This window comes from Sphingomonas sp. Leaf10 (genome assembly GCF_001421245.1).
Taxonomy (GTDB): domain Bacteria; phylum Pseudomonadota; class Alphaproteobacteria; order Sphingomonadales; family Sphingomonadaceae; genus Sphingomonas.
Genome location: NZ_LMKE01000013.1, coordinates 299,311 through 340,373 on the forward strand (window position 1 = coordinate 299,311; position 41,063 = coordinate 340,373).

The 41,063-nt window shown below is 67.2% G+C and carries 32 protein-coding genes; 16 read left to right on the forward strand and 16 right to left on the reverse strand.

Features of this window, described 5'->3' with window-relative positions; translation table 11 throughout:
• Positions 1–50 precede the first annotated feature (50 nt).
• The 5 genes from ASE59_RS12130 to ASE59_RS12150 all read left to right on the forward strand — a co-directional run bounded on the left by ASE59_RS12130 (position 51) and on the right by ASE59_RS12150 (position 5,253).
• Positions 51–761, forward strand: coding sequence for a response regulator (locus ASE59_RS12130; protein WP_056456369.1), 711 nt, complete (start codon positions 51–53; stop codon positions 759–761).
• Between the two features lie 4 nt (positions 762–765).
• A complete protein-coding gene (locus ASE59_RS12135) occupies positions 766–2,154 on the forward strand; it encodes an ATP-binding protein (RefSeq protein ID WP_235515739.1) in 1,389 nt (462 codons plus the stop codon).
• A 55-nt stretch (positions 2,155–2,209) separates the two neighbouring features.
• Positions 2,210–2,905: a carbonic anhydrase gene (locus tag ASE59_RS12140; RefSeq protein WP_056456372.1), complete on the forward strand. Its 696-nt coding sequence runs from the start codon at positions 2,210–2,212 to the stop codon at positions 2,903–2,905.
• A gap of 126 nt (positions 2,906–3,031) precedes the next feature.
• Positions 3,032–4,621 carry a SulP family inorganic anion transporter gene (locus ASE59_RS12145; protein WP_200913257.1) on the forward strand — a complete coding sequence of 530 codons (1,590 nt, stop codon included), beginning with the start codon at positions 3,032–3,034 and terminating at the stop codon, positions 4,619–4,621.
• Positions 4,618–5,253 carry a carbonic anhydrase gene (locus tag ASE59_RS12150; protein ID WP_056456376.1) on the forward strand — a complete coding sequence of 212 codons (636 nt, stop codon included), beginning with the start codon at positions 4,618–4,620 and terminating at the stop codon, positions 5,251–5,253. The genes ASE59_RS12145 and ASE59_RS12150 overlap by 4 nt, the downstream gene beginning before the upstream one ends.
• A gap of 374 nt (positions 5,254–5,627) precedes the next feature.
• Here the strand turns inward: ASE59_RS12150 and ASE59_RS12155 are convergent, their stop codons facing one another.
• Genes ASE59_RS12155 through ASE59_RS12170 form a run of 4 tightly spaced genes read right to left on the reverse strand, consistent with a single transcriptional unit; the run spans position 5,628 to position 10,223 of the window.
• Positions 5,628–6,635: a zinc-dependent alcohol dehydrogenase family protein gene (locus ASE59_RS12155; RefSeq protein WP_056456379.1), complete on the reverse strand. Its 1,008-nt coding sequence runs from the start codon at positions 6,633–6,635 to the stop codon at positions 5,628–5,630.
• A complete protein-coding gene (gene gloA, locus ASE59_RS12160; protein WP_056456490.1) occupies positions 6,632–7,156 on the reverse strand; it encodes a lactoylglutathione lyase in 525 nt (174 codons plus the stop codon). The genes ASE59_RS12155 and gloA overlap by 4 nt, the downstream gene beginning before the upstream one ends.
• 11 nt (positions 7,157–7,167) lie before the next feature.
• On the reverse strand, positions 7,168–9,267 hold the full coding sequence (locus tag ASE59_RS12165) for a PAS domain-containing sensor histidine kinase (protein WP_235515740.1): 2,100 nt from the start codon (positions 9,265–9,267) through the stop codon (positions 7,168–7,170).
• Positions 9,264–10,223, reverse strand: coding sequence for a glycoside hydrolase family 43 protein (locus ASE59_RS12170; RefSeq protein WP_056456381.1), 960 nt, complete (start codon positions 10,221–10,223; stop codon positions 9,264–9,266). The genes ASE59_RS12165 and ASE59_RS12170 overlap by 4 nt, the downstream gene beginning before the upstream one ends.
• A gap of 173 nt (positions 10,224–10,396) precedes the next feature.
• Here ASE59_RS12170 and ASE59_RS12175 point away from each other — a divergent pair, with 173 nt between their 5' ends.
• A complete protein-coding gene (locus tag ASE59_RS12175) occupies positions 10,397–12,787 on the forward strand; it encodes a M1 family metallopeptidase (RefSeq protein ID WP_056456383.1) in 2,391 nt (796 codons plus the stop codon).
• A complete protein-coding gene (locus ASE59_RS12180; protein ID WP_056456385.1) occupies positions 12,784–13,263 on the forward strand; it encodes a DUF6702 family protein in 480 nt (159 codons plus the stop codon). The genes ASE59_RS12175 and ASE59_RS12180 overlap by 4 nt, the downstream gene beginning before the upstream one ends.
• Here the strand turns inward: ASE59_RS12180 and ASE59_RS12185 are convergent.
• Positions 13,250–14,590, reverse strand: a complete 1,341-nt coding sequence (locus ASE59_RS12185; RefSeq protein ID WP_321163227.1) for a HAMP domain-containing sensor histidine kinase — start codon at positions 14,588–14,590, stop codon at positions 13,250–13,252. The two genes, ASE59_RS12180 and ASE59_RS12185, sit on opposite strands and share 14 nt — an antisense overlap.
• On the reverse strand, positions 14,587–15,252 hold the full coding sequence (locus tag ASE59_RS12190) for a response regulator transcription factor (protein WP_056456389.1): 666 nt from the start codon (positions 15,250–15,252) through the stop codon (positions 14,587–14,589). Before ASE59_RS12190 ends, ASE59_RS12185 begins: the two co-directional genes overlap by 4 nt.
• A 165-nt stretch (positions 15,253–15,417) precedes the next feature.
• Here ASE59_RS12190 and ASE59_RS12195 point away from each other — a divergent pair, with 165 nt between their 5' ends.
• The gene (locus ASE59_RS12195; protein WP_056456391.1) at positions 15,418–16,038 is read left to right on the forward strand and encodes a hypothetical protein; all 621 of its coding nucleotides are present in this window, start codon (positions 15,418–15,420) and stop codon (positions 16,036–16,038) included.
• 336 nt (positions 16,039–16,374) lie between these two features.
• Positions 16,375–17,646, forward strand: coding sequence for an Hsp70 family protein (locus ASE59_RS12200; protein ID WP_056456393.1), 1,272 nt, complete (start codon positions 16,375–16,377; stop codon positions 17,644–17,646).
• Between the two features lie 317 nt (positions 17,647–17,963).
• Here the strand turns inward: ASE59_RS12200 and treF are convergent, their stop codons facing one another.
• A complete protein-coding gene (gene treF / locus ASE59_RS12205) occupies positions 17,964–19,529 on the reverse strand; it encodes an alpha,alpha-trehalase TreF (protein ID WP_056456395.1) in 1,566 nt (521 codons plus the stop codon).
• 1 nt (position 19,530) lies between these two features.
• Positions 19,531–20,532 (reverse strand): fumarylacetoacetate hydrolase family protein, encoded by a 1,002-nt coding sequence (locus tag ASE59_RS12210; protein ID WP_056456397.1) that lies wholly within the window; start codon positions 20,530–20,532, stop codon positions 19,531–19,533.
• A gap of 138 nt (positions 20,533–20,670) precedes the next feature.
• On the opposite strand from ASE59_RS12210, the gene ASE59_RS12215 reads away from it, so the two are divergent.
• Positions 20,671–21,117, forward strand: a complete 447-nt coding sequence (locus ASE59_RS12215; RefSeq protein WP_056456399.1) for a hemerythrin domain-containing protein — start codon at positions 20,671–20,673, stop codon at positions 21,115–21,117.
• A 38-nt stretch (positions 21,118–21,155) separates the two neighbouring features.
• A complete protein-coding gene (locus tag ASE59_RS12220) occupies positions 21,156–22,445 on the forward strand; it encodes an adenylosuccinate synthase (RefSeq protein WP_056456401.1) in 1,290 nt (429 codons plus the stop codon).
• A 193-nt stretch (positions 22,446–22,638) separates the two neighbouring features.
• On the opposite strand, the gene ASE59_RS12225 is transcribed toward ASE59_RS12220, so the two are convergent.
• The 6 genes from ASE59_RS12225 to ASE59_RS12250 all read right to left on the reverse strand — a co-directional run bounded on the left by ASE59_RS12225 (position 22,639) and on the right by ASE59_RS12250 (position 27,374).
• Complete coding sequence (locus tag ASE59_RS12225; protein WP_056456404.1) at positions 22,639–22,947, reverse strand: hypothetical protein; 309 nt, start codon at positions 22,945–22,947, stop codon at positions 22,639–22,641.
• Between the two features lie 128 nt (positions 22,948–23,075).
• The gene (gene aroC / locus ASE59_RS12230; protein WP_056456405.1) at positions 23,076–24,143 is read right to left on the reverse strand and encodes a chorismate synthase; all 1,068 of its coding nucleotides are present in this window, start codon (positions 24,141–24,143) and stop codon (positions 23,076–23,078) included.
• Positions 24,140–24,655, reverse strand: coding sequence for a GNAT family N-acetyltransferase (locus tag ASE59_RS12235; RefSeq protein WP_056456407.1), 516 nt, complete (start codon positions 24,653–24,655; stop codon positions 24,140–24,142). Before ASE59_RS12235 ends, aroC begins: the two co-directional genes overlap by 4 nt.
• 5 nt (positions 24,656–24,660) lie before the next feature.
• Positions 24,661–25,464: an enoyl-ACP reductase FabI gene (gene fabI, locus ASE59_RS12240; RefSeq protein ID WP_056456408.1), complete on the reverse strand. Its 804-nt coding sequence runs from the start codon at positions 25,462–25,464 to the stop codon at positions 24,661–24,663.
• Entirely contained in the window at positions 25,461–26,402 is a 942-nt protein-coding gene (locus tag ASE59_RS12245) for a YihY/virulence factor BrkB family protein (protein WP_056456410.1), read from the reverse strand. The genes fabI and ASE59_RS12245 overlap by 4 nt, the downstream gene beginning before the upstream one ends.
• Before the next feature lie 30 nt (positions 26,403–26,432).
• On the reverse strand, positions 26,433–27,374 hold the full coding sequence (locus ASE59_RS12250; protein ID WP_056456412.1) for a DnaJ C-terminal domain-containing protein: 942 nt from the start codon (positions 27,372–27,374) through the stop codon (positions 26,433–26,435).
• A 172-nt stretch (positions 27,375–27,546) separates the two neighbouring features.
• Here ASE59_RS12250 and ASE59_RS12255 point away from each other — a divergent pair, with 172 nt between their 5' ends.
• The 3 genes from ASE59_RS12255 (at position 27,547) to ASE59_RS12265 (ending at position 30,254) form a co-directional block, all read left to right on the forward strand.
• On the forward strand, positions 27,547–28,212 hold the full coding sequence (locus ASE59_RS12255) for a DUF4197 domain-containing protein (protein ID WP_162235313.1): 666 nt from the start codon (positions 27,547–27,549) through the stop codon (positions 28,210–28,212).
• A gap of 40 nt (positions 28,213–28,252) precedes the next feature.
• On the forward strand, positions 28,253–29,752 hold the full coding sequence (locus ASE59_RS12260) for a flavin-containing monooxygenase (RefSeq protein ID WP_056456414.1): 1,500 nt from the start codon (positions 28,253–28,255) through the stop codon (positions 29,750–29,752).
• A 73-nt stretch (positions 29,753–29,825) separates the two neighbouring features.
• Positions 29,826–30,254: a hypothetical protein gene (locus tag ASE59_RS12265; RefSeq protein ID WP_156360049.1), complete on the forward strand. Its 429-nt coding sequence runs from the start codon at positions 29,826–29,828 to the stop codon at positions 30,252–30,254.
• On the opposite strand, the gene ASE59_RS12270 is transcribed toward ASE59_RS12265, so the two are convergent.
• Positions 30,251–33,289: a ligand-binding sensor domain-containing diguanylate cyclase gene (locus ASE59_RS12270; RefSeq protein WP_056456418.1), complete on the reverse strand. Its 3,039-nt coding sequence runs from the start codon at positions 33,287–33,289 to the stop codon at positions 30,251–30,253. The two genes, ASE59_RS12265 and ASE59_RS12270, sit on opposite strands and share 4 nt — an antisense overlap.
• A gap of 203 nt (positions 33,290–33,492) precedes the next feature.
• The gene (locus tag ASE59_RS12275) at positions 33,493–36,534 is read right to left on the reverse strand and encodes a TonB-dependent receptor plug domain-containing protein (protein WP_056456420.1); all 3,042 of its coding nucleotides are present in this window, start codon (positions 36,532–36,534) and stop codon (positions 33,493–33,495) included.
• 565 nt (positions 36,535–37,099) lie between these two features.
• Between ASE59_RS12275 and ASE59_RS12280 the strand changes: the two genes are divergently transcribed.
• Positions 37,100–39,409: a penicillin acylase family protein gene (locus ASE59_RS12280; protein ID WP_056456422.1), complete on the forward strand. Its 2,310-nt coding sequence runs from the start codon at positions 37,100–37,102 to the stop codon at positions 39,407–39,409.
• A complete protein-coding gene (locus tag ASE59_RS12285; RefSeq protein ID WP_056456425.1) occupies positions 39,406–40,989 on the forward strand; it encodes an N-acyl-D-amino-acid deacylase family protein in 1,584 nt (527 codons plus the stop codon). The genes ASE59_RS12280 and ASE59_RS12285 overlap by 4 nt, the downstream gene beginning before the upstream one ends.
• The last annotated feature ends 74 nt before the right edge of the window (positions 40,990–41,063 follow it).

Consider the following 41,063-nt stretch of genomic DNA (forward strand, 5'->3'; position numbering starts at 1 on the left):
ATGCCCATCATGATCCGCCTTCCCGCTATCGCCACCGGAAGCCACCCCGCATGACCGCCCCGTCGATCATCGTCGTCGAGGACGATCCCGCGCTCCGCACGCTGACCGCCCGCGCGCTCCAGGAGAACGGCTATCACGTCCGCACCTGCTCCGCCGCGCCCGAAATGTGGCTGGCGCTGGAACAGGGGCCGGTCGATCTGATCCTGCTCGACATCATGCTGCCGGGCACCAGCGGCATCGACCTGTGCCGCCAGATTCGCCAGAACAGCGCCGTCCCGATCATCTTCGTGTCGGCCAAGGGCAGCGAGGTCGACCGTGTCATCGGCCTCGAACTCGGTGCCGACGACTATCTGCCCAAGCCGTTCGGCACCCGCGAACTGATCGCGCGCGTCCGCGCCGTGCTGCGCCGGGGCGAGTTGAATGCACAGGCGGCGCAGCGCGAGGAGGGCGTCTACAGCTTCGAAGGCTGGACCGCGAACCTGCCGCGCCGCGAACTGACCTCGCCGACCGGCGCGGCGGTCGACCTGACCGGCGCCGAATTCGACCTGCTGGTCGTCCTGCTCGATCATGCGCAGCGGGTAATCGCCCGCGAACGGCTGATCGAACTATCGCGCACCCGGCTGGGCGATTCGTCCGACCGCAGCATCGACGTGCTCATCAGCCGCCTGCGCCGCAAGCTGTCGACCGCCGGCGGCACCCCGCCGATCGTCACCGTGCGCGGCGTCGGCTATATGCTGAACGTCCCCGTCGAGCGGCGCTGACGCGGTGGAGGCGCGGCGGATACCGGCGCTGCCCGTTGGGCTGATCGGACGGATCGTCGCGATCCTGCTGCTGACGATCGTCATCGAATTCGGCGTGTCGGTGCTGCTCTACGAACGCGCCAGCCAGTTTTCGGTGCGCGACGACGAAGCCCGCCGGCTGGCCGAACATCTGGTGATCGCACGGCGCATCGTCGAGGAACGCCCGGTCACACAGCGCGCCGGCATGGCGGCGGAACTGACCACCGAACGCTATGCGGTCCAATGGCGCGCGACCGCGCCCGCACTACCCGCCAGCGGCACCGAACTCCGCGAAATGGAGCAGCAGGTGCTGGCATGGGAACCCAGCCTTGCCCCCACCGGCCTGCACCTGACGCTGATCGGACAGGGCCGGCGATCGGTGGTCAGCGGCGCGCTCAGGCTCGACGATGGCAGCTGGCTCTATTTCCGCACGCTGGAACCGCTCCGCGCCTTCGACCTTGCCATCGGCCGCATCCTCCTCGCGCTGATCCCGGCGATCGCGCTGATGGTGGTCGGTGGGCTGTTGATCCGCCGAACGCTGCGTCCGATGCGACAGCTGGCCGATGCCGTCGACCGGTTCGGCCCCGGCGGCGGATCGTCGCTGCCGATCGTCGAGGAAGCGGGGCCGAGCGAGGTTCGCCGCCTCGTCGTCGCGTTCAACGGGTTGCAGGCGCGCATCCACCGGCTGATTGACGAACGCACCCGCGCGCTGGCGGCGGTCGGCCATGATCTGCGGACTCCCCTCGCCCGGCTGCGGCTGCGCACCGACGCCATTCCCGACCGCGACGTGCGCGAAACGGTGCAGAACGACCTTGCCGAAATGGAGGCGATGGTCACCTCGCTGCTCGCGTTCCTCGGCGGAGAGAGCGAGCCGGAACGTCCGGTGCTGGTCGATCTGGCGGTGCTGTGCGCCAGTATCGTCGATGACGCCGCCGACCATGGCCATGACGCGACCTATGTCGGTCCCGACCATTTCGAACGCGCCGTCCGCCGCTCGGGCTTCCGCCGCGCGGTCATTAACCTGGTCGAAAACGCGATCCATTATGGCGGCAGCGTCACCGTCACGCTGGCGTTGGAGGACGGCGCGACCGTGATCCGCGTCGAGGATGACGGCCCCGGCATTCCCGACGAATCGCTGGGCGACGTCCTCGAACCCTTTGTCCGGCTCGACACCGCGCGCAAACGCGACACGGTCGGCTTCGGCCTCGGCCTGTCGATCGTCCAGCGCGCGGTCGAGGGCGAAGGCGGGCTGCTGGAACTGCGCAACCGCGCGCGCGGCGGGCTGTGCGCGGCGATCACGCTGCCGGCGCCGTTCGAGCCGAAGCAACAATTCGTTACACAGCCGTCGAACGCAGCAAGATTCCCTCGGCTATAGCCTTCATCCAGGTGGCCGGGTTGCGCCCCGCCGGAAAGTTTGAGGGAGACGCAGCGTGAACGACGTGATCGGCCGGGTATTCGGCTTCGAAAAGGATGTGTTCGGGAGCGACGCCGACCTCTATTCGAAGCTCGCGACCGATGGACAGAGCCCGAAGGTCCTGATGATCTCGTGCTCGGACTCGCGCGTCGTCCCCGAACATATCCTGCAGGCGAAGCCGGGCGACGTGTTCGTCATCCGTAACGCCGGCAACATCGTCCCCCCCTTCACCCAGCAGAATGGCGGCACGACCTCGACCGTCGAATATGCCGTCGCCGTGCTCGGCGTCACCGACATCATCGTGTCTGGCCATTCGGGCTGCGGCGCGATGGGCGCGCTGATGAAGCCAGAAACGCTCGACGGCCTGCCCAGCGTCGCTGCGTGGCTGCGCCACAGCCATGCCGCCCATTCGGTGGTCGAAAACAGCTATCCCGATCTCGACGATGCCGCCGCGGTCCGCGCCGCCAGCCTCGAAAACGTCGTGGTGCAGATTTCGCACCTGCGCACCCATCCGGCGGTCGCGTCGCGCATCGCCAAGGGCGATCTGACGCTGCATGGCTGGTTCGTCGACATTCATGAAGGCTCGATCCTTGCACTCGACGGTACGACCGGCAGGTTCGCGCCGATCAAGCAGGATCGCGCGCTGCCGGTGGCCTTGCCCGCCGCCAAGCGCCTTGCCGCAGATTTCGTGACGGCCGAAGCCGCCGAATAGCCGTTCCCGCAAGATCGGCGGGGCGAACCTTCCCTCCCCCGTTCCGTCGATCCCGGGCACCGCGCCGGGCGTGCTTCCCCCAAGCACGCTCGGCGCACCTCGTTTTAGAACAAGGCCGTAATAGCCATGTCGCAACCTTCCCTACTCGCCAATCTGCGTCAGGACGTGCCGTCCTCGATCGTCGTCGCGCTCGTCGCCCTGCCGCTGTGCCTCGGCGTCGCGCTGGCATCGGGCGCGCCGCTGTTTTCCGGGCTGATCGCCGGGATCGTCGGCGGCATCGTCGTCGGCTCGCTCAGCAAGTCGCCGCTGTCGGTCAGCGGCCCCGCCGCCGGCCTGACCGTGATCGTGCTCGACGCGATCACCAAGCTGCCGAGCTTCGAGGCGTTCCTGCTCGCCGTGTTCCTTGCCGGCTGTATGCAGATCCTGCTGTCCTTCTCGCGCTCGGGCGTGCTCGGTGAATTCGTGCCGTCGTCGGTCATCACCGGCATGCTGGCGGCGATCGGCCTGATCCTGATCCTGAAGCAGGTGCCGCACGCCATCGGCTATGACGGCGATCCGGCGGGCGATTTCCAATTCAATCAGGGTGACGGGCTGAACACCTTCAACACCATCATCTTCGTGCTGCGCGAACAGGTGGTATGGGGCGCGACGATCATCGCCGCGATCAGCATCGCCTTCCTGTTCTGGTGGGACAAGAACAAGCCCAAGGACGGCCCGCTGCGCTTCGTGCCGGGGCCGCTGGTCGTCGTCGTCGGATCGGTCGCGATCAACGCGCTGCTGGGCGTCCTCGCGCCGGCCATTCAGGTGAAACCGACCCATCTGGTCAGCGTGCCGATCGCCGATGGTCTGGGCGGGTTCGTGAAGCTGTTCAGCCTCCCCGACTTCGGTCAGATCGGCAATGCGACGGTGTGGACGGTGGCGGTCACGCTCGCGATCGTCGCCAGCCTCGAATCGCTGCTGTCGGTGAAGGCGGTCGACGAACTCGATCCCAAGCGCCGCGTGACCGACAAGAATCATGAACTGCTGGCACAGGGCAGCGGCAACATCATCTCGGGGCTGATCGGCGGCCTGCCGGTCACCTCGGTCATCGTGCGGTCGTCGGCGAATGTGGACGCGAACGCCGCGTCGAAAATGTCGACGATCCTGCATGGCACGTGGCTGCTGCTCAGCGTCCTGCTGGTGCCGATGCTGCTCAACATGATCCCGCTATCGGCCCTCGCGGCGGTACTGATCCAGACCGGCTACAAGTTGACCAAGCCGGAGCTTTTCACCAAACGCTGGAAACAAGGCATGACCCAGTTCGTGCCATTCGTGGTCACCATCCTCGCCATCCTGTTCACCGATCTTTTGAAGGGCATCGTCATCGGGCTGGTCGTCGGCTTCATCTTCGTCATCGCGCGCAATTTCCGCCCGGCGGTGACGTTCGTGCAGGACGGCGAAGGCCCCGGCGCCAGCTGCATGGTCCGCGCCAAGCGCAACCTGTATTTCATCCACAAGGTCGAACTGACCCGCGAGCTGGAGAAGGTGCCCGACAATTGCACGGTGGTAATCGATCTGTCGGCAACCAACTATGTCGACCTCGACAATATCGACATCATCAACGGCTTCATCAAGAATGCGGGGTATCGCGGGATCAACGTGCTGGTGCGCGGGGACATCGGCGAAAAGACCGCGCCCCAGATCATGGCGCCGCGCAAGGAGGTCGCCTACGCATGAGGGAATACAAGCATCTGCTCCTCGCCAACAAGGCATGGGCCGCCGAGCGGCTCGAGGAAAATCCCGACTATTTCGCGCGGCAGATGGCCGGTCAGCAGCCCGAATTCCTGTGGATCGGCTGTTCGGACAGCCGTGTTGCCCCCGACCAGCTCACCAATACCGAGCCGGGCGGCATGTTCATGCATCGTAACATCGCCAACCTGATCCACCCCGGCGACCAGAACCTGATGTCGGTGGTGCAGTTCGCGGTCGAGGTGCTGAAGGTCGGCCACATCATCGTCTGCGGCCATTATGGCTGCGGCGGCATTCAGGCGGCACTCGATGGCGGCGTGCAGGGCCATGTCCATGACTGGCTGGCGATCGCCCGCGACGTGATCGACAGCCACCGCGACGAACTCGACACCATCCCCGCCGAGCAGCGCGCCAACCGGCTGGTCGAACTCAACGTCCGCGACCAGTTGCTGGCGCTGGCCAAGACCGACGTCGTGCAGCGCGCCTTCACCGGGGGGCAGCCGCTCGAACTCCATGGCTGGGTCTACGACCTGCGCGACGGGTTGCTCAAACCGCTGATGGAAATCGACGCCACGACCCCGCTCGGCACCGTCCCGACGCCGGACAAGGTGCTGGTTTAGGGGCCCGCCGCGCTGCCGTCCTTGACGCGGGGCGAGTGCGCCAGCGACAGGCGTACCCTTCCCCCAAACCCGTTTGGTTCGAGCAGCTTCGAGCTTGTCGAGAAGCGTCCGTCGAGAACACCCCGCTCAGGGCAACCCCTTCTCGACTACGGCTCTCGACAGGCTCGAACCTCCGCTCGAAGCAAACGGAGAGTGCGTCGGGGAGGAAATCGGCAGAAATGATATTCCCCCACCGTCCGCTCTGAACAGCCGCTGAGCGTCTCGAAGCGGCATATCGAAGGACCGCCACCAATGCTTCGGTACGGGCTTTCGACAAGCTCAATCCCTACTCGGCACAAACTGCGCTGGATACGCAGGGACGGACAAGTTATCCCCTACCACTCGACCCCGATCTTCCCGAAATGGTCGCCACGCTCCTGAAACCGGAACGCTTCGGCCAGTTCGCCTAGGCCGAACCGCCGATCGACCACCGGCCGGATGCCGGTCACCTCCAGCGCGCGGACAAAGTCCTGCTGCTCGCGCCGGCTGCCCACGATCAGCCCCTGCAGTCGCGCCTGCTTCGCCATCAGCGCTGCGGTCGGGACCTCGCCGCCACGTCCGGTCAGCACCCCGATCAGCGAGATATGCCCGCCGACGCGCACCGCGGCGATCGACTGCGCCAGCGTCGCCGGTCCACCGACCTCGACGACGTGATCGACGCCGCGTCCGTCCGCCCATTGCGCGACCGTCGTGCCCCAATCGGCATCGCTGCGATAGTTGACGGTGAAGTCCGCGCCCATCGCCGCCGCGCGCGCCAGCTTGTCGTCGCTCGACGAGGTGATTGCGACCTTCGCGCCCATTGCCGCGGCGATTTGCAATGCCCAGATCGACACACCGCCGGTGCCGAGCAGCAGCACCCGGTCGCCCGCCTTCAACCCGCCATCGACGACCAGCGCCCGCCATGCGGTCAGCCCGGCCGTGGTGATCGTCGCCGCCTCGACCGCGTCCCAGCCCTTGGGCGCGAGGGTGAAGGCGGTGGCGGGCAACACGACCACCTCCTGCGCGAATCCATCGATGCCGTCGCCCGGCGTCCGAGCGAAATCGCCGATGGTCGCCGCGCCGTCCTGCCAGTCGGGAAAGAAGCACGACACGACCAGATCGCCGACCGCGAAACCGGTCACGCCCGCACCCACCGCCTCGACCACGCCGGCTCCATCCGCCATCGGCACGCGCCCGTCCTCGGCAGGCGACTTGCCGCTCGCGACGATATAGTCGTGGAAGTTGAGCGAGCTGCCATGCAGCTTCACCCGGATTTCGCCAAGCCCCGCCTGCCCTGGATCGGCGCGGTCGACCAGTTCCAGCCGGTCGAGCCCGCCGGGTGCACGAAGTTCGACCGCCTTCATGCGTCGTCTTCCGCAGCATCGACCACCGCCTGCGTCATGCCGTTCGGCGACAGGATTTCAATCCAGTATCCATCGGGATCGGTGATGAAGGCGATGTCCTTCATCCGCCCCTCAGCGGGCCGCTTGCGGAAATCGACGCCCATTTCCTCAAACCGCGCACACGCGGCGGCGACGTCGGGCACGCTGATGCCCAGATGCCCGAAGCCGCGCGGATCGTCGTTGCCGCTGTGATAGCCCGCGAAATCGGGATCGTCCTCGGTCCCCCAGTTATGCGTCAGCTCCAGCGTCGTCTCGCGGCTGAACACGAACCGCGCGCGTTCCTTCGGATCGCCCGGCACCGTCTCGCCATCCCGCAGAAAGCCGAGGAAATAGAGCGAGAACGCCGCCTCCTCGAAATCGAGCTTCTGCAGCAGGGTCATGCCCAGCACGTCCTGATAGAAAGCGAGACTGGCGCTCGGGTCGCGGACGCGCAGCATGGTCTGGTTGAGGGTAAAGCCCTCGGTCCCTTCGGGTCGGGTCATCGCAACTTCCTTCAACGATCGGTGGGGGCGCCCGCCAGTCCGGCGATCGCGCGGGCCAGTTCGGCCTCGCGGAACGGCTTGGTCAGGCGCGGCAAGTCGGGTGCCAGCCCGTCGATATCGGCATAGCCCGATACGATCAGCACCGGCAGACCGGGATGCCGGTCATGGATAGCCCGCGCCAGCCATACGCCGGTCCGGCCGGGCATCAGATGATCGGTCACCACCAGGTCGAAGCGCCGCTGCGCCAATATTTGTTCCGCCTCGGTCGCGCCATCGGCCTCGATCACCTCATATCCCAGGCTCTCGAGCATGTCGGCGGTCGTCATCCGCACCAGCGCCTCGTCATCGACCACCAGCGCCCGCCCGCGGAAGCCGGGTTCGTCGGCCGTATCCTCGTCGCCAGCCTCCGCCTGCCGTACGCCCTCGCCGCTGACCGGCAACCACAGGTCGATGCGGGTACCAAGACCGGGGGCACTGACGATCGCCATCGTGCCGCCCAGTTGCAGCGCCAGCCCATGGACCATCGACAGGCCCAGCCCCGTGCCGCGCCCAATGCCCTTAGTCGAAAAGAACGGCTCGATCGCGCGCGCCGCCGTCTCGGCATCCATGCCCGTCCCGGTATCGATCACAGACAACCGGATGTAGCGGCCGGGCGCCACCCCCGCCGCCGCCGTCGCGACCGCATCCGGACAATCGGCGGCGATGGTCAGCGTGCCCCCATCGGGCATTGCGTCACGCGCATTCACGCACAGGTTCAGGATCGCCATTTCCAGCTGATTGGCATCCGCCAGCGCAGGCTGCAGGTCGGCGGCGATCATCGTCCGCACCGCGACCGGCGATCCGGCGGTGCTGGCGATCAGGTCGGCCATCCCACCGACCAGCACCGCCAGATCGACCGGCCCCGATTGCAACGGCTGCCGCCGCGCGAATGCCAGCAACCGGTGGACCAGCGTCCGCGCGCGTTCGGCCGATTGCAGCGCACCATCCACCAACCGCGCCTCGCGCGCCGACAGGTTGCCGCGCCGCTGCAACAGGTCGAGACTGCCGAGGATCGGGGTCAGCAGATTGTTGAAATCATGCGCGACCCCACCGGTCAGCTGCCCCATCGCCTCCATCTTCTGCGCCTGCCGCAGCGCGTCCTGCGCCTCCAGCAGTGCCGCCTCGCCCCGGCGTCGCTCGGTCACGTCGGTCACGAACTGGAACGCGCCGACCTGCCGCCCCTGCCCGTCGCGGACCGCATTGAACTTCATCTCATAGGCGCGGCGTTCGTTGCCGCGCGACGGATCGCCGAATTCGGCCGCGGTCGTATATTCCTCGCCCGCCAGCGCCGGGTCCCATGCCGCGCGCACCGCCGCCTGTTGTTCGGGCTGATCGGCGAGCAGGCCGAGCAGATTGTCGCCGACCTTCGGCCGCACCCCGAACACCGCCTCGAACGCGTCGATCCCCGCCCGGTTGATCGCCATCCAGTTGTAATCGAGGTCGATGACGTTGACGACCGAATCGGTGGTTTCGACGATCGAGGCGAGCAGGTTGCGCTCGGCGGTCCGCTGGTCAACGCGCAGTTCGAGCGTGCGGTTGAACTGGCGCAGATCGTCCAGCGCGGTGGTCAATTCGGCTTGACTGCGTTTCAGCGCCGCATCGGACAGTACCCGCGCCGTCGTCTCGTTGGTGAAGATGAACAGCCCGGCGATATCGCCCTGCCGGTCTAGGATGCGCGAATAGGAAAAACTCCACCACGTATCCGCCGCCCCGCGATCGGTATCCAGCTTCCACGGCACGTCGACATAGCGCGGGCTGTTGCCGGCAAAGGCCGCCTCGATGATCGGCATCGCCTGTTCGAGGCCATCGGCCCAGACCTTGTCGAACCGCTCGCCCATCGCCCAGTCGAGCCGCGGCCCCAGCAATGGGAAATAGGCGTCGTTGAAGAAGAACCAGAGTTCGGGGCCCCAGCACAGGATCATCGATTCGGGCGAATTGACGACCAGGCTGAGCGCGCTGCACAGCCCGTCCGGCCACCGATCGGGCGACCCCAGCGGATGATCCGACCAGTCGCGCGCGCGGATCATCTCCGCCGCGCGGCCGCCGCCGTTCAGGAACGGGGCGATCGTCACGCCGGCCCGATCGCCAGTCCGTCGGCCAGCGCGCGTGGAATCCGCACCAGCGATCCATGCCGCGCCCCCGCCGGCATCGACAGCTTCGCGCTCACGTCGCGCCACTGCACGAAATCGCGCGTCGCCGCCGCGCCCCATTTGCCGTCGCGATAGACGTCCCAGTAACACACCGTCTCGCCGCCGATCACTGTCGTCATCGGCCCTTCGACCCATGACGGCGTGAACGGCGCGCTCAGCTTCCCGAACGGTCCGGTCGGCGACTTGGCCGATGCGACCTGCAACCATTTGCGCGGCGGAGTCAGCGTCTCGTCCTTGACGATCAGGTGCAGCCCGCTCACCCCCCGCGCAAACGTCCCGTCGATCACGCTGAACCCCGGATCGTACAGCACCGCCGCGTCGCTGAACGTCGCGAAGTCGCGCGTCGTCACATACCATAGCCGGTGATTATATCCGGACTCCGAAGTCCCCGCCGTCTCCTCGAACCGTCCGGCGACCGTGCTCGACCAGAAGATCACGAACCGTCGCGCCTTCGCGTCCCAGATCGCCTCGGGCGCCCAGCAATTGCGCGTACCCTTCACGCCCGCCATGACCGGCAGCGCGCGCTGCGGCGACCAGTGGCGCAGGTCGCGGCTGGTGGCGTGACCGATCGTGACCCCCTCCCACGCGGTCGTCCACACCATATGCCATGGCGCATCGCGACCGACCCCGCGAAAGACGAACGGATCGCGCATCAGCTTCGCCTCGCCGACCATCGGCGGCAGATAGCTTCGCCCACCGCCCAGTTCGCGAAACGCGAAGCCGTCGTCGCTGATCGCGAGCTTCAGCCCCGTCGCCTCACCCTTGCCGGTTCCGAAATAGGCGAACAGCAACGGATCGTCCGCTTTGGCCGCCGCCGTCCGCGACGCAACCGGCAGTGCGGCGAGCGCACCGATCATCGTGCGCCGGTTCAACAACATTGCCCGCGTCCTCGCCCCTGTTCAATCACCCCTTCGCTTGCCGTACTCCGCCGTTCGCCGCAACAGTCGGTGCGCGAATGACACAATATCACCTGAAAATGCGCCGCGACCGGTTGACGCCGGTCGTAACCGGGGCAACCATTCCCCGTCCGTCCGTTCGAAAGGCCAACCCCTTGCCCGCCGCATCCCGTCTCGCATTGGTCGCCCTGCTGCTCGCCACCACCCCCGCGCTCGCCGATCCGATCCGCCAGACCAAGGGCGACTGGCAGGACAAGTTCCGCCAGCTGGAGGGGGAGGACTGGCCGACCCCGACCGACTATCGCAACGCATCCGGCGCGCCGGGCTATCGCTACTGGCAGCAAAAGGTCGACTACGACGTCAAGGTATCGCTGAACGAAGCGACCAAGGTCGTGACCGGTACCGAGACGATCCGCTATCGCAACAACTCGCCCGACGCGCTGCCCTATCTGTGGCTGCTGCTCGACCAGAACCAGTATAAGCGCAGCTCGATCGCACAGCTGTCGCAGACGGTGCCCGATGCGACGACGATCAGCATCAGCGACATCCGTCGGGCCGAGGCGATGAAGAAATGGGAAGGCGGCTTCACCATCGGCGGCGTGCGCGGCCCCGACGGCCAGCCGTTGCAATATCGCGTCACCGACACGCTGCTGCGCATCGAACTGCCGCAACCGGTCGCCGGGGGTGGCGGAGAAGTCACGCTGTCGATCGACTGGTCGTTGCCGATGGCCGAACAGAAGGTCGTCGATGGCCGCTCAGGCTATGAATGCTTCACGCAAGCCGGCGAAGACGGCAACTGCATCTTCGAAGGAGCGCAGTGGTTCCCGCGCCTCGCCGTCTATTCGGACTATGAAGGCTGGCATAACAAGGCGTTCCTCGACGCGGGCGAATTCACGCTGGAATTCGGCGATTACAAGGTCGCGTTGACCGTCCCGTCCGACCATGTCGTCTCGGCGACCGGCGTGTTGCAGAACCCCGATCAGGTGCTGACTGCCACCCAGCGCCAGCGGCTGGAGCAGGCGAAGTCGGCCACCGCGCCAATGTATATCGTCAGCCCCGACGAAGCGCTCGCCGCCGAACGCGGTCGTGCGTCGGGCACCAAGACCTGGACCTTCGCCGCACAGAATGTCCGCGATTTCGGCTGGGCATCGTCGCGCAAATTCGCGTGGGACGCCATGAACGTGCGGCAGGATTATGCTGCCAACCCCAACGTCATGGCGATGTCCTTCTATCCGAAGGAAGCGCGCCCGCTCTGGGATGCGTACTCGACCAAGGCGATCGCCCACACCATCGACGTGTACGGCAAGTTCGCCTTCCCCTACCCCTATCCGGTCGCCCAGTCAGTCAACGGTCCGGTCGGCGGCATGGAATATCCGATGATCACCTTCAACGGCCCCCGGCCCGTGAAGGACGCCAAGACCGGCCAGCTCACCTATACCGAACGCGCCAAGACCGGCCTGATCGGCGTGGTGATCCACGAGGTCGGCCACGACTGGTTCCCGATGATCGTCAACAGCGACGAACGGCAATGGACGTGGATGGACGAAGGGCTGAACACCTTCCTCCAGTTCCAGGCCGAAAAGCTGTGGGACAAGGACTTCCCGTCGCGCCGCGGCGAGCCGAAGGACATCGCCGAATATATGCTGTCCGACAATCAGGTGCCCCTGATGACCCAGTCGGATTCGGTGCTGCAATTCGGCGCCAACGGCTATGGCAAGCCTGCCACCGCGCTCACCATCCTGCGAGAGACCGTGCTCGGCCGCGACCTGTTCGACCGCGCCTTCCGCGAATATGCCACCCGCTGGCGCTTCAAGCGGCCGACGCCCTACGACTTCTTCCGCACCATGGAGGAAAGTTCGGGCGTCGATCTCGACTGGTTCTGGCGCGGCTGGTTCTATTCGACCGACCATGTCGATATCGCGCTGGACAAGGTGGTCGAGGGTCGCATCGCCGGCCGCGATCTGGAGGCCAATGCCCGCGAACGCCGCGCGCTGCGCGATGCCGAAAATACCTCGCTGACCGTCCGCAACAATGCCGGGCAGAAGACCGTCACAGAACGCGATCCCGCCACACGCGACTTCTACGACCAGCAGGATCGCTTCGCCGTCAGCCCGCAGCAACGCCGCGACCTCGCCGAAAAGCTCGACAAGCTGACCCCGGAGGAACGCGCCGCCTTCGACGTGAAGGACAAATTCTACCGTTTCTCGCTGCGCAACGTCGGCGGGCTGGTCATGCCGGTCCCGCTCAAACTGACCTTCAGCGACGGCAGCAACGAAATCGTCCGCATCCCCGCTGAAGTCTGGCGCTACGATCCCAAGGCAGTGACGTGGCAATATGTCACGGCGAAGACGATCACCGGGGCGGAGGTCGACCCGCTGCTCGAAATCGCCGACGCCGATCGCTCGAACAACACCTATCGCGGCGCCATCCGTCCGGCGGTGCTGGAAATCGAGGATGTCGAGGATCTGGAAAACCGTATGAAGGATTTCGACGTGCAGGTGAAACCCGGCTCGCTGCGCACCTATCCCGCGCCGGTGGCGAAATGAGGGGACCGCTCGCCCTCCTCGCCGCGCTCGCGGTCATCGCCCCGGCACAGGCGCACCGTGGCCATGACTCGCTGGCCGTAGTGACGCTGGCCGATGGCAAGGTCACCGTGTCACACCGTTTCGAGGCGCACGACATCGAACCGGCGCTGGCCAAGATCGCACCGCAGGCGCAGACCAGCCTAGACGACCCCGCCGCGATGGCGGCGCTGCGCAGCTATATCCAACGCCGCTTCGTCCTGACGATCGACGGCAAGCCGGTCCCGCTGACCTACGCCACCACCGACCTGTCGCACGCCGAGGTCCGCATCGACTATACCGGCCGCGCGCCGCGCAAGCCTAAATCGGTCGCGATCCGCTCGACCGTGCTGACCGACGTCTATCGCGGACAGGTCAATCAGGTGAATGTCCGGCAGGGCAATGTGGTGAAGTCGCTGACCCTGCGCGGTGCGGGCACGGGCAGCGTCACGCTCGGCTGACCGGCAGTGTGACGGTGGCGACCAACCCGCCGCCGTCCGCCTCGCCCAGCACCAGCCGCCCGCCATAGAGCGCCGCCAGATCGCGGACGATGGCGAGGCCGAAGCCATGGCCATCGCCGCGCTCGTCCAGCCGTACGCCGGGATCGGTCGCCCGTACCCGGTCGACCTCCGCGATACCCGGCCCGTCATCGCTGACCCGCAACACCGCGAACCCGCCGTCGCGCACCGCCGTCACGCGCACCGCTGACCGCGCATGGCGCGCGGCATTGTCGATCAGGTTGCCGGCCAGTTCGTCGAGATCGGCGGCATCGACCGCCACCGATAGCGCCGCCACCTCCGCCCGCACCGTCAACCCCCGGTCGCGGTGCAGCGCCGCCACCACCGCCACCAGCCCCTCGACCGCCGGCCTCAACGCCGTCGCCGCCCGCCGATCGACCGCGCCGCCCCGCGCCCGCGCCAGATGATGCCGGATCGTCGCATCGATCCGCGCAACCTGTGTCCCGCGCGGATCGTCGCCCAGCTCGATCGCCAGCGTCGCCACCGGCGTCTTGAGGGCATGGGCAAGGTTCGCCGCCGATCCACGCGCCGTCGCCAGCGCCGCCGCATTGTCGCGCACCAGTGCGTTCAGCTCGACCGCCAAGGGCAGCAGTTCCTCGGGCTGATCCTCCGGCACATCCGCCGCCGCCCCCGCCCGCACCGCCGCCACCCGGTCGCGCAAGACCCGCACCGGCCGCAGCCCGATCCGCAACTGCACCAACGTCGCGACGGCCAACACCAGCGCCACGATCACCAGCGTCAGTAGCAGCGGCAGCATCGCCCCGCGCAACGGCTGCTCGATCTCCCGCCGTGGCACCGCCACCGCCACGCGCCCCCGCCCCTCGGGCAGGTCCAGCACCAATCCATGCACCCGCGTCGCATCAGGCAGGGTCAGGTCGAACGGCGCGCCGAACCCTGGTCCCCGCCCCCGCCCCCGCCCCCGCGGCGGTCCGCGATCGGGTCCGACCGGTGGCCCAGGCGCCCTGAGCGTCGCCAGCGGCGGCATGCCTGCACCGACCGTCCCGCCCGGCGTATCGATCCGCCATACCGCATCCGCGCCGATCGCCGTCGCAAGGTCCGACCGGTCGAGCAGCACCCGGTCGATCGTGCCGTCGTCGCGCACCACCGCGCGGAGCAACCGCAACCGGTCGCCCAGCCGCGCATCGATGTTGCGCGTCACGAAATGGTCGAGCACGCCCCCGATGGCGAACCCCGCCACCGGCAGCGCCACCAGCGTCGTCGCCACCGACAGCGCCAGCATCCGGCCATGGATCGAACGGGGCAGCCTCACGCCGCCCCCGCCGTCAGCCGATAGCCGCGCCCGCGCACCGTCTCGATCAGCGACGCGCCGACCTTCTTGCGCAGCCGCCCGATAATGACCTCCAGGCTGTTCGAATCGACATCGGCATCGCCCTCATAGACCCGCTCCATCAGGTCGAGCCGCTCGATCACCGCCTCCTTCGCCAGCATCAACGCCGCAAGCACGCGATATTCGAGCGCGGTCAGCTTGATGGGCAGGCCGTCCAGTTCGAACACCCCGGTCTGCGTCTCATATGCCAGCGGCCCGCAGGTCAGCCGTGTCGCGCCATGCCCCGCCGCGCGCCGCACCAGCGCACGCAGCCGCATCATCAATTCCTCCACGCGGAACGGCTTGGTCAGGAAATCGTCGGCCCCCGCCTTGAACCCGGCGACCTTGTCCGACCATCCGTCGCGCGCGGTCAGGATCAGCACCGGCAGGTCGCGACCACCCTCGCGCCACCCCTTCAGCACCGCTGTCCCCTCACGATCGGGCAGCCCCAGATCGAGCACCGCCACGTCATAGCGCTCGGTATCGCCTAGATGCTGCGCGTCGACCCCGCTCGCCACCAGATCGACCGCGCAATGTTCGGCCCTGAGCGCGCGCGCGATGGCAGGCCCCAGATCGGGATCATCCTCGACAAGCAGGATACGCATAGTCTTTGCCCTCTTTCCCCGACCCCGCCCCGTTCGTGCCGAGTAGGGGCTGAACGGGGGAGCCAATGCCAATCCCGCTTAAACCGAAACTGAACCGCGGGGTTCAGCGTGGCGAGGGGACGAATCGCTAGAACGGCTCCATCGAACAACCAAGGAGTACGACACATGGCGAAATTCTCTCTGGCCGGTCCGGGCAAGCTGGGCCTCGGCGTCGCGATCGGCCTCGCTATCGGCGCGGCAGGCGGGGCGAGTGCGGTGTCGATGACCCGTCCGTCGGTCGAAATGGCCCCGACCGTCGCCACCCCCGTCGCGAAGCTGGCGAGCGACAACGGCGTCGTCACCGTCAAGGGCCGCGTCGCCGAAGTCTTCGGCGACCGCTTCGTGGTACAGGACGCGACCGGCCGGGCGATGGTCGATGCCGGCCGCGACGCCTCGGTGACGAAGGGCGCCCCGGTGCAGGTGCAGGGCCGCTATGACAATGGCCAGCTCCGCGCATCCTATCTGGTCGACGCCAGTGGCAAGGTCACCCCGGTCGGCCCGCCCCCGCCGCGCCCCGGCCATGGCCCGAAGCACGGCCCGGAAGCACGCGGCCCCGGTGGTCCGGGTGGTCCCGGCGCCCCCTGCGCTCCCGGCGCAATGCCCCCGCCCCCGCCCCCGGCCGACGGCAGCGCGCCCCCGCCGCCACCCGCCAACGGCCAACTCCCGCCGCCCCCGCCGGCCGGTACGGCAGCCGCAGCAACGCCACCGGCAACCAACGCGCCGGTGGTAGCCCGACCGATCCGCTAAAGTCCGGTCCGTCCAAACTACAACGTCGCCCCAGCGAAGGCTGGGGCCTCCCGCGGTACCTGTCCCACGCCATCACCGGGAGATCCCCGCCTTCGCGGGGATGACGGGCGGTTGCATGGGGGGTGCATAGCAAAGAACGTCACCCTGCTCCCCTCCCTGACAAGGGAGGGGTTGGGGGTGGGTCGGCCCGCGAGGGACGGTAGCGCTCTCCAACGGGCCTACCCATCCCCCCTCCCTTGTCAGGGAGGGGAGTAGCCGACCCGTCCCGAACACCACCCAAGACAAACCCCGACAACCGGTGTAGGGCGGCCCGCCCCTGCCCGGAGCAACCCGCCCATGTCCCTCGGCCTAGATTTCGGCACGACCAATTCCGTCCTTGCCCGCGCGACCGGCGATGCAGCGGCACTCGTGCCCCTTGACGGGCCTGACGGTGCCGACCCCGTCTTCCGCTCGGCGCTGTGCTTCTGGCAGGACGACGTCCCCGGCGGCATTGCCGTAGAGGCCGGCCCATGGGCGATCGACGAATATCTCCATTTCCCCGAAGGATGCCGCTTCCTGCAATCCTTCAAATCGGTCGCGGCCAGCCCCAGCTTCGACACCGCCCCAATCTTCACCAAACGCTACCGGTTCGAGGATCTCGGCCGCGCCTTTCTCGACCGGCTCGCCGCTCGTGCGCAGGGCGCGCTCAACGGGGCAAAGCGGATCGTCGTCGGCCGCCCGATCACCTACGCCGGCCACCGTCCCGACGAGGCATTGGCCCGTCAGCGCTACGACGCGATGTTCGCCGCACTCGGCGCCGAAATCCTCTATGTCTACGAACCGCTCGGCGCCGCGTTCAGCCACGCCGCGACGCTTGCGCAAGCCGCCACCATCCTGGTCGCCGATTTCGGCGGCGGTACCAGCGACTTCTCGGTCGTCCGGCTGGAGGCCCCCGGCGCCAAACGCCGCGCCTGCCCGCTCGGCCATGCCGGTATCGGCATCGCCGGCGACCAGTTCGACCGCCGCATCCTCGACAAGCTGGTGCTCCCGCTACTTGGCAAGGGCGGCACCTATCGCTCGTTCGATAAGGTGCTGGAAATCCCGGCGGGCCATTTCACCGACTTCACCGACTGGTCGCGCTTGGCCCTCATGCGCAACCGCAAGACCATGGCCGAGCTCGACAAGCTCCGCCGCGCCGCGACCGACCCGGATGCCATCGAACGGATGATCGCGATCATCGAGGGCGAACAGGGCTATCCGCTTTACGACGCCGTCGGGCAGGTCAAGCGCGCCTTGTCCCAAGGCGATAGCGCGACCTTCGCCTTCAAAGGCGGCGGCATCGCCATTGAAGCCGAGGTCACCCGCGACCAGTTCGAGGCATGGATCGCCGACGACCTCGCCCGGATCATGGCGACCGTCGACCGCGCGCTCGACGCGGCGGGACTGGCGGCCGACGCGATCGACCGCGTATTCCTGACCGGCGGCACCTCGCTCACCCCCGCCATCCGCCGCGCCTTTGCCGACCGGTTCGGACAGGACCGGCTAGCCTCGGGCAACGAACTGACCTCGGTCGCCCACGGCCTCGCGCTGATCGGTCAGCAGGACGATGTCGCGGCGTGGACGGCCTGACGCTTTCCTACCGCTTGGCGTGATGCCAAACTCGCGACCGTTCTTTGACAGGTCCGCCCGACAACTGCGTCATCCCGGCGACAGCACGCTACCTATGGTATGATCCGGCACCTCATCTCGGCGAAGGCCGGGATCTCCAAGTGATAGCGCGGGGCAGGAGCCGCCACCTGCGCCAACCTTCCCTGAAGCAACGAATTGCAGCAACGGTGTCAACTTCGGCGCGCAAATTGCCACACCGCCAACTTCAGTATCCTTTTTAATCAATAGTTTAAGTTCGATTTCACCCCAGAACAAAAACTAACCCACTGTCACCTTCGTCAACTTCCACGCCCCCGCGCCATCAGCGCCCGCGTAACCCCATTGGTCCACCCGAACCCGTCCTGCAGCGGATATTCCCCACCCCCGCCCGGCCGGACCTCCTCGACGTCATATTTCTCGACCAGCTTCCCCGACGCGGCATATTCCCGCCCGACGCTCGCCAGAAACCGCTGCGAAATCTTGTCCGCCAATGGCTTATGCCCCGTCCGGTCCAGCCCGCTGACCGCGATCCATTGCAGCGGCGCCCAGCCATTGGGCCGGTCCCATTGCTGCCCGGTATCTACCAGCGTCGATCGCAACCCGCCCGGCGCCAGCAATTGCCGCTCGATCGTGTCCGCCACCCGCCCGGCCCGTGCGTCGGTCGTCAGCCCGACGAACAGCGGATAGGCTGTCGCGGCCGTCACGCCGCGGCGAAGTTGCCGCCGCTTGACGTCGTAATCGCCATAGCGCCCATCGGCCTCGCTCCACAGCCAGCGCTCGATCGCCGCTGCGCGCTTCGCCGCCCGGTCGTTGAAATCGCGCGCCGTTGCCGTATCGCCCGCCTTCGCAGCGCCATCCGCGATCGCCCGCTCCATGCCCCACAGCAAGCTGTTGAGATCGGCCGGCAAAACATTGGTCGTATCGATCGTCGCGAGCGTCCGCCCATCGGCCAGCCAGCGCGACGAGAAGTCCCAACCGCTCTCCGCCCCGGCACGCAGGTCGCGATAGACCTCGGCAACCGGCCGGCCGCTTGTCCGTGCGGTTTCGACATCCTCGCGCCACGACTCGTCTCTGGGCGTCGTCCGCGCATCCCAATAATGTTGCAGCACCGCCCCGTCCGGCAGCGTCGCCGACCGTTCGGGTGACGTGAAGAACGCATGTTCGCGCTTCAACGCCGCCACCCGCCGTGCCAGCACCGCCGCATCGGTTTCCTGCGACAACCCAATCATCAGGTACAGGAACGGCGGCTGCGACCGGCTGAGATAATAGCTGCGCGTACCATTGGGCACATGGCCGTACCGCTCGACCAGATCGGTGAACGCCGCGACCATCGATTCGATCAGGTCCTGCCGATTGTCGGCGGCCAGCCCCAGCATCGTGAAATAGCTGTCCCAGTAATACATTTCCCGGAACCGCCCGCCCGGCACCACGAACCGGTCCGCCACCGCCAGCGCGCTCGATCCCGGCGGCGGTGCCACCGGATCGCGGGTCAGATGCGGCCACAGTTCGGCGATATGCCGCTCGATCGGCAGGCGCGGGCCATGGTCGGATTCGGGCACCGGCAGCAATCCCGGCACGTCGAAATTGGCCAGCACGAACGCCTTGAGCGCAGCATCGTCGCTGAACTCGCCGCGCCGGAAATCGGCAAGGATCGCCGCATCCGCCCGCTTGGGCGTCGCATCGACGAACGTCTTGCCGTCGGGAAAGATGCGCCGCATCTGCACCGCTTCGAACAGCGGCCCGAACCGGTCGGCCGGGGTCGGCACCCCCGCCGCCGGTGCCACGGCGGCGACCGGCGGCGCCTGACCGGACGCAGCGCATCCGGCCAGCAGCAACGGCATCAACACGCGGTAACGGTGCCGCATCTTACGCGACCGTCTGTTCGATCACGCCGAAGATCGGATGATGGCGATCGTCCTCGGCCCAGATTCGGACGGTGTCGCCCGCCTTCAGGAACGGTGTCTCGGCCGAGCCGCCGCGGATCGTCTCGACCGTGCGGATTTCGGCAAGGCACGAATAACCGACCCCGCCCTCGGCCACCGGCTTGCCCGGCCCGCCATCACTATCGCGGTTCGACACCGTGCCCGACCCGATGATCGTCCCCGCGCCCAGCGCCCGCGTCTTGGCAGCGTGCGCGATCAGCGTGCCGAAATCGAACGTCATGTCCTCGCCTGCTTCCGCCCGTCCAAAGGGCTTGCCGTTCAGATCGACGTGCAGCTTGCGGTGCAGCTTGCCGTCCCGCCACCAGTCGCCCAGCGCATCGGGGGTCACGAACACCGGCGAGAAGGCGGAGGCCGGTTTCGACTGGAAGAAGCCGAACCCCTTGGCCAGTTCGCCCGGGATCAGCCCGCGCAGGGAGACATCGTTGGTCAGCCCGACCAGCCGCACCGCCGCCAGCGCCTCTTCCCGCGACGCGCCCATGGCGACGTCACCGGTGACGACCACCACCTCGCCCTCGAAGTCCAGACCCCAGCTATCATCGCCCGCCGGGATCATGTCGCGCGGGCCCAGGAAGGCGTCCGACCCGCCCTGATACATCAGCGGATCGTGCCAGAAGCTGTCGGGCATCTCCGCCCCGCGCGCCTGCCGCACCAGCGCGACATGGTTCACATAGGCCGATCCGTCCGCCCATTGATACGCCCGCGGCAGCGGCGACGCGGCGTCACGCTCGTGGAACCGGTCCTTGGGGATCACGTCATGGTCCAGATCGGTGGCGAGGTTGCGCAGATCGCCCTCGACCCGGTCCCAGTCGTCCAGCGCCGCCTGCAACGTCGGCACGATCGCGCTCGCATCGGCATACCAGGCAAGGTCGCTCGACACGACGACCAGCCGACCGTCACGGCCGTGCTTGAGGCTGGCGAGTTTCATGGATGCGCTCTCCTGATCGTTGTCTTTGGCCGATGGTTTTGCGCGCCCGAGCCGGCGATGTCGAGGGGCCGGCTCGCACCCTTTGTTAACCCGTTCCGATCCATGGCAAATCGATTGCCCATCCGCAGGACCACCGCCATGCTCCGTGCCGATCGACTGATCCTTGAACATCTCGAACTGGCCTCGATCGCCGCCGATCTGCTGCGCCATGCCGAGGCGCGGCCGATCGATCCGGCGGCAATCGCCACGACGCGCTGGTCGCTCAGTCGCCAGTTGCTGGCCCATCTCGCGACCGAGGATCGACTGCTCTATCCCATGCTGCGCCGCAGCCCCGACCAAGCGACCGCGGCGCTCGCCGACCGGTTCGCAGCCGAACTCGGCGGGCTGGCCGATGCGTTCAAGGACTATATGCGGCACTGGACCGCCGAGCGGATGGCGTGCGACCCCGACGGCTTCGAGCGCGACACCCGCGCCCTGTCCACGCAACTCGACGAACGCATCCGCCGCGAGGAAGCCGAACTCTATCGTCACATTCCTGACCCACAGATGGTCGCCAAGGTGGACGTGGCCGCACGACGCGCCTAGTGCAGCGCCGATACCGACAGGCATGAGGGTTACAGGACGTGGCGAACGTAGCGGTGATCGGCGCCCAATGGGGTGACGAGGGCAAGGGGAAGATCGTCGACTGGCTGGCGGAGCGCGCCGACATGGTCGTCCGGTTCCAGGGCGGTCATAATGCCGGCCATACGCTGGTCGTCGGCGGCACCGTCTACAAGCTGTCGCTGCTCCCCTCGGGCATCGTCCGCGGCACCCCCTCGATCGTCGGCAACGGCGTCGTGCTCGATCCATGGGCGCTGAAGGCAGAGGTCGAGCGGCTCCGCGAACAGGGCGTATCGGTCACCCCCGACACGTTGATGATCGCCGAAACCTGTGCGCTCATCCTCCCCTTCCACCGCGACCTCGACGGTCTGCGTGAGGATGCGAGCGGCGCGGGCAAGATCGGCACGACCCGTCGCGGCATCGGCCCGGCGTATGAGGACAAGGTCGGCCGCCGCGCGATCCGCGTCTGCGACCTCGCCCATCTCGACCAGCTCGAGCCGCAGCTCGATCGCCTGACCGCGCATCATGACGCTCTGCGGGCCGGCTTCAACGAACCCGCGATCGACCGTGCTGCGCTGATCGCCGAACTGCGCGAGATCGCCGATTTCGTCCTGCCCTATGCGCAGCCGGTCTGGCGGGTACTGGCGCAGGCCAAGGCGAAGGGGCAGCGCATCCTGTTCGAAGGCGCGCAGGGCGTACTGCTCGACATCGACCATGGCACCTATCCGTTCGTCACCTCGTCGAACACTATCGCCGGCACGGCGGCGGGCGGTTCAGGCATGGGTCCGGGCGCGGTCGGGTTCGTGCTGGGCATCGCCAAGGCGTACACGACCCGCGTCGGCTCCGGCCCGTTCCCGACCGAACTGGAGAATGAAACGGGTGAGCGGCTGGGCGTGCGCGGCCATGAATTCGGCACCGTCACCGGCCGCAAGCGCCGCTGCGGCTGGTTCGACAGCGTGCTGGTGCGACAGGCGGCGGCCGTTGGCGGCATCACCGGCATCGCGCTGACCAAGATCGACGTGCTCGACGGGTTCGAGGAGGTGGCGATCTGCACCGGCTATCGCCTCGGCGACCAGGTGCTCGACTATTACCCCGCCCATGCCGCCGATCAGGCAAAGGTGGAGCCGATCTACGAAACCATGCCCGGCTGGTCGGAATCGACTGCCGGCGCACGCAGCTGGGCCGAACTTCCGGCACAGGCGATCAAGTATATCCGCCGGATCGAGGAACTGATCCAGTGCCCGGTGACGCTGGTATCGACCAGCCCCGAACGCGACGATACGATCCTCGTACGCGATCCATTCGCCGACTAACGCCTTAGCCTACTAATCCCCATCCCGTTTGCTTCGAGCGCAGGTTCGCGCCTGTCGAGAACCGTAGTCGAGAAGGGAGTGCCCCGCGCATCCCATTCTCGAAAGGCTCGAAGCCGTTCGAACCGGACGGTTAGCCAAGACAGCAAAAGGCCCGCCCGGATCGCTCCGGGCGGGCCTTTTTCGTTACCGGCGATCAGCGCGGCGTACCGGTCGTTCCACCCGGCGGGGTCGTGGTCGGCGTATCGCCCGTCGTGGTGGGCGGCGTCGTGTCGTCGGTCGTCGTCGTATCGCCCGTCGTCGATTCGCCCGGACGCGTCGGGTCGGCAGGAACCGGGTTGGTCGGGCCGGTGGTCTGTGGCAACGGCTGGGTCGGACGCGACGGATCGACCGTGCCCGGCACGCTGTTCGGTGAGGTCGGTTGCGTCGGGGTGGTCGGCACCTGTGCGACGGCGGTGGTGGCCCCACCCAGGATCAGCAGGCTCGCGAAAATGGTCTTGCGCATCGAGTGTCTCCTTGCATCAAGCAGGGGACTCAAGTCGCGAACGTCCGGAAGGGTCCGCAAAACACGCTCAGCCCATCGTAAAATATCGTCATTTTTAAGGCAGAGCGTTATGACTTGACGACCGGCGATCAGCCGACCTGTCCGCGATGGCGCAATTTCTGGTCCGCCAGCACCAATGCGACCATCGCCTCGACCACCGGTACGCCGCGAATGCCGACGCATGGATCGTGCCGCCCCTTGGTCGCGATCGTCGTCGCCTGCCCATCGGGACCGATCGTCTCGACCGGGGTCAGGATCGAACTGGTCGGCTTGAATGCAACGCGCAGCGTCACCGGCTGCCCGGTCGAGATACCGCCGGCGATCCCCCCGGCGTGGTTGGCAAGGAACTCCGGCCCGCCCGCACCCGGCCGCATCGGATCGGCATTGGCCTCCCCCGACAGCGCAGCCGCCGCGAAGCCGTCCCCGATCTCGACGCCCTTGACCGCATTGATCGACATCGCCGCGCTCGCCAGTTCGGCATCCAGCTTGGCATAGAGCGGCGCGCCCCAGCCCGCCGGCACGCCTTCGGCACGACAGGCGACGACCGCACCCAGCGACGATCCGCCCTTGCGCGCGCCGTCGACCAGCGCTTCCCAACGCGTCGCTGCCGCGGCATCAGGGCAGAAGAAGGGATTGCGGCCGATCTCCGCCGCATCGAACGCCGCCGGATCGATCGCGTCGCCGCCGATCGACTCGACCCATGCGGTGATCGTCACCTCCGGGATCACCAGCCGCGCCACGGCTCCGGCCGCGACCCGTGCCGCCGTTTCGCGCGCCGACGACCGGCCGCCGCCGCGATAGTCGCGAAAGCCGTATTTCGCGTCATAGGCGTAATCGGCATGGCCGGGGCGATAGGCTTTGGCGACCTCCGAATAGTCCTTCGACCGCTGGTCGACATTCTCGATCATCAGGCTGATCGGCGTGCCGGTCGTCCGCCCGTCGAACACGCCCGACAGGATACGCACCGCATCCGGCTCGCGCCGCTGCGTCGTGAAGCGGCTGGTCCCCGGCCGCCGCGCATCGAGGAACGGCTGGATGTCGCCCTCGCTCAAGAGCAACCCCGGCGGGCACCCGTCGACCACCGCGCCTAGCGCCGGGCCATGGCTTTCGCCCCAGGTGGTGAAGCGGAACAGATGCCCGAAACTATTGTGGCTCATGCGTCCTCCCCCAAAGCCGCAAAGGCGCGGGCATGGCTCGCTGCGCCGGGTGTATGGACGCAGGGTCCGTCGTTAAGGCGGATGCCCAGAAAATACTTGCCGGCATAGGGGCTGTCGAAGCCCCGTGCCGTCGCCGCCTCGAACCCGAAGCGGCCGTAATAGGCCGGATCACCCAGCACGAACGCTAGTTCGACCCCGGCACCGCGCAAATGGGCGATAGCGGCTGCGACCAACGCTTCGCCGACTCCCTGCCCCCGCAGGTCCTTCGCCACCGCCAGCGGCGCGACCGCGACTGCCGCGATTTCACGCGTGTCGGCGGTGACCTGCATCCGGCTGGCGGCGATCATACCGATCACCGCGCCCGCATCCTCGGCGACCAGTACCAGAACCAGGTCGCCGTCGATCGCCAATTGCTGGACCAGCCGCGCCTCTTCGTCGCGCGGGAAACAGGTGCGCAGCAACGCATCGACCGCCGGTGCGTCGGCACCGGTCGCCGCGCGGATGACGCTCATGCGGTTCAGGCCAGTGCGATGTCGGGCGCGTCCTCGGCCTTCATGCCGATGACATTGTACCCGGCATCGACGTGATGAATCTCACCGGTCACGCCGCTTGCCAGATCGCTCAGCAGATACAGCCCCGCCCCGCCGACATCGTCGATCGTGACGTTGCGGCGCAGTGGCGAGTTCAGTTCGTTCCACTTCAGGATGTAGCGGAAATCGCCGATGCCGCTGGCCGCCAGCGTCTTGATCGGCCCGGCCGAGATCGCATTCACCCGGATATTTTCCGGACCCATGTCCATCGCCAGATATTTGACCGACATGTCGAGCGCGGCCTTGGCAACGCCCATGACATTGTAGTGCGGCACGACCTTTTCCGACCCGTAATAGGTCAGCGTCAGCAGCGATCCGCCATTCGGCATCAGCGCCCGCGCGCGCTTTGCGACCGCGGTGAACGAATAGACGCTGATGTTCATCGTCATCAGGAAATTGTCGAGGCTGGTGTCGTAATAATGCCCGCGCAGTTCGTTCTTGTCCGAAAAGCCGATGGCGTGGACGACGAAGTCGATCGTCGGCCACCGCGCGGCGATCGTGTCGAATGCCGTGTCGAACGCACCCATGTCGGCGACGTCGCATTCGATCAGGAAGTCCGAGCCGAGTTCGCCCGCCAGCGGACGGACGCGCCGTTCCAGCGCTTCTCCCTGATAGGTGAAGGCTAGTTCCGCACCCTGCGCCGCGAGCTGCTTGGCGATGCCCCAGGCCAGCGACCGATCATTGGCGAGGCCCATTATGACCCCGCGCTTGCCCTGCATCAAACCGTTCACGCGACTTTCCCTTTTTCGTCTGTTGGCACCCCCTCTAGACCGGGATCGGGCGTTTCCGCCAGCGCCGCGTTCAATTCGCCGCCGATCACCACGCCGAGGCCGACGATATAGAAGAAAAACAACGCGATCATCACCCCGGCAAGGCTGCCATAAGTTCGGTCATATCCGCCCAGCGCATCGATCGCCAGCGGCAGCAACTGCGTCGTACCGATCCATACCGTCGCCGTCGCCACCGCGCCCGGCCATTTCGGACATTTCGACAGCCGATATTTCTTGGGCGCCAGCGAATAGAACAGGGTGTAGAGCGCGATGAACAGCGCCAGCGCCGGAAACAGCTTCGCGATCGACAGATAGGCGGCATAGGGCTGCAGGAACGGCAATACGCGGTAGATCAGCTGTTCGACACCGACCAGCACGACCTGAAGGCTGAACGCGATCATCAGCATCACCACCGACCCGACGATCAGCCCGATCGACCCCAGCCGATATTCCCAGAAGGGTCGCGAGAACGGAATGCCATAGGCCTGTCGCAGGATCGAGCGCACCGTTTCGATGAACCCGGTCGTCGTCCACAGCCCGACCAGCGCGCCCAGCCACAACAGCGACCCCGACCGCGCCTGCAACACGTCGAGGATCGGCTGTTCCAGCACCACCGCCACGTCGCGCGGCACGGTTTCGAGGAACGCGGTGACCGCATGGATGCTGTCGCCGCTGCGCCCGACCGCGCGCGCGATCGCCGCCGCGACGATGAAGAAGGGGAACAGCGTCAGCAGCGAGAGATAGGCGAGGTTGCCGGCATGGGTAAAACCGTCGGTGAACGTCCCGATGGCGACGCGCTTGATGACCTCGATCGCCCGCGCCGACGGCCGCAGCCGCGACAGTGCGGGCCGGCCCCGGTGGCCGCGTACCTCGGGGCTTTCCGGGGACGGCTGGTTCATTGCAAAGGCTCCGTCCGGGTCAGGACTGGGTCAAACGCCGAACCGCGCCCTCGGGTCCGCCGTCCGCCCGGACCAATCCTCGACGAACGCCGCCAGCGCGGCGTCGTCGGCGGGCACATCGATCATCAGCGTGACCAGCTGGTCGCCGCGCGTGCCGTCCTTGCGATGGAAGCCGCGACCTTTGAGGCGCAGCGTCTTGCCCGAAGTCGCGCCCTTGGGAACGCTCAGCATCACCGCGCCCTCTACGGTCGGCACCCGCACCTTCGCGCCCAGCACCGCCTCGGCCAGATTGACCGGCAGGTCGATGCGGATATCGTCGCCGTCGCGGGTGTAGAAACGATGCGGATCGACCTCGATCGTGACGATCGCGTCGCCCGCCCCGCCCGGCCCCGGATCACCCTTTCCGCCCAGCCGCATCTGCGTGCCCGTATCGACGCCGGCCGGTAGCTTCAGGTCGATCGTCTTGCCGTCAGCCAGCGTGATCCGCTGCGGGCTGAGCGTCGCCGCATCCTCGAACGGCACCTTTAGCTTGTAGGCGACGTTGCCGCCCTTGGGCTGCGGACGCCGGCCGAACCCGCTGGCAAAGCCGCCGCCGGCATTGCTCCGCCCACCGAACAGCCCCTCGAAAATGTCGGAAAAGTCGCCGCCCTGCGCGTCGCCCCCCATGTCGAAGCCGCCGCGACCGCCGGGTCCGGCGCGGAAACCACCGGCACCGCCGCCGCCACCGCCATAGCCGAACGGCGAGGCAGGGTTGCCGTCGCCATCGATCTCACCCCGGTCGAAACGCGCGCGCTTGTCCTTGTCGGTCAACAGGTCATAGGCCTGCGTGACCTTCGAAAACCGGTCGGACGCGGCCTTGTCGTCCTTGTTACGGTCCGGGTGCAGCTCCTTGGCGAGCTTGCGATACGCTTTCTTGATGTCTGCCTCGGTCGCGGCGCGCGCGACGCCGAGGGTTGCATAGGGATCGGCCATGGTCCGGTAGCTAGGGCGGGACGCGGCGCTCGGCAATGGGACAAACCCACGAAACGGAAGCAAAACGATCCCCGGTTCAACGTCGGTTCACGCGCATGACGGCACCGGAAGCGCTTGGCTGCGTTGGCAGCGCGATCTTCCCCAGGAGAACTGGCCTATGATCCATGCCCCGATGTCCCGTCGCCGCATCCTCGGCGCGACCGCCCTGATGCTTCCCGTCACGATCCTCGGCGGCTGCGCGACCCCGCTCGGCAGCTACGGCGTCGAAGAAGGCGTGCGGCGGCTGCTGACGCTGTCGAGCCAGCGCGCCTTCGAACGGCTGATCCGTCCGGGTGGCTTTTACGACGATCAGTTGACCCGGCTGACACTGCCCGACACCGCCGGGCAGAACAATGTGCTGGCGGCGGTGCTCAGGACCAATGCGGTGCGGTCGCGGATCGCGTTGGCGCTGAACGATATCGCGGTCGATGCCGCCGATCGGGCGACGCCGGTGGTGCTCGATTCGATCCGCGGGCTGACGCTGGCCGATGCGGTGGCGGTGCTGCGCGGCGGACCGACCGCCGCCACCGACCTGCTGGCGCAATCGGCGCGCGGCGCGGTGATCGATGCCATGTTCCCGACCTTTTCGAATGACCTACGCTCCGACACGGCCGAAATCCTGTTGGCGATCGTCGCGGCGCAGACCGGCATCGATTACGGCGCGCTGGCCCGCAGCGCCGCCGATCAGGCGGGCAACGCGATCTTCCGCGCGATCGGACGCGAGGAAGCGGCGATTCGTGCCGATCCGCGCCGGACCGGCGATCCGGTGCTGACCGCGCTGCTGCTCGGCACGCGCTGACGCTTGGCAAGGGCGGCGGGCGGGCGGATAAGCGCAAGCGATGAATGCCCCCGCCCCTGCCCCAGCCGCACCCGATGTCGACGTCGTGATCGTCGGCGCTGGATTGTCGGGTATCGACGCCGCCTATCATCTGCAAACGCGCTGTCCCGACCTGCGCTACGCGATCTTCGAGGCGCGGGGCGCGATCGGTGGGACATGGGACCTGTTCCGCTATCCTGGCATCCGGTCGGATTCGGACATGCATACGCTGGGCTTTCCGTTTCGGCCGTGGCGGGACCGCAAGACCATTGCCGCCGGCGGCGACATCCGCGATTATGTCGAGGATACGGCACGGATGTTCGGCAGCGACCGGCATATCCGCTTCCACCATCGCATCATCGCGGCGGATTGGTCGTCGGCGGACGCACTGTGGACGCTGCGGTGCCAGTCGGAGGACGGTGAGCATATCGTCCGCTGCCGCTTCCTGTTCATGGGGTCGGGTTATTACGACTATGCCGGCGGCCATGCCCCGGAGTTCGAGGGCCAAGAGACGTTCGCCGGACAGATCGTCCACCCGCAGCACTGGCCCGAAGACCTGGACGTCGCCGGCAAGCGGATCGCGGTGATCGGCAGTGGCGCTACGGCGGTGACGCTGGTCCCGGCGCTTGCCGAACAGGGGGCGCGGGTGACGATGGTGCAGCGTTCGCCCAGCTATATCGTCGCCCACCCGTCCGAGGACGCGTTTGCCGACCGCCTGTACCGCTGGCTGCCGGTTGCGGCAGCGGGACGGCTGGCGCGGTGGAAGAATGTCGCGATGGCATTGGCCGCGTTCCAGTTTTCGCGGGCGTGGCCGAAGCGGATGCGGGCGTTCATCCTGAAGGGCACGAAAGACGCCCTGCCGCAACTGGCGGACATCGACCGGCATTTCACCCCGAGCTACGACCCATGGGACCAGCGGCTGTGCCTGGTGCCCGATGCCGACCTGTTCCGGGCGCTGAACGAAGGAACGGCGACGATCGTCACCGATACGATCCGGCGCCTTATCCCCGAGGGGCTGGAACTGGGGTCGGGCGAGCGGGTGGCGGCGGACGTGATCGTCACCGCGACGGGGCTGAAACTGCATCTGATGGGCGGAGTAGCCATTACCGTCGACGGGGTGCCCTTCGTGGCGAGCGAGCATCTGGTCTATCGCGGGATGATGGTGTCGGGCGTGCCTAATCTGGTGTTCGCGATGGGCTATACCAACGCGTCATGGACGCTGAAGATCGATCTGGTGTCGCGGCGGATGTGCCGGATGCTCGAGCATATGCGGCGGCGCGGATATGCGTATTGCGTGCCCGCCGCGCCCGGGGCCGGAATCGAGCGGCGACCGCTGCTGGACTTCAGTTCGGGCTATGTCCAGCGGGCGGAAGCGGCGTTGCCGGGTCAGGGATCGCACAGCCCGTGGCGGCTGCGGCAGAATTATTTCCTAGATTACATCGCGTTCCGGTTCGGGCGGCTGGCGGACGGGGTGTTGCAGTTCCGGAAGGTGACGAAGGTGCCGCATATCACCCCCCGCTAAGGCCCTTATTTACTATTGCGAGTCATTTGCATTTTAGGCATGATCGATCCGGTCGAGCGATTGGAGACAGATCATGCACGCAGCCCTTCCCCCAGCCGACAGCATCGTCACGCATACACACAGCGACCGAGCGACGGTGCGATCGACGCTGATCACCGCGGTCGCGCGTTGCTGGCGGGTGGCGCGCGACGAGCGGGAGAATGCGCAGAAATGCCTGTATGCATTGCTCCGCCCGGTCGGGCTGGGCGTGTTGGCGCCGGTGTTCGACAGCCTGTTCAGCCTGTGCGAAAGCGCGCTGGGCCGGCCGATCGCGACCGGGCTGCGCGGACCGGCATCGGCCGACGAGCAACTGGTGCTGGGGATGCTGGACGGTAGCCGGCCGCGCCGCGACTGCCTGAACTGCGACGCCGGAAAGGCGTCCGCGCTGGATTGCGCGATCTGTTCGACGCGGATCATGTTGACACTGGCCGTCGACGACCAGCGTCGGATGGCGATCGGTTAAACCCCGACCGGTTCGTTCAGGTCGGCGAGGTCGCGGTCGTCGGCCAGTTCGATCCGGTTCCGCCCGGCGCGTTTTGCGCGGTACATCGCCAGATCGGCACGGTGGAGCACGGCGGCGGGGGGTTCGCCACCGGTCGCGGCGGCGATCCCGGCGCTGAGGGTCACGCTGATCCGTGCACCGTCAACTTCGGTCACCGCGCGTGCCACCACCTGCCGCAAGCGTTCGGTGATTGCGGCGGCGTCGGCGATGCCGCTGTCGGCGAACAGGATCGCCAGTTCCTCCCCACCATAGCGCGCGACGCAATCGACGGCGCGGACCCCGCCGGCGATGCGCGCGGCAACCGCCTGTACCACCAGGTCGCCGGTGTGATGGCCGTAGGTGTCGTTGACACGTTTGAAATGATCGATGTCGAGCATCGCCACGGCATAGCCACGTCCGCTGCGCATCGCCGTCTCGCGCGCCGCCTCCAGCCGGGCGAGCAGCGTCCGGCGATTGGCGAGGCCGGTCAGCGAATCGGTGCTGGCGAGTTGCGACAGGGTGACGTTGGCGGCGCGCAGTTCGCCGGTACGCTGTTCGATGGTCCGTTCGAGCGCGCGGGTCCGCTGGCGCAGCACCATCGTACGCAGCTGGACGATACCGAAAACCGCCGCCAGTCCGATGATCGCCATGGCGAGGCGCACATACCAGCGTTCATGCCATGCCCGCGTCACGACCATGTCGATCGCGGTCGTGACGACGCGCGGGTGCACGCCGGGGATATGCGCCTGTAGTTCCAGCACATATTCGCCGCCGGGCAGGTTGGTATAGATCGCGGTCGCCGGCACCGATTCGGGCAGGCCGACCCAGTCGGTATCGAACCCGACCAGGCGGTAGCGATAACGGATTTCCTGCGGCGCCGCATAATCGGTCAGGGCGAAGGCGACGCGGAGCGCATGGCCATCAACGCGGATCGCCCGCTGTCCGGCAAGGGGGCCGAACGGCAGGGCGCGACCATCCTGTTCGATATCGGTGGGCGCCAGCGTCAGCGATCCGTTCGAACGGGCGGCGAGCATCCGGTCGGGCCGCAATACCAGCAGCCCGCCGGTCCCGCCGAACAGCAGGTCGCCGTCGCGGGTCATCGCCGCCACCCGTTGATTATAGGCGTCGGACGGCAGGCCGTCGCGCTGGCTGACCACACGTACCCCGCGCCCCTGCGGATCGAGGACCGAGATGCCGCTGGCTCCGGTAGTCCATACCCGGCCGCGCCGGTCGGCCAGCACCGCCGCGACGTTGTCGTTGGCCAGCCCCTCCGCTTCGGTGATCGCGCGGAATCGCAGGCCGTGCGACGACTGGGTGCCGCGCGCGACCCCGCCATAGGTGCCGACCCACAACGCGCCCGCCGACTGCACGATCGACCCGGTATAGTTTTGCGGCAGGCTGGCCGGGTCGGCCGGATCGTTGCGATAGTTGGCGAAGCGTCCGGTCGCCGGGTCGAAGCGGCTGAGCCCGCCGGGCGTCGCGATCCATGGCCGTCCATCGCCCATGTCGACGATGTTGATGACTTCGTTGTTGGCGATCGTCGTCGCATCGCCATCGACATGGCGATAATGAGCGAGCCGCCGGGTGCGTTCGTCCCAGGTGAACAGCCCCTTGTAGGTACCGATCAGCAGCAGATGGCCCGAACGGGCCAGCGCGATCACCGGCAGGTCGTCGGGCAGCGGTACGGCAAGACTGCGTTCGGCGAACGTCACCGGATCGATCGCGACGATGCCGCGCGCCCCCACCAGCACCATGCCGCCCGGCAGTTCGAGAAACGCCTTCACATCCTGTCCGGCATGGCGGCCATTCAGGCGGAAATGGCGCACGGTGCCGGCCGCGCGGTCGATCCGGTCGATCATGCCGTTGCTGAGACCGACCCAGATGCGATCGCGGCTGTCGACCATCACCCCGCGCACGTTACGATCCCCCAGCGACCGGCGCGGATCGGGCATGGCGTTGGTGATGGTGAAGATCGCATCCAGCGTCGGATCGGTCTGCGACGCGCCGACATCGGTCGCCGCCCAGAGCCGCCCGGTGCGATCGATCGTCACGTCGCGCACCGTATCGCCGCCCAGCGAGGCATGGTTGGCGGGAATGTTGCGCATCGCATCGACCGTCACGCCATGGTCGGTGCGGATGCGCAGCACCCCCATCCCATCAGTCGCGGCCCAGATCGTGCCGTCGCGCTGGCGGGCAAAGGCGCGGATGGTGCGATGGCCGACCAAGGGCGCGTCACCCGCCAACACGCGCGGCTGTACGAACCGGCCGTCGCGCAGCTGGACAAAGATGCCGTGCGACCCGGTGCCGATCCACAGCCGGCCATAGGCGCCGCGCTGGATCGCCCAGACGTCACCGAAGGCCGGCGTGGCGACACGCGAAAAGGCGCGGTCATGCGGCCGGCGGACGAACAGCCCCTTGTCACCGCCGGCATAGATGGTGCCGTCGGCGTCGCGATGGACGGTGAACGCCCCCTCGACCAGATCGCCACCGGGCACCACCAGCGAGACGACGCGGTCGTGCCGCGCATCGTAACGGAACACGCCATGGTCCGACGCGATCAGCGCGCCGTCCTGTCCGTCGGAGGTGATCGCGAGGATGCGGGTGCCCATGCCGACCCCGGCCGCCCCCTGCAACGCGACGAACGCGTTCGACACCGGATCGAAGCGCACCGCGCCGCCGACATTGGTGCCGACCAGCATGCCGCCATGCGGCAGGGCGTGGAGCGCACGGATATAATTGTCGGGCAGGCTGGTCCGGTCGCGCGATACCTGTCGAAAGACCTTCAGCCGTTGCCCGTCATAGCGGGCGAGGCCGCCACGCGTGCCGATCCACATCAGCGCGTCGCTGCCCTGCACGATCGCGGTCGTGGTGGCGTGGGGCAGGCCCGACGTCGCGTCGAGCGTCAGGAACCGTGTCGTGCGCCAGCCGCCCCAGCCATCGCGCGGGGCAGCCGCCACCGCCGGCCCGGCGACCGTCAGGACTGCAAGAAGCAGAAGACAGAGGAGATAGTGCCGCATCTGATTTCCTGTGCGGCATTCTAGGCGACGTTGCTTGCGGCGTAGTTAACGCCGTCCGACTTTGCCGCGTTTTGCGACGGGCGGTGGAACCAATTCGATGTCGCCGAAACGCGCCATTTCGTGCGGAGCGCCCCTCCCTTGTCAGGGAGGGGAGCAGTTCGTCGATCGTCCGTCCCCGACAGCGACCGGCGACGAACTCCGTATCAGCGCGTCTGCATGCGGATGCCGATGCGGAACCGGCGGCCAAGCAGGTCCGAATAGGTCGAATTCGCCGCCAGACCGGTTTCCGGCAGCAGCAGCGGCCAGCGGTCGAACAGGTTCGTCACGTTGACAAAGAACTGCGCTTCTGCCCCGTTAAAGCGAACCTTCTGCGTCAGGTTGAGGTCGGCATAGAAGGTACCCGAGACGCGGTTGTTGTCGTAGGTGAAGAAGTTGGCGTCGTTCGGCGGGCAGGCGGTCGAACATTCGATGCCGTTTGCCGCATAGCGCCCCGCGCTGACCCCGCGACCGACGGCGGTGATCGAGAAGTCGGGCGTGTCATAGGCGGCACTGACCCGGTAGATCCATTTGGGCGTGCTGAACTGACCGCCATTCACCCCGACCGAATTGAGCACCACCGTGCCCGGCACGCCGTTGTCGAGCAGATTGTCGATATAGCGCGTGGCGAGGCCCCGGACCGTGAAACTGCCCTCGCTATTGGCGAACAGTTCGTCGAGCGCGAGGCGGTAGGAGGCGTCGATATCGACCCCCTTCACCAGCTGGTTCGCGGCGTTGAACGGCTGGCTGCGGATCAGCAGATAGGGTTGGGCCGGGTTCTGGGTACGCGCCGGATCGACCGAGATCGCATCGCAGAAGGATTGCTGGTCCTGCAGATAGCACAGGTCCGCAATCTGTTGCGCGCTGAAGGTCGTGATCGCCTGCTTCACGTCGATGCGGAAATAATCGACCGACAGGTTGAAGCCGGGCAGGAAGCGCGGGGCGATGACGACGCCGGCATTCCACGAATCGGCCTTTTCCGGACCCAGCGCGCGGTTGCCGGTGACGAAGCCCGAATAGCTGAACGTCGCCGGGCCGTTGGCACCGTCGGTGGTATAGATCGGGTTGCGGATCGCGTCGCTATTGGCCGATCCGCCTTGGAACAGGTCGTTCAGGTTGGGCGCGCGGATGTCGCGCGAACGGGTGGCGCGGAAGCGGATGTCCTCGATCGGCTGCCATGTCGCGCCCGCCTTCCATGTCGTGACATAGCCGGCGGTCGAATAGCGCGTGGCGCGCGCCGCACCGTTGAATTCCAGCCCGAAGCCGAGCGGGACCACCGTTTCGACATAGGCCTCCTTCACGTCATATTCGCCGTTGGTCGGCAGGTAGTTGCCGACCCCCCAGCGGTTCGACGTGGCCGGTCGACCATTGGCGTCGATGGTCGAGACCGGCTGGAACTCGGTCGGCACGAAGCCGCGGATCTTCTCCTTGCGATATTCGGCGCCCAGCGCGACGCTGACATCGCCCGCCCACGTCGCGAATGGCGTGACCGACACGTTGAAGGCGGCGTTATACTGCTCGATCAGCTCGTCGCGATACGGGTCGCCAAGGACATAGGCGAGCGCCGCCGGGTTCGCGACGCCGATGCCCAGCCGGTTCAGCGCCACGCAGGCGGGGTCGTTGTTGTTCGGATTGGTATCGACGTTGATCAGGCACTGGATCGACCCCGCCGCATAGCCGGCGGCATTGCCAGCGGGCGCGAAGACGGCGGCGGTCGCATTGTTCATCGCCGCGTTGTTCATGATGTTGCGCAGCTGCGAATGCTGGTCGGTACGGCCGTACTGGCCATAGATGTTCCACGTCGCGCGCTTGCCGAACAGCTCGGTCGTCCCCTCCGCGCCGACCGCATAGCGCTGCACCTCGCGTTCGTTGTCGACGGCGCGGAACGGCAGGTCGGCGGCGGTCGTCGCCAGCGTGACGCCGGTGATACCGGTCAGCGCGGCGCGGCCGAGCGTGTTGTAGAGGAACGCGTTGCAGGTCAGTGGCGCGGCCGCCGCCGTCGCTGCCGTGCCGCAGTTGGTGGCGTTGAGCGCGATGCCGGTCGCGAGGTTGGGGCCGGCGTTGAAGAAGATCTTCTGCCGGTTATACGCCCCTTCGGCGAACAGTTCGACGCCGTCGGCGACCTCGTAGCTCAACCGCCCGAACACACCGTGACGATCGTCGCGCGGGTCGAGGCCGATGCGGCGGCCCGAATCATTGACCTGCCACGACCCCCCCTGCGTCAGCGTCGCCGGAGCGCTGCCAGTGGGGTTGGGAAAGGTGAGCGCGCCATATTGATATTGCAACACTTGGCCCTGCGCACCGAAATAGGTGCCGCGCAGCCGGTTGGCGGTGCCGCCCGCCGATGCGGTGATCAGGCCGCCCGGCGTCGAGTTGGCCGCGCCGACCTGACGACGGATCAGGTAGCGCGGCGTCGTGCTGCTGGTGGTCCAGTTCGGGTCCTGGATGCGGACATAGCCGGTCGCGTTCCAGTCGCGATCGACCTGGAAGATGCCGTCGCGGTGCGCAACCTCGCCGCTCAGCAGCAAATGCCCGCGTCCGCCGCCGAACGACCAGCCGCCCGCGACGCTCATCGAATAATTGCCGCCATCGCCCTTGTCGGTGACGCCGCTGTCGATCGCGACCTTCAGCCCGGTATAGTCCTTGTCGAGCACATAGTTGACGACACCCGCGACCGCGTCCGACCCATAGGCGGAGGATGCGCCGCCGGTCACGACCTCGACGCTCCTCACCAATGCCTGCGGGATGGTGTTGACGTCGACCAGCCCGGTGACGGTCGATGCGACCGAACGGCGCCCGTCGAGCAGCACCAGCGTCCGTTCCGACCCCAGATTGCGCAGGTTCATGGTGTTGATGCCCGCCTGCCCGCTCGACAGGTTCAGCCGCGAATTGGCGGGGGTGAAGCCGCCGGCAAGCGCGGGCAGCTGGTTCACGAAGTCGGCGATGTTGTTCGACGGCGAACCGTTCTGGATATCCTGCTGCGACAACACGGTCAGCGGAGTCGGTGCCTGGAACCCGTCGCGCACGACGCGCGATCCGGTGACCAGAATGTCGGGGCCGCCATCGGCCTGCGGTTCGGCAGGGGCCTGCGCGCCCGCCACGGGATCGGCGCTCTGGGCAAAGGCCGGCGCGGCGACGCAGAGGGCGACCAGGCTGGAGGCGCGGGCAAGGGCAGGCAGATACCGCCGGAAATGCATCGAAGTCGTCATAATGGCCCCCTATGGCCCCGGTTCGGGCCGATACATTAACGTTGCGCTTTCCTGCGGCATCCGCCGATCCGGTCGTTCATCCGCCGGTCGTATCGGATCGAGGGAAGCTGCGCGTCGGCGGGGATGCGCGTCAAGCGGAGTTCGTTTCTATCGCTTCGGCAAGCCATAGCCCGGTGTTATGGTTTGCGACGGTATGGTGGGAAGGCTGCTTCCATACTCCCCTCCCTGACAAGGGAGGGGTTGGGGGTGGGTCGGCCTGCTTGAGCCGTGAGGGTAACGTCAGGCGGAACCCTACCCACCCCCGCCCCCTCCCTTGTCAGGGAGGGGAGTAATTCGACGGCGCCCCTGCCATAAACATGCCCTATGGCCCGGACAGTGGTTGTCATACCCGGTAGCGCAAAGGGTGCCATAGGATCGGCCATAGCTCCCCTCCCTGACCAGGGAGGGGTTGGGGGTGGGTCGGGTTCCGCCGGACGCAACCGTTGCGGTCCTCGCCGGCCTACCCACCCCTGGCCCCTCCCTTGTCGGGGAAGGGAGCAGAGATTGTTAGCAAGGGACGTCGCCGATGATGCACCGCCGAGCCTTTCTGACCGGATCGGCCGCCGCGCTGGCGCTGACCCCGTTCGCGCTGGAGGCGCGCGCGTTCGCCCCGCGTGGCGATGCGCTCACCGCGCCGGTCGAGATCGTCGACGACGTGCACGGCGTGCCGCATGTCCGCGCCGCCACGATCCCCGACGCCTTCTACGGACAGGGCTATGTCGTCGCGCGCGACCGGCTGTTCCAGATCGACCTCGCCCATCGCCGCGAACTCGGGCGGATGGCCGAAGCGTTTGGCGAGGAGTTCGCGAAGCACGATGCCACCGCACGGCTGTTCCATTATCGCGGCGACCTGAACGTCGAACTGCACCGCGTGCCCGCCGACGTGCTGGCCTGCGCGCGTGCCTATATCGCAGGGATCAATGCGCGGATCGACGAGGTGCTGGCCGATCCGACATTGCTGCCGCAGGAATATGCGATCCTTGGCGTCCAGCCGATCAAATGGGCGATCGAGGATATGGTGCTGGCGCGCGGCAGCTCGATCGGCAATGCCGATGACGAGATCCGCCGCGCGCAACTCGCGGCGATCGGCCTGTTGGAACTCGACGAAATCGTCGCGCCGTTGCGCCCGAACTGGCAGATGACGGTACCCGCCGGGCTGGACGTGAGCGCGGTCTCTCCCGCCGACTTGGGTGTGCTGCGGCAGGGCGGCCTGCCCTTCGGTCCCGAGACGCCGGTCCGCGATCCGGCCGAGGGGCCCGCCGAACGCGCCAATGCCGGGAGCAATGCATGGACTGTCGCGGGGAACCGCACCGCGACCGGGCGCCCGATCCTCGCCAACGATCCGCATCTCGGCATCGGCGGGTTCGGGCCGCGCCATGTCGTGCATCTGAACGCACCCGGGCTGGATGTGATCGGCGGCGGTGCGCCGGGGTTGCCGGGGATCATGCAGGGCCATACCGATCGCTTCGCGTTCGGGCGGACCAATTTCCATATCGACCAGCAGGACCTGTTCATCCTCGAACTCGATCCCGCCGATCCCGAACGCTACCGCCATGCGGGCGGATGGAAGCGGTTCAAGCATGTCGAGGTGGCGATTCCCGTGAAGGGCAGCGCACCCTATGTCGCGCGCCTGCGCTATGCGGTGCAGGGGCCAGTGGTGATGCACGATCCGGCCAAGCGGCGGGCGAGCGTGCTGGCATCGATCGCGATGCAGCCGGGCGGCGGCGGATCGTTCGCGATGATCGCGATCAACCTGGCGCGCGACTGGGCATCGTTGCGCAAGGCGTTCCGCCTGCACCCCTCGCCGACCAATTTCCATTATGCCGATATCGACGGCAATACCGGGTGGCAGGTGATCGGCTTCGCGCCGGTGCGCAAACAGGGCGACGGACTGCTGCCGGTGCCGGGCGACGGGCGGTTCGACTGGACCGGCATGACCGATTTCACCGCGCTGCCCAACGCGTATAATCCGAAGAAAGGCTGGTTCGCATCGGCCAACCAGAACAATCTGCCCGCCGACTGGCCGCGCGACCGCATCCCGGCCTTCTCGTTCCGCGCGCCCTACCGCTATGAACGGATCGCCGACGTGCTGTCGAACCAGACGAAGCACAGCGTCGCCGACAGCGTCGCGTTGCAGTTCGACACGCTGTCGACCCCGGCGCGACAGTTGCTCGCGCTGCTGCCTGCCACCCCCTCGCCCGCCGGCGACATGCTGCGGCGCTGGGACGGGCGGCTGACGGCGGACAGCGCGCCGGCGGCACTGTTCGAAATCCTGTGGCGCGACCTGTCGCAGCGGATGCTGGCGGCGATCGTGCCGGTAAAGGCCAAGGCGCTGGTGACCGAGATCGATCCGTCGGTGCTGCTAGCGCGGCTGCCGCAGCATCCGGCCATCGTGCGCGATGCGCTGGCGTCGTCATGGGATACGGCGCGGACCCTGCTCGGACCCGATCCGGCGACATGGCGCTGGGGGCGTCTGCATCAGGTGCGGATCGCGCATCCCCTCTCCCGCATCCCCGCCATCGCCGCCGCCTTCCCCCCGATCGAGGGTGGCGCGTCGGGCGGCGACAGCTTCACCGTCATGGCACGCTGGCTGGGCGACGGACCCGGCTGGCGCGTCGGTGGCGGGGCGAGTTACATGCAGGTCATCGATGTCGGGGCGTGGGACAATTCGCTGTTCCTGAACCTGCCCGGCCAGTCGAACGATCCGCGCTCGCCCTATTACCGCGACCAGTATCAGCCATGGATCGAAGGGCGGATGCTGCCGATGCTGTTCAGCCGGGCGGCGGTAGACGCTAACGTCGCGCGCCGGACGACATTCAAGGGGACCAGCCGATGACCCGCCTGCCGCTGATCGCGCTGTGCGCGCTGCTGATCGGGGCCGCGCCCGCTGCCGATATCGTGATCCGGGGCGGCACCATCTACGACGGCAGCGGGGGCAAGCCGATTACCGGCGATGTCGAGATCAAGGGCGACCGCATCGTCTATGTCGGGCGCTCGCGCGGCACGCGGGCGGCACAGATCGTCGATGCTCGGGGGCAGATCGTCGCGCCGGGCTTCATCGACGCGCATACCCATCCCGACAGCTATATCCGCTCGCCCGACGCGACTGCGCGGCTGAACCTGCCATGGCTGGCGCAAGGCGTGTCGACGATCGTCATCGGCGTCGACGGGTACGGCACGCCCGACGTCGCCGAGGATGCCGCCGCGCTGACCAAGGCGGGCATCGGCACCAATGTCGCGCCGTTTATCGGCTTCGGCGCGGTGCGCGGGCGGGTGCTGGGGCAGGACGACCGCGCGCCCTCGCCCGCCGAACTGGCACAGGAACGGGCGCTGGTGGCGAAGGGGATGTGCGCCGGTGCCTATGGCCTGTCGACCGGGCTGTTCTATGCGCCGCAGAACTTTGCCAAGACCGACGAAGTGGTCGCGGTCGCGCGCGAGGCGGCGATCCGCGGCGGCATGTACGACACGCATCAGCGCGACGAATCCAATTACACGATCGGCCTTCTCAACTCGACCAGGGAAGCGATCGAGATCGGGCGACAGGCGGGGATGCCGGTGCATTTCGCGCATCTGAAGGCGCTGGGCGTCGATGTGCAGGGCAAGGCACCCGAGCTGATCGCGGTGATCGAGGCGGCACGCAAGGCCGGGCAGAATGTCACCGCCGACCAATATCCGTGGCTGGCATCGGGATCGAGCGTCGACGCGGCGCTTGTCCCCCGCTGGGCCAATGACGGCGGCTACCCGAAGCTGATCGCGCGGTTCGACGACCCCGCGACGCTGGCGAAGATCAAGACCGAGATGGCCGAGAACCTGCGTCGTCGCGGCGGCAAGGAGTCGCTGCTGCTGACCAGCGCGAACATGCCATGGACCGGCCGGACGCTGGGGCAGATGGCTGCGCTCTGGGGCATCGACCCGATCGACGCCGCGATCCGCATCCTACGCGTGGCCGATGCCACGGGCAAGGAACCGGCCGGCGTCTCGGTCGCCAGCTTCAACATGATCGATGCCGATGTCGACCGGATCATGCGCCAGCCATGGGTGGTGACCAGCTCGGACGGATCGAACGGCCATCCGCGCCAGTACGCTACCTTTCCCCGCAAATATCAGGTCTATGTCCGCGAACGGAAGGTGCTGACGATCGGCCAGTTCATCCGCCAGTCGACCGGGGCCACCGCCGACATGTACCGGATGGCGGGGCGTGGGTATCTGAAAGCCGGTCGCTATGCCGATGTCGTGGTGTTCGATCCCATAGGGTACGCGCCGAAAGCCGATTACGTGAACCCGCGCGTGCCGAGTGCCGGGGTGAAGGCGCTGTTCGTGAACGGGCGGATCGCGCTGAAGGACGGCGCGACCACCGGCGCCGCGCCGGGGCGGGTGTTACTGCGACCGACGCCGGCGGGGTGTCCGGCCACCTGACTCCCCTCCCTGACAAGGGGACTGTTTACACCGGCAGCATTTTGGATTCTTGTCTGTTCCCGAGGGTTGAGACA

Excerpts from the sequence above, each read along its gene's own strand:
- ASE59_RS12145 (WP_200913257.1), top strand. The coding sequence starts at position 3,032 with ATGTCGCAACCTTCCCTACTCGCCAATCTGCGTCAGGACGTGCCGTCC.
- ASE59_RS12265 (WP_156360049.1), top strand. The coding sequence starts at position 29,826 with ATGCACGCAGCCCTTCCCCCAGCCGACAGCATCGTCACGCATACACAC.
- ASE59_RS12155 (WP_056456379.1), bottom strand. The coding sequence starts at position 6,635 with ATGAAGGCGGTCGAACTTCGTGCACCCGGCGGGCTCGACCGGCTGGAA.
- ASE59_RS12270 (WP_056456418.1), bottom strand. The coding sequence starts at position 33,289 with ATGCGGCACTATCTCCTCTGTCTTCTGCTTCTTGCAGTCCTGACGGTC.
- ASE59_RS12245 (WP_056456410.1), bottom strand. The coding sequence starts at position 26,402 with ATGAACCAGCCGTCCCCGGAAAGCCCCGAGGTACGCGGCCACCGGGGC.
- ASE59_RS12235 (WP_056456407.1), bottom strand. The coding sequence starts at position 24,655 with ATGAGCGTCATCCGCGCGGCGACCGGTGCCGACGCACCGGCGGTCGAT.
- ASE59_RS12250 (WP_056456412.1), bottom strand. The coding sequence starts at position 27,374 with ATGGCCGATCCCTATGCAACCCTCGGCGTCGCGCGCGCCGCGACCGAG.
- ASE59_RS12150 (WP_056456376.1), top strand. The coding sequence starts at position 4,618 with ATGAGGGAATACAAGCATCTGCTCCTCGCCAACAAGGCATGGGCCGCC.
- gloA (WP_056456490.1), bottom strand. The coding sequence starts at position 7,156 with ATGACCCGACCCGAAGGGACCGAGGGCTTTACCCTCAACCAGACCATG.
- ASE59_RS12275 (WP_056456420.1), bottom strand. The coding sequence starts at position 36,534 with ATGACGACTTCGATGCATTTCCGGCGGTATCTGCCTGCCCTTGCCCGC.
- ASE59_RS12215 (WP_056456399.1), top strand. The coding sequence starts at position 20,671 with ATGCTCCGTGCCGATCGACTGATCCTTGAACATCTCGAACTGGCCTCG.
- ASE59_RS12285 (WP_056456425.1), top strand. The coding sequence starts at position 39,406 with ATGACCCGCCTGCCGCTGATCGCGCTGTGCGCGCTGCTGATCGGGGCC.
- ASE59_RS12130 (WP_056456369.1), top strand. The coding sequence starts at position 51 with ATGACCGCCCCGTCGATCATCGTCGTCGAGGACGATCCCGCGCTCCGC.
- treF (WP_056456395.1), bottom strand. The coding sequence starts at position 19,529 with ATGCGGCACCGTTACCGCGTGTTGATGCCGTTGCTGCTGGCCGGATGC.
- ASE59_RS12210 (WP_056456397.1), bottom strand. The coding sequence starts at position 20,532 with ATGAAACTCGCCAGCCTCAAGCACGGCCGTGACGGTCGGCTGGTCGTC.
- ASE59_RS12200 (WP_056456393.1), top strand. The coding sequence starts at position 16,375 with ATGTCCCTCGGCCTAGATTTCGGCACGACCAATTCCGTCCTTGCCCGC.
- ASE59_RS12260 (WP_056456414.1), top strand. The coding sequence starts at position 28,253 with ATGAATGCCCCCGCCCCTGCCCCAGCCGCACCCGATGTCGACGTCGTG.
- ASE59_RS12180 (WP_056456385.1), top strand. The coding sequence starts at position 12,784 with ATGAGGGGACCGCTCGCCCTCCTCGCCGCGCTCGCGGTCATCGCCCCG.
- ASE59_RS12195 (WP_056456391.1), top strand. The coding sequence starts at position 15,418 with ATGGCGAAATTCTCTCTGGCCGGTCCGGGCAAGCTGGGCCTCGGCGTC.
- aroC (WP_056456405.1), bottom strand. The coding sequence starts at position 24,143 with ATGAGCCACAATAGTTTCGGGCATCTGTTCCGCTTCACCACCTGGGGC.
- ASE59_RS12255 (WP_162235313.1), top strand. The coding sequence starts at position 27,547 with ATGTCCCGTCGCCGCATCCTCGGCGCGACCGCCCTGATGCTTCCCGTC.
- ASE59_RS12225 (WP_056456404.1), bottom strand. The coding sequence starts at position 22,947 with ATGCGCAAGACCATTTTCGCGAGCCTGCTGATCCTGGGTGGGGCCACC.
- ASE59_RS12170 (WP_056456381.1), bottom strand. The coding sequence starts at position 10,223 with ATGTTGTTGAACCGGCGCACGATGATCGGTGCGCTCGCCGCACTGCCG.
- ASE59_RS12280 (WP_056456422.1), top strand. The coding sequence starts at position 37,100 with ATGATGCACCGCCGAGCCTTTCTGACCGGATCGGCCGCCGCGCTGGCG.
- ASE59_RS12190 (WP_056456389.1), bottom strand. The coding sequence starts at position 15,252 with ATGCGTATCCTGCTTGTCGAGGATGATCCCGATCTGGGGCCTGCCATC.